Here is a 56500-nt window from a genome sequence, read left to right on the forward strand (position 1 = left end):
CTCCTGCAGGAGGCGCCGGCCTTTTCCATCCCGGGACGGGCTAGTCAGGGAGTGGCGAAAGGCACTACAGTGCCCGGACCCGCGCTTATCTTGTCCGCCATGACCTCCTCCCGCACCTCCCTGTTGCTGCTCCTGGCCGCCGCCACCCTGGCCCTGCTCGGCCTCACCGGCTACCGCCCCTACGACCGGGCCACCTGGCTGCTGGAGGTGCTGCCGGTACTGATCGCCCTGCCCCTGCTGGCCCTGATCTGGTGCCGCTATCCCCTGACCACCCTGCTGTATGTCTGCATCTTCATCCATGGGGTGATCCTCATGGTGGGCGGCATGTACACCTATGCCCGGGTGCCCGTGGGCTTACAGGTGGCCGAATGGCTGCACCTGCAGCGCAATCCCTACGACAAGCTGGGCCACCTCTTCCAGGGCTTCGCCCCGGCCCTGATCGCTCGGGAAATACTGCTGCGGGGAGCCTATGTGCGGGGGCGCAAAATGCTGTTCTTCCTCGTCACCTGCGTCGTGCTGGCCATCAGCGCCACCTATGAACTGCTGGAATGGTGGACCGCCCTGGCCTTCGGCCAGGGGGCGGATGACTTCCTCGGCACCCAGGGTGACCCCTGGGACACCCAGTCGGACATGTTCTGCGCCCTGCTCGGCGCTCTCCTGGCCCAGCTGGGACTGGCCCGCTGGCAGGATCGGCAGATCGCCGCCCTGCCCCGTCAGAAGGCCTGAGGGGCGAAAAAAAAGCGCGGATCGCTCCGCGCTTTTTCATTTGGAGACCGAGCCGCCTCAGTGCACCCGCTTGCGCTTGGTGTACTCCTGCACCAGGGCCAGCAACTCGTCTTCCTGGTAGGGCTTGCCCAGGTAGTGGTTCACCCCGATCTCGAAGGCGTAGTTGCGGTGCTTGTCCGCCGTGCGGGAGGTGATCATGATGATGGGCAGGTGCTTCAAGCGCTCGTCCGCCCGCACGTTGCGGGTGAAGTCGAAGCCGTCCATGCGCGGCATCTCGATGTCCACCAGCAGCACGTCGGGCATGGTGTCGATCAGCTGCTCCAGGCCATCCACGCCATCCTTGGCCGTCAGCACGTGGTAACCCTCGCGGGACAGCAGGCGGCTGGTGATCTTGCGCACGGTGAGGGAATCGTCCACCACCATCACCGTCGGCAGGGTCTGGGCCGGCGTTTCTTCCACCGGCACCGACTCCAGGGGCGCCGCCGGGGTGAGCACCGCCACGCTGGCTTCGCTGCGGGCCGCCAGGGCTACCGGGTTGAGGATCAGCAGCACCTGGCCGTCGCCGAGCACGGTGGCGCCGGCAATGCCGATCACCCGGGCCAGCTGGGGGCCGACGTTCTTGACCACGATTTCCTGGTTGCCGAACAGCTCGTCCACCTGGATCGCCGCCCGCTGGGTGCCGGAGCGCAGCAGCAGCACCCAGGACAGGCGCCGGGCTTCGGGCAGGGCCTGGGGTTCGCCCAGCAGGTGGGGCAGGAAGTGGTAGGGATAGCGGTTGCCCAGCCATTCCACCTGACCCGTCTCGCGGATACCGGCCAGGACCTGTTCCTTCACTTCCTGGACCTGGGCGATCATGGCCGAGGGAATGGCGTAGCGGCGGTTGCCGACGCGCACGATGAGGGCCTGGGTGACGGCCAGGGTCAGGGGCAGGTAGATGCGGAAGGTGAGGCCCTTGCCGGCCACCGACTGCATTTCCAGGCGGCCGCCCAGGTTGGTCACTTCGGTGCGCACCACGTCCATGCCGACGCCGCGGCCGGCGATCTGGGAGACCTCGCCGGCGGTGGAAAAGCCGGGAGCGAAAATCAGGTCGGCCAGGCGGGCGTCGTCCGCCTCCTCGCCGGCAGCCAGCAGCCCCTGGCTCTCGGCCTTGGCGCGGATGCGCTGCAGGTCCAGGCCGGCGCCGTCGTCGGCCATGGTGATGATGATTTCGTTGCCTTCCTGGGCCACCTTCAGTTCGATCTCGCCGATCTCTTCCTTGCCGGCGGCGAGGCGGCCTTCCCGGCTTTCCAGGCCGTGGGCGACGGAGTTGCGCAGCATGTGCTCCAGGGGGGCGACCATCTTGTCCAGCACGCCCCGGTCCAGTTCCACCTGACCGCCGACGATTTCCAGGTTGGCCCGCTTGCCCACTTCCTTCGCCGTCTGCCGCACGATGCGGTGCAGACGCTCGGTCTGGCTGCTGAAGGGCACCATGCGCACGCTCATCAGGGACTGCTGCAGCTCCCGGTTGAGGCGGGCCTGGGCAATGATGGCGGCGTTGGCTTCGTCCAGGTTCTTCAGCAGGTTCTGCTGCACCGTGGCCACGTCGTTCACCGATTCGGCCATCATCCGGGTCAGTTCCTGGAAGCGGGTGAAGCGGTCGAACTCCAGGGGGTCGAAGCCGGCATGGGCCACTTCGGCCTCGGCGGTACGGGCCTGGATCTGGGTCTCGGCCTGGATTTCCACCTCCCGCAGCTGGCGCCGCAGGCGGATCACGTTTTCCGTCAGGTCGAGCAGGGAATCCTTGAGGCTGCGCATTTCCCCTTCGATGCGGGCCCGGGCGATGGACAGCTCACCGGCCTCGTTCACCAGCCGGTCCATCAGGTCGGAGCGCACCCGCAGGGTGGCGCGGGAGGCGGCGGCCGCATCGACCTCCGGCTCGGCCGCTGCAACCTGCACTGTGGCCGGGGCCTCGGCTGCAGGCCGCTCCGGCTGGGCCACCGCGGCAGGCATCTCGGCGGAGGCAGGCGCTGCCTGGGTTTCCGGCATGGCCGGTGCGAGATCGGCTTCCGCCGTCTCCGGCAGGGCCAGCAGTTCCACCGGCAGGGGCGTATCCAGAGTGTCACCGGAAGCCAAGCGCTCGACGATCTGGGCGATGGCGTCGAAGGCGATCTGGATTTCCTCGATCAGGGCCGCTTCCGCCGCCCCGGCCTTGTGGGCCTGCTCGACCCGGGTTTCCAGGGTGTGGGTCAGTTCCCCCAGGTTCATGGCGCCGGCCATGCGAGCCGAACCCTTGAGGGTGTGCAGCAGCCGGGCCAGGGCCCGGGCCACGTCGGCATCGTGGGGATCGTCGTGCCACAGGCGCAGCTGCTCGGTGATGCTCTGGGTCAGCTCCTGGGCTTCTTCGAGGAAGATGGGCAGCAGCTGCTCGTCCAGGTCGTCCTTGAGCTGCACCGGCACCGGCGGGGCGGCGGGGGCTGCAGCCGGAGCGCCGGCGCTGACCACGGCCGGCACTTCGTTGCCATCGCCGTTGTCGTTGAGGGCCGCGGGGAACAGGGTGTCCAGGGCATCCGCCAGGTGGGAGGCGGGCTCCGGCGGCTGCTGGGCGGCAACGCTGGCCACCATTTCCTCCAGGGAGGAGATGGCCAGACGGATGATTTCCAGGGCTTCCAGGCTGGCCGGATGGGCCGACTGGTCGCGCCGCAGTAGGGCGTGTTCCAGGGCCCGGCCAAGGCGGTTGATGGCGTCCAGGCCGATGGTGCCGGCGATGCTGCCCAGGGTGTGGGCGGCCCGGGTGAAGGGCTCGGCCGTGGGCATTTCCGGGTCGGTCTCGAGCAGGCCGAACTGGCGCTGCAGGGCTTCCAGGTGGCCCTGGGCCTCTTCCATGAAAATCTGGTAGAGGGTGGAGGAGACCTTCAGGGTCGGCCGCGGCGGCGGTGGCGCTTCTTCGGCCTCCAGCTCGGGCAGGATGTCCTGGGCGGCGGGCGCCGGGGGCGTCAGCTCGATCTCCTGGGCCATATCCGGCACAGTCTCGGACGGAGCCTCGATTTCGCCGTCGAAGGCGATGTCGAGGGCAGGCTCGCTCTCCAGCGACAGCGGCGATGACTCGGGGGCTACTGCGACGGCGGGCTCGGCCGGCAGTTCCGTCAGGGCGATGGGTTCGTCGGTGGCGGCGACTTCCGGCAGCGGCTCCACCGCGGCAGGCATCTCCAGCTCACCCAGGTCGTCCAGGGGCGGCAGTTCCAGGGTTTCCAGATCGCCGGAGAGCTCGTGTTCTTCGTCCAGCTCCGGGACAGCGGCTTCCAGCCCGGCTTCCGGCCGAGCTTCTGCCATGGCTGGCGCCGCCTCCGGGGCGGCCGGCGCGGGGGCCGCATCCCCCAGGTCGAAATCAAAATCCAGGGCGGCGGGCGTCACTTCCTCCAGGGCCGGCAATTCTTCCAGGGCCAGATCCACGTCGGCCGTCGCGGCGACGGGAGCTTCCTCCAGTTCCGGCAGGGTCAGTTCCTCGATCTCCGGCACCGCCTCGAGCGCTGTCGCCGCGTCGGTTTCCTGCACGGCAGGCACCTCGGCCTCCGCCATGAAGTCGCGCATGTCGCTGGCGATCACCGGCATCACTTCCATGGCCGGGGGCGTCAGGTCCACCGAGGCCCCATCCAGGTCCACCTCCAGGCCCAGGTCGGCGAAGGGAGTGCTCTCCTCCAGGGACAGTTCGGGCAGGGCAGAGGCCGGTGCCGCCTCGGCCACCGGTGCCGGCGGGGTTTCGGCCCCGCGCATGGTGTCGGCTTTGGTCACCAGGGCCGCGGGATCGGGGGCACCGCCTTCCCGGGTTTCCAGGTAGCGGACCCAGGCGGAGAAGAGGACATGGGCCTCTTCGATGAGGGCGAACAGTTCCGGGCTGACGTCGTATTCCTGGCGCAGCCACAGGTTGAGTACCTGCTCGATGGCCCAGGCGGTCTCGCCCAGGTCCTTGAGGCCGACCATGCGGCCGCTGCCCTTGAGGGTGTGGAAGCTGCGGCGGATGGTGGTGAGGAAATCGACGTTGTGGGGCTGCTCCCGCAGCAGGCCGATGTGGCTGCCGATGGTGCCGAGCACTTCCTGGGCCTCTTCCAGGAAGATGGAGAGCAGCTCCGCGTCCAGCTCCTCTTCCGAGGCCTGGGTCAGCTTGATGGTTTCGGCGGACGGCGCCGGGGCGGCAGCCACCTGGGGCTTGATCTCGGCCAGGGCCGCATCCAGGGCAGGGGCGGCGGCATCCAGGTGGGGCGCGGCCTCCAGGGCCGACAGGGCTGCCTTTGCCTGCTGTCCCAGGGCCTTGTCGGCCACCAGGTCTGCATCCTTCTGCAGGGACTCCAGGTTCTGCTTCAGTTCCTGGCGCAGGTTGGCGTCGGCGGGCTGTTCCTTCAGCGCCTCCATCAGGGCCTGGGTTTCCTTCTTCTGCTTTTCCAGTTCCTGTTCCACCGACGGGGCGGCGGCTTCCACCACCTCTTCGACCTCTTCCTCCTCCCGGTTGCCCTGGGGCCCCAGGCCGCGGGAGAAGGCGGAGAAGTCGGCGCTGCCCTTGGCCAGTTCCCGGGGCAGGGCTTCGACGAAGAAGCCGAGGGCGGAAAGCTGGCTGGCTACGGCCTCGAAATCGGCCTCCACCGGCTCGTAGTCGGGGGCGGAGAAGCGGGCGATGCGGGCGCTGCAATCGGCCAGGGTGGCCACGGCCGCGTCCTGGCCGAGGATGGTGAGGGCGCCGGTGACCTGCTTCAGGGGCATGTCCAGGCCGGCCAGATCGCCGCGGCGGGAAACGTCGCGGAAGAAGGCGTCCAGCACCTGTTCGATCTGCACCAGGTTGGTCTGAATTTCCTTGGCCACCTGGCTGTTGAGCAGGCGCTCCTGGGCCCGGCGGGACATTTCGTCCAGCCCCGGCACCTCGGCCCCGGTCTCGGCCGGCTGGCCGCTGACACAGGCGTGCAGGCGGGCCACCATGACGTCCACCTGGTGGGCGAAATCCTGGCCCAGGTGCTCGAAATTCTCCTGGGCATTGGCCGCCAGCAGAATGCCGGTGGCCAGTTCCATGCCCATCACCTCGCTATGGCGGGCGGGCTTTTCCACCAGCCAGTTGGCGGTGCCCAGCAGGGCTTTGCAGAGGCGGTGGAAGTCGTGCTGGCCCAGCTGCTCCGCGCCTTGGGCCAGATGGCCCACCTGTTCGCGGAAGGTCGGCAGGGCGGAGCCGGTGCCGGCGCAGAACTTGCCCCAGGCCTCCTCGGCGGCGGCGATGTGCTCGCGCAGGCGGCGCAGCACCAGTTCCTGGGCCGGCGTGGCGTGGATCACCCCGTCGCCGTCCACGGCGGGCAGCAGGTCGCCCAGGGCGAAGGACTGCTTGAGGCCGCTCACCACGCCATCCTGGCTGTCGGCCACGGCGACGTGATAGAGGGCGTCGCGCATCAGGCGCTCGGCGAAATTGCGGGAGCCTTCGATGAGCCGGCGGATCTGCAGGTCGATGCGGGCGCACAGCTGCTTGATGTCGTTCTCGCCGGTGACGGCGCCTTCGGCCAGGGCGGTGATGAAGCCCTGGGCCACCCACCAGAAGGAGCGGGCGGCGGGCAGATCCTGGGTGGCCTCGATGGCGGTGATGGCATCGCGCATCAGGGCCAGGCCGGCGCGGTCGCCGCGCAGCCAGGCCAGCAGGCCCCGCTGGAACCGGCTGCGCTCGGCCCGCAGGCGCTTGTTCAGCTCGGCCGGCGGCAGGGCGGCAGCCTGGCGCCGGGGCGGACGCACCGCCAGGTCGGGGAAGAAGAGGTCGGTGGGATTGACCCGCTCCAGGCCCCGGGCCTGCTGCACGGACTGGTACAGGTCCCACAGGCGCAGGGGCTGGTTGGGCTCACCGTTGAGCAGGTCGTCCAGGTAGTGGCGGATGGCCTGCAGGGAACGCCGCACCAGATCGACGGAGGCATCGTCGGCCGGGCGCTTGCCCGACTCCAGGTCGGCCAGGAAGGCTTCCAGGGCTTCGGTGAACTGGGTCACCCCGTCCAGGCCGACAATGGCCAGGGCACCATGGACCTGGTGCAGATGGGTGCGGCCGAACTTGATCTGGGACAGGTCGCTCCGGTCCCCGCCCAGGTACTGCTGCAGGGACTGGTCGGCCCGCTCCAGGGCGGCGTCGATCTCGCCCTTCACCCAGGTGAGGGGCCCGACGTCGAATTCGGTGACTGCGCTCATGGGGACCTTGTTTTCTGATTAGCGGAACAACGCTTACGCGACCTTGAAGCCGGCCACCGATCCCTTCAGTTCGGTTGCCAGACCGGCCAGTTCGCCCACGGCCTCGGCCGTCTGCTTGGTACCGGCGGTGGTCTGTTCGGTCACGTTGAGGATGTCCTTCATGGTCTCGGCCACGCCGGCTGCGGACTGGGCCTGCTGCTGGGTGGCGCTGGAGATGTTCTCAATCAGGCTGGCCAGGTTCTGGGACACGGAACCGATCTCGGCCAGTGCCTGACCGGCCGCATCGGACAGCTTGGCCCCTTCCACCACACCCTGGGTCGATTCTTCCATGGCGGAAACCGCATCCTGGGTATCGGTCTGAATGGTCTTCACAATGGCCGCAATCTGCTTCGTGGCTTCGGCGGAACGTTCGGCCAGGCGCTGCACTTCTTCTGCCACCACCGTGAAGCCGCGGCCGGCCTCGCCGGCGGAGGCGGCCTGAATGGCGGCGTTCAGGGCCAGCACGTTGGTCTGTTCGGTAATGTCGGAAATCAGTTCCACGATTTCGCCGATCTCCTGGGAGCTTTCGCCCAGGCGCTTGATCCGCTTTGCCGTTTCCTGGATCTGTTCGCGAATTTCGTTCATGCCCTTGATGGAATCCTGCACGGCCTGGGCGCCCTTCTCGGCGGCGGACAGGGACTGGCGGGCCACCTGGGCCGACTGGGTGGCGTCGGAGGACACCTGGTTCATGGAACTGGCCATGGTCAGGACGGAGCGGCCGGCTTCCTCAATTTCCTTGGACTGGCGCTCGGCAGCGGCCAGCAGTTCCTCGGAGGTCTTGCGGGCCATTTCGGTGGCCAGGGTCACCCGGTTGGCGGCGTCGTTGATGCGGCCCACCAGCACGCGCAGTTCTTCAATGGTGTAGTTGATGGAGTCGGCGATGGCGCCGGTGATGTCCTCGGACACGGTGGCGGTGACGGTCAGGTCGCCGTCGGCCAGGTCGCCCAGTTCGTTCATCAGGCGCAGGATGGCGTCCTGGTTCTGGCGGTTAAGCTGCTCGGATTCCAGGCGCAGGCGCTCGGCTTCCTCGGCACGGCGGCGGGAGTCTTCCAGGTAGATCTTGGCCATCAGCACCAGGGCCCCCAGGGCCACCAGCACCATCACCACCAGGATGACGATGTACAGGGCCCGCTCGGCCAGTTCGGCCTGGTAGGCGTCGGCCAGCTTGTCGGTGGCTGCCAGCAGTTCGTCCGAATCCTTGAAGATGGCGGAACCGGACTGCTTGGCCAGCACCAGGCGCTGCATGTTGCCGAGAATGCCGGACACGGCGTCCTGGTATTCCTTGAAGGCGCCTTCCAGCTCGCCCAGCTTGGTGCGGGTGTCGCCGTCGGCGGCAGCCTTGAGGGTTTCGTTACCCTTGATCAGGCCGTTCAGCAGGTCGCGGAAGGAGTTGGTGTCCTTGCCCAGCAGGAAGGCCACTTCCGGGTCGATGGCATCGCCCACCAGCAGGGCGGAGGCGTTCTTGGCGATACGCTGGGTCAGCATCACCATCTGGTTGGCCGCGGCGATTTCCCGGGCACCGCCGCCGGATTGCAGCTTGAGGGCGGCCACCTGTTCGGACAGTTCCAGCAGCTGGGGATTCTTGCTGGCGATGATGGCCACGTCCTTACCCAGGTTCACCAGGTTCTTTTCCATTTCCAGCAGGCGGGTGGCGTTCTTGTCGGTCTTTTCCCACTCGCTCATCAGGGCCTGCAACTGGGGCTGCACGCCATCGGGGGAGGGGGGTACCGCCACTTCGGTGATTTCACCGCCCTGGGAGAGGCGTTCCAGCAGGCGGGCAAAGGATTCGCGGGAGGTCTTCAGGTGTTCGAAGGCCACCGGCGTACCCTGCAGGGCCTGGGCCGCATCCTTGGCCAGGCGCTGGGAGAGCATGCGCATTTCACCGGCCGCCGCCACATAGACGGTGCCGTAGGTGGATTCCCGGTTGTCGTGATAAACCAGGCCGGCGATGAACAGCATCACCACCAGCAGCACCGAACCGAGAATCTGCAACTGCTTGACGACCGGATACTGGCCGAGGAAGTCGGTCAGGGCCGCAGCCGGCTCCTTCGGCTTCTTTTCCTTGGCCGGTTTGGCCACCGGAACTTCCATTACCCGGGTGGGGGCGGCGAGGGTTTCCTCGCCCACAGGTGCGGCGGACTTTTTCTGACCCTTGCCGAAAGAAAAGGCGGGTAGCTTAAGTTTGAACGCCATGGTGTTCTCCAGTTCTCAGTGCTTTTGCAACCTAGTGTTGCGGAGCGGTTCGTTTATTGTTGGTTGGGAAAATCCGTGATCAGGCGCCGATCTGCATGAAATCGGGGTCGGCCAGGAGTTCCTTCAGGTTCAGCTTGTGCCAGGTCCGTCCGTCGCCATCCGTGTAGCACTCGCGAGCCCAGACAGGGAGGGAGGCATCCGGCTCGGCAGGCGTCAGGGTTTCCAGGTTCTTCAGCCCCAGGGAACGGTTCACCAGCAGGGCGGCGTTGGAGCCGTAGCGGGTGCCCACCAGAAGCAGGCGGACGTTGGCGTTGTAGGGGGTGGGATCGCCGCCGAGGAAGGCGGAAAGGTCGGCCACCGAATAGAGGCTGCCGCGGATGTTGGCGATACCGGCGAACCAGGGCTTGGTCAGGGGCACGGGAGCCAGATGGGGGGAGGGAATGATTTCCCCCGAATCGGACAGGTTGAGCAGCCACAGGCGGCTCCCCGCCTGGACCCCGAGCAGGCCGGCCGCGGCCTGCCCGCGGGCGGCGCTGGACAGGCGTGCCGCCAGGTGTTCCTGGAACTGCCGCAGGCTGATTTTTCTGGCCATGCCGCCCCAGCCTCCTAGAGTGCGGCGATCTTGGCGAGCAGCTCTTCGGCGTTGACCGGTTTCACCAGGTAGTCCTGGGCACCCTGGCGCAGCCCCCAGATCTTGTCCGTTTCCTGGCCCTTGGAGGTGCAGACGATGACCGGAATGTCCTTGGTGTCGTCGTCCCGGGTCAGGGTACGGGTGGCCTGGTAGCCGTTGAGGCCGGGCATCACCACATCCATCAGCACCAGGTCGGGCTTTTCGGCCTTGGCCTTGGCGATGCCGTCCTCACCGTTTTCGGCGGTAACCACCTGGTAACCGTTCTTGGTGAGGATTTCGACCATGAAGTGACGTTCGGTGGGGGAATCGTCCACCACGAGGATTTTCTTGACGGGCATAGGGACTCTCTCGGCTAACGCTTATTGAACCTGCTGGGGCCCGTAGGTGGCCACAGCCTGCAGCAAACTGTCTTTGGTAAAGGGCTTGGTGAGGTACTGGTCGGAACCGACCATACGCCCCCGGGCCCGGTCGAAAAGGCCGTCCTTGGAGGACAGCATGATCACCGGGGTGTTGCGGAAACGGGCGTTTTTCTTGATCAGGGCGCAGGTCTGGTAACCGTCCAGACGGGGCATCATGATGTCGCAGAAGACTATGTCTGGTTGGTGGTCGGCGATCTTGGCCAGGGCATCGAACCCGTCCTCGGCCAGCACCACCTGGCATCCTGCCTGCACCAGGAAGATTTCAGCGCTGCGACGGATGGTATTGCTATCGTCAATCACCATCACTTTCACGCCGCGCTGGGCAGTGGCATCCGGCAAATCAACCTCCCAAGATCTCTCGATTACCCCGGAACCAGCCGGGGCTTCTGGATTTTATGCAGCAATACTAAACCTTCGCCCGGGATTTTCCTAGATTTCCACCATTTCGAAGTCTTCCTTGCGCGCATCGCACTCGGGACAGACCCAGTTCATGGGAATGTCTTGCCAGCGGGTACCGGGGGCGATGCCCTCTTCCGGCAGTCCGGCGGCCTCGTCGTAGATGAAACCGCAAATCTGGCACATCCAGGTCCGGTAAGGACCTCCTGGCGGGGTGGATTCAGGCTGGGTCATATCAAAGCTCGGAAGGGGGTTTTAGGCTAGAATCGGGGCCCTTGATCTTACCCAAAGCGCTGCGCCGCCGAAAGGCAGAAAGCGTGCTGCAATGCCACAAAACCCCTCCCCCCAGCTGTCGCCCCCCATTGTCCTCACCTTTGCCGCCTCCGACCCCACCGGCGGCGCCGGCGTCCAGGCGGACATCCTGACCCTGGCCAGCATGGGCTGCCACCCCCTCTCGGTGATCACCGCCATCACCGTCCAGGACACCGCCGGGGTGGATGCGGTCCTGCCCATGGAGCCGGACTGGGTCGAGGACCAGGCCCGCTCCCTGCTGGAGGACATGCCGGTGGCCGCCTTCAAGATCGGCCTCATCGGCAGCGTGGAAAACGTGGCGGCCATCGCCGAGATCGTCTCCGACTATCCCCACATTCCCCTGATCCTGGACCCGGTGCTGGCCTCCGGCCGGGGCGACGAGCTGGCGACGGAGGACCTCATCGCCGCCATGAAGGAACTGCTGCTGCCCCAGACCACCATCCTCACCCCCAACAGCCTGGAGGCCCGCCGCCTAGCCGAGGAGGACGAGGAGGAGCCGGAACTGGAGGAGTGCGCCCGCCGCCTGGTCAGCTACGGCTGCGAATACGTGCTGCTCACGGGCACCCACGAAAACACCGGCCAGGTCATCAACACCCTCTACAACGAGCACGGCATGGTGCGGGCCGACCGCTGGGAGCGCCTGCCAGGCAGCTACCACGGCTCCGGCTGCACCCTGGCCTCCGCCATCGCCGCCAACCTGGCCAACGGCCTGGAGCTGGGCGACGCGGTGCGGGACGCCCAGGAGTACACCTGGCAGGCCCTGGCCGCCGGCTTCCGCCCCGGCATGGGCCAGTACATCCCGGACCGCTTCTTCTGGGCCCGGGCGCCGGAAGAGGGCAGAGAGGGCGATGCTTAAGCGCCCCCGCCCCGGCCTTTACGCCGTCACCCCCGACGGCCTGGAGACGCCGCGTCTGCTGATGCTGGCCGAGGCAGCCCTGGCTGCCGGTATTCCCCTGCTGCAGTACCGGGACAAGAGCGGCGACTCCGTCCGCCGCCGGGAGCAGGCCACCGCCCTGCGGGCCCTGTGCCGCCGCCACGGCACACGCCTCATCATCAACGACGATGCAGCCCTGGCCCGGGAAGTGGATGCCGACGGCGTCCATCTCGGCGGCGAGGACGGGGACCTGGCCGCCGCCCGCGCCCTGTTGGGCCCCGACAAGCTCATCGGCGCCTCCTGCTACGCCGATTTCGCCCGGGCCCAGGCCGCCGCCGCGGCCGGCGCCAACTACGTCGCCTTCGGCGCCATGTACGCCTCCCCGACCAAGCCCCAGGCACCCCGGGCGCCTTTCAACCTGGTCACCCGGGCCCGCCAGGAGCTGCCTGGCGTACAGGTCGCCGCCATCGGCGGCATCACCCTGGACAACGCCGCCCCGGTCATCGCCGCCGGCGCCCAGTTCATCGCCGTCATCACCGATTTGTTCGAGGCCCCGGACGTGACCGCCCGGGCCGCCGCCTATCAACGTCTTTTTGCAGAAAGTGCTGCCCATGAGCTCTCGTAACCAGCAACTCTTCGATGCCGCCCAACGCCACATTCCCGGCGGCGTGAATTCCCCCGTGCGGGCCTTCCGCTCCGTCGGCGGCGCCCCCCGCTTCTTCACCCGCGGCGAAGGCCCCCGGGTGTGGGATGCGGAAGGCAAGAGCTACCTGGATTACGTCGGTTCCTGGGGCCCCCTGATCCTGGGCCACGCCCACGCCCCCACGGTCAAGGCCGTGCAGGAGGCCGCCGCCCTGGGCCTGTCCTTCGGCGCCCCTACCGAGGCCGAGATCGAGATCGCCGACCTGCTCTGCGACATCCTGCCCTCCCTGGACATGGTGCGCCTGGTTTCCTCCGGCACCGAAGCCACCATGAGCGCCATCCGCCTGGCCCGGGGCCATACCGGCCGGGACCTGCTGGTGAAGTTCGAGGGCTGCTACCACGGCCATTCCGACAGCCTGCTGGTGAAGGCCGGTTCCGGCCTGCTGACCTTCGGCAATCCCTCCTCCGGCGGCGTCCCCGCCGACGTGGCCAAGCACACCCTGGTGCTCGAATACAACAATGCCGAACAACTGGCCGAAGCCTTTGCCAAGCAGGGCAGCGAAATCGCCGCCGTCATCGTCGAGCCGGTGGCCGGCAACATGAACCTGATCGCGCCCAAGCCCGAATTCATGCAGGCCATGCGCGAGCTGTGCAGCAAGCACGGCGCCGTGCTCATCTTCGACGAGGTCATGACCGGCTTCCGCGTCGGCCCCCAGTGCGCCCAGGGCCTCTTCGGCATCACCCCGGACCTCACCACCCTGGGCAAGGTCATCGGCGGCGGCATGCCGGTGGCGGCCTTCGGCGGCAAGCGGGAGATCATGGAAAAGATCGCCCCTCTGGGGCCGGTGTATCAGGCCGGCACCCTCTCCGGCAACCCGGTGGCAGTGGCCGCCGGCCTGGTCACCCTCAAGGCCACCCGGGCCCCCGGCTTCTACGACAGCCTGGCCGCCCGCACCAAGCAGCTCACCGACGGCCTCACCGCCGCCGCCAAGAAGCACGGCGTCACCTTCTGCGCCCAGAGCGTGGGCGGCATGTTCGGCCTGTACTTCAGCGCCACCCCGCCCACCTCCTTCGCCGAGGTGATGCAGTGCGACAAGGAGGCCTTCAACCGCTTCTTCCACGCCATGCTGGAGGCCGGCCACTACCTGGCGCCTTCCGCCTTTGAAGCCGGCTTCGTCTCCGCCGCCCACACGGAAGCCGACATCGCCGCCACCATCGCCGCAGCCGAGGCCATTTTCGCCAAGGGCGTCTGAGCCTCGCGCCGGAGCGACTGCCGGACGTAAAAAAGCCCGCTCAAACGAGCGGGCTTTTTCTTTGGCGGATGCCGGTGCTTACAGAATCGCCGTGCCTTCGTGTTCGCCCCGTTCGTACACCACGTTGGCCCGGCCCACCAGCAGGGGGTCCAGGGGGCCGATGCGCTCCACGTCCTTATTCTTGTAGGGCAGCTTGTGCAGGATGTAGCGCATGGCATTGAGCCGCGCCCGCTTCTTGCAGTCGGACTTGACCACGGTCCACGGGGAGTCGGCCGTGTCGGTGTAGAAGAACATGGCCTCCTTGGCCTTGGTGTAGTCCTCCCATTTATCCAGGGAGGCCAGGTCGATGGGGGAGAGCTTCCACTGCTTCAGGGGATGGGTTTCCCGCTCCTTGAAACGGCGGCGCTGTTCGGCCCGGCTGACGGAGAACCAGAACTTGATCAGGTGGATGCCGCTGCGGGCCAGGTTGCGCTCGAACTCGGGGCACTGGCGCATGAACTCGGCGTACTCATCCTGGTCGCAGAAGCCCATGACCCGCTCCACCCCGGCCCGGTTGTACCAGGAGCGGTCGAACATGACGATCTCGCCGGCGGTGGGCAGGTGCTGGATGTAGCGCTGGAAATACCACTGGCCCCGCTCCACTTCCGAGGGCTTTTCCAGGGCCACCACCCGGGCGCCCCGGGGATTCAGGTGCTCGGTGAAACGCTTGATGGCGCCCCCCTTGCCGGCCGCGTCCCGGCCTTCGAAGAGGATCACCACCCGCTGCCCGGTTTCCTTGACCCAGGCCTGGAGCTTCAGTAGTTCCACCTGCAGGCGGTACTTCTGCTTCTCGTAGTTCTTGCGGGTCATCAGGTTCTTGTAGGGATAGCCGCCGGTGCGCCACTCGTCGGAAAGCTGGTCGTCCGGGCTCACCGGCAGCTTGTCCGCCGGCACCTCATCCTTGAACAGGGTGTCCCGCAGCATCTTCACGTCGTCGGGGGAAGCGCCGGCGACAATGGCTTCCAGGGTCTTGGCCACGGACTTGAGGTCGGTGCCCTGGGTACGGCTGAGGATGTCGCGCATGGCGACGACCTTGGAATTCTGGGCGGCGGCCACGGCCTGGCCGACTTCGAAACTCTCTACGCCGGCAGGGCTGTGGGCCGGGGCCACGTCGCCGCTCTTCACCGGGCGGGCGCGGCTGGGGCGGGGCTTGGCCACCACCTTGGTGGCGGCCTTGGGAGCGGTGTTGCCGAGGGCGGCGGACTTGCGGGTTGCGGGCTTGCTGACCTTTGTCACCATGTATTTATTCTCCGGGTCATGGGCTGGAATCGGGGCGCCGGGCCAACCTCCTTGGCCCGGCGGGCGAAGGAACATTGTGCGCCTATTTCAGCCCGGCCGGTGTGACCCATTAGGCATGGCAACCGTGCCATGCCGCAGTCGGCCGTCAGCGGCCGTCGTGATGGTGAGGGTGTTCGCCCAGGTGATGGGTCAGGCCGGCGGCATGGTGCTCGTGGCCGAAGGGCACCGGAGTCGGCTGGCCCACCACGCGGGGCAGCAGGGAACCGGCCACCATGGCCACGCCGGCGACGAGGAAGCCCAGCACCTGGGGCGGCCAGGTGGCGTCTTCCGGCCCCAGCACTTCCATGAGGATCCAGGTGAAGAAACCGGAGAAGATGGCGAACAGGGCGCCCTGGGTGTTGGCCTTCTTCCAGTAGAGGCCGGCGAAGAGGGGAATGAAGGCGGTGACCAGGGTGATCTTGTAGGCATTCTCCACCATGTGGAAGATGCTCTCGTTGGAATTGAGGGCGAACAGCAGCACGGTGCCGGCGAAGCAGACGATCACCGTGCGCATGGCCAGGAGGAAGGTGCGGTCCGGCATGCGCGGGAAGAAGCCGCGCAGGATGTTCTCGGAGAAGGCCACGGAGGGCGCCAGCAGGGTCGCCGAGGAGCAACTCATGATGGCCGAGAGCAGGGCGCCGAAGAACACCACCTGGGCGAACACCGGCGTGTGCTGCAGGATCAGGGTGGGCAGCACCAGCTGGGAATCCTGTTCCAGCAGGTCGCCGAACATGGCCGGGTCGATCAGGGTGGCGGCGTAGGCCAGGAACATGGGCACGAAGGCGAAGGCGAAGTAGAGGCTGCCGCCCAGCACCGAGCCGCGGATCGCGGTCTTCTCGTTCTTGGCCGAGGTGATGCGCTGGAACACGTCCTGCTGGGGAATGGAGCCCAGCATCATGGTCATCCAGGCGCCGATGAAGGGCACCCACACCTCCAGCCCGCCCTTGGGGAAGAAGTCCAGCTTGCCCGCCGCCGCCGCGTGGCCGACCACGGCGCCGACGCCGCCGGTGAGGCCGGAGATGACGTAGCCGATGTAGAGCATGCCGCCCATGATCACGGTGATCTGCACGAAGTCCAGGATGGCCACGGAGAACATGCCGCCGAAGGTGGTGTAGGTCAGCACGATGAGGGCGCCCAGGATCATGCCCGCCTCCTGGGACACGGCGCCGCCGGTGACAACGAAGAAGACCAGGCCCAGGGCCTTGATCTGGGCCGAGACCCAGCCCAGGTAGGAGACCACGACGCAGAGGGTGGTGAGCACCTCGACGGTACGGTTGTAGCGCAGCCGGTAGTAGTCGCCGATGGTCAGCAGGTTCATCCGGTACAGCTTGCTGGCGAAGAAGAGGCCGGCCAGGATGAGGCAGAGGGAGGCGCCGAAGGGGTCGGCGACGACGCCGCCCAGGCCTTCCTTGACGAAGGTGGCGGAGACCCCGAGCACGGCCTCGGCGCCGAACCAGGTGGCGAAGACCGTGGCGGTGACCACCGGCAGGGGCAGGCTGCGGCCGGCGACGGCGAAATCCTTGGCGCTATGGACCCGGGTGGCAGCGAACAGGCCGATGCCGATGGAGACCAGGAGATAGAGGATGACGAAGGCCAGGAGCGTGGTCATGGTGGCGGAAATCCCGGGACGATGACGAGGCGGAAAAATTGAAAAACGCGCAAGTATAGCCGCATTTCCGCCCCGCGCCGGCAGGATTTAGGGCAAGCAAATCAGTGCCTTGGCGCACCATTTTGGGCCGCCGCCGATCAAGGCCCGGGAAAGGCCGCCCCCAGTGCCCCGCAGCCGGGCCGGGAAGCCCCTCCGGCGGGCCTCTCAGGCCCCGTGCCGGCGGGGGAAGACGGCACCGATGAGACGGGCCAGCAGGGCTGCCGTGCGCCCGCCTGCATCCCGGTCCGGGTTGAACTCCACCACCTCCAGGGCCAGCAGGGCCGGGTCCCCGGCCAGGCCGGCCAGGGCCGGCATCAGTTCGGTCTGGGACAGGCCCGCCGGTTCCGGGCTGCCCACCCCCGGCGCTTCCCGGGGATCGAAGACGTCCAGGTCCAGGCTGACGCCGTAGCCGCCGGGCGCCTGTCGCACCCGGGCCAGGGCTTCGCCGAAGACCGCCGGCAGGCCCCGCTGCCGCACCTCGTCAATGGTGAACACGCGCACCCCGAGGCGGTCGAGGAATTCCCGCTCCTCCGGCTCGTAGCTGCGCACCCCGATGAGGGCCACATGCCCGGGCAGCAGCTTGGGCCCGGGGCCGCCCACGGTCACCAGGCGCCGGTCGCCCTGGCCCAGCAGGCAGGCCAGGGGCATGCCGTGGAGGGCGCCGGAATGGGTGCTTTCGGGGGTGTGGCTGTCCAGATGGGCGTCGAGCCAGAGCAGGCCGACCGGTGCCGGGCTGGCGGCGCGGACGCCGCTCCAGGTACCGATGGCGCAGGAATGGTCGCCGCCCAGCACCACCGGGGTCTCGCCCCGCTCCCGGGCCTGGCGCACCGCCTCGGCCAGGCGCTGGCAGAGGTCGGCCACCTCGGCCACGCGGCCGCCCAGGGCCTGGCGCGGAAAGAGGGTTTCGCCCCAGCTGAGATCGGGGCGGCGCTGCAGGTCGTCGAAGGCGTGGGCCCGGTGCAGGGCGGTGGGGCCGGCGTGGCAGCCCGGGTCCTGGGCGCCGACGCCGCTGGCGGCACCGATGAGGCGGAGGGTGCGGTGCATGGCGGCGCAGGCGGCGGGCCCGGACTCAGCCCAGGCTGCGGAAGATTTCCAGGGCGAAGATGCCGGCGGCCAGCAGCAGGGCCAGGCGCAGCCAGCGCTCGTGGCGGGCCTGGGTGGCCTGGATGGCGGCCAGGGCCGCCTGGGTGGCGACGCCGGTTTCCGGCGCCCGGGCCTGGGCGGCCAGGGCCTGCTGGGCCAGGCGGGGAATCTGGGGCAGGCTGCGGGCCCAGTAGGGCGCCTCGTTCTTCAGGTTGCGCACGAAACCACGCCAGCCCATCTGGCTTTCCATCCACTTCTCGAGGAAGGGCTTGGCGGTCTTCCACAGGTCCAGGTCCGGGTCCAGCTGGCGGCCCAGGCCCTCGATGTTGAGCAGGGTCTTCTGCAGCATCACCAGCTGGGGCTGGATTTCCACATTGAAGCGGCGGCTGGTCTGGAACAGGCGCAAGAGCAGCTTGCCGAAGGAAATGTCCTTCAGGGGGCGGTCGAAGATGGGCTCGCAGACGGCGCGGATGGCCGCTTCCAGCTCGTCCACCCGGGTGTCGGCGGGGGCCCAGCCGGATTCGATGTGGGCCTCGGCCACCCGCTTGTAGTCGCGGCGGAAGAAGGCCAGGAAGTTCTGGGCCAGGTAGTTCTTGTCGTTGTCGTTGAGGGTGGCGACGATGCCGAAGTCCAGGGCGATGTAGCGGCCATCGGCATGGACGAAGATGTTGCCCGGGTGCATGTCGGCGTGGAAGAAGCCGTCGCGGAAGACCTGGGTGAAGAAGATCTCCACCCCGGCCCGGGACAGGGCCTTCAAGTCGGTGCCCTGGGCCTGCAGGCGCTGGGTCTGGCTGATGGGGATGCCGTGCATGCGCTCCATGACCATCACCGACGGGGTGCAGTAGTCCCAATGCACCTCGGGCACCAGCAGCAGGGGGGAATTCTCGAAATTGCGGCGCAGCTGGGAGCAGTTGGCGGCTTCCCGCATCAGGTCCAGCTCGTCGTAGAGGTGCTTGGCGAACTCGGCCACCACCTCCCGGGGCTTCAGGCGCTTGCCGTCGGCCCACAGCTTTTCGGTGAGGCCGGCCAGGGTGTCCATGAGGGCCAGGTCGTGGCCGATGACCGGCTTCATGCCGGGGCGCAGCACCTTCACCGCCACTTCGCGGCCGTCGTGCAGGCGGGCGAAATGGACCTGGGCGACGGAGGCGGAGGCCACCGGGGTCGGGTCGAACTCGGCGAAGATTTCCGCCAGGGGCTTGCCGTAGGCCGCCTCCACCTGGGCGATGGCCTGTGCCGAGGGGAAGGGCGGCACCTGGTCCTGCAGCTTGGCCAATTCCTCCGCCAGGTCCGGCGGCAGCAGGTCGCGGCGGGTGGACAGCACCTGGCCGAACTTGACGAAGATGGGGCCCAGGGCTTCCAGGGCCAGGCGCAGGCGCTCGGCCTCGGAGCGGCGGTCCAGGTCGCGCCAGAAGAAGAGGGCGCGGGAAAGCCGGGAGAGGCCCCGGGCGCGGCCGGTGGGCTCGTGTTCCAGCACCATCTGGTCGAGGCCGTAACGGATGGCGACGGTGGCGATCTTGGCGAGGCGCAGCAGGCGCATGGTCAGTCGGGAAGAGGCGGGGGAGGGAGCCGCCGAGAATACCAGAATCCAGACCGGCCCGCGGCGCCGGGCAGGTATAATCGGCCCTTTCAAGCTTTTGGCACCGCCCGATTTCCCTATGAGTCAAGATATCAAGGCCCACCTGGCCGACCTGCTGCAGACCGCCCTGAAGAGCGTGGCCCCCGATCACGCCGCCACACCCATCGCCCTGGAACGCCCGAAACAGGAGTCCCACGGCGACTTCGCCGCCAACGTGGCAATGCAGCTGGCCCGGGAACTGAAAAAGAACCCGCGGGAAATCGCCCAGCAGCTGGTCAATGAGCTGCCGCCCTCCGCCTGGGTGGAAAAGGTGGACATCGCCGGCGCTGGCTTCATCAACTTCACCCTCAAGGCTGCCGCCAAGACCGCCGTGGTCCAGGCCGTGCTGGCCAAGGCCGGTGAATACGGCCGCAGCAATGCCGGCGGCAAGCAGAAGGTGCAGGTGGAATTCGTCTCCGCCAACCCCACCGGCCCCCTCCACGTCGGCCATGGCCGCGGCGCCGCCTATGGCGCCTCCCTCTCCAGCCTGCTGGCCTTCGTCGGCTGGGATGTGACCCGGGAGTACTACGTCAATGACGCCGGCCGGCAGATGGACATCCTCGGTCTCTCCACCTGGCTGCGCTACCTCGGCCTCTACGACATCAACGTCCCCTTCCCGCCCAACGGCTACCAGGGCGACTACGTGCGCGACATGGCCCGCCAGATCAAGGAAGCCCACGGCAACAAGTACCTGCGCCCGGCGGCGGACATCCTGGCCGGCGCTCCCGACGTGGAAGCGGACAAGGAGGGCCACCTGGACGCCCTCATCGCCAACGCCAAGAATCTGCTCGGCCCGGACTGGAGCTACATCCACCAGCACGCCCTGTCCGAGCAGCTGGCGGATGGCAAGGACGACCTGGAAGAGTTCGGCGTGCACTTCGACGTCTGGTTCTCCGAAAAGTCCCTCTTCGATACCGGTCTGGTGGCCAAGTGCGTGGAGAAGCTGGAAGCTGCCGGCCACCTCTACGTGCAGAACGGCGCCAAGTGGTTCCGTTCCACCGCCTTCGGCGATGAGAAGGACCGGGTGGTGCAGCGTGAAAACGGCCTGTTCACCTACTTCGCCTCCGACATCGCCTACCACCTGAACAAGTTCGACCGGGGCTTCGACAAGGTCATCAACATCTGGGGCGCCGACCACCACGGCTACATCCCCCGGGTGAAGGGCGCCCTGCAGGCCCTGGACCAGGATGAAGCCAAGCTGCACGTGGCCCTGGTGCAGTTCGCCGTGCTCTACCGCAACGGCGAGAAGGCCGCCATGTCCACCCGCTCCGGCGAGTTCGTCACCCTGCGCCAGCTGCGCGGCGAAGTGGGCAACGACGCCTGCCGCTTCTTCTACGTGCTGCGCAAGTCCGACCAGCATCTGGACTTCGACCTGGACCTGGCCAAGAGCCAGACCAACGAGAACCCGGTCTACTACATCCAGTACGCCCACGCCCGGGTCTGCTCCGTGGTCAAGCAGTGGGGCGATGCCGGCGGCAATGAGGCCGAGCTGGCCGGTGCCGACCTCTCCCTGCTGACCCACCCGCGGGAACTGGCCGTGGCCGCCCGCCTGGCCGCCTTCCCCGAAGTCGTCGCCAATGCCGCCGAAGACCTGGCGCCGCACCAGGTGGCCTTCTACCTGAAGGACCTGGCCGCCGACTTCCACAGTTATTACAATGCCGAACGCATGCTGGTGGACGACGCCGCCCTGGCCCGTTCCCGCGTCGCCCTGGCCGCCGCCGTGCGCCAGGTGATCCGTAACGGCATGGCCCTGCTGGGTGTTTCCTGCCCGGCCTCCATGTAAGCCAACCCCGCCCCCATACGTTGAGCAGAGAACCATGAGTCGTGACATGAAACCCCGCAAGGCCCCCGCCAGGAAAAAGTCCGGCGGCGGCACCCTGATCGGCATCTTTATCGGCCTCATCCTGGGGGTGGTGGCGGCCCTGGGCGTCGCCTGGTACATCAACAAGGCGCCGATGCCCTTTGTGAACAAGACCCAGAACGGCGCCCCCATGCCGCCGGAGGCCCTGCCCAAGCCGGGCGAGAAGGCGGCGGACAAGGCAGCACCGGCCCAGGCCCCCGCCCCGGCGGCCCTGCCCGGCAAGCCCGGCGACCCGGTGCCGGAAAAGCCCCGTTTCGACTTCTACAAGATTCTGCCCGGCAACGCCGACGCTGTTCCCGCCCCGGAAGCCAAGCCCGACGCCAAGACGGCCAAGGATGGCAAGGACGGGAAGGAGGCCAAGGACGCCAAGGACGCCAAGGACGGCGCCGCCGCCAAGGAACCCGTGTTCCTCCAGGCCGGCTCCTTCCAGAAGCCGGGCGACGCGGACAATCAGAAGGCCAGTCTGGCCATGTTGGGGGTGGAAGCCACCGTGCAGCAAGTGATGGTGGGCGACAAGGTGTGGTACCGGGTGCGCCTGGGGCCGTACACCAAGATCGATGAAGTGAACAAGGTGCGCGCCGAGCTGGCCAAGGCCGGCGTCGAAGCCAATATCGTCAAGAACAAGGACTGAAGGAAACCCCCATGACCCAGACCTCCGCTTCCCTGTATTCCCGCCTGCGCCGCTGGCTGGCGCCCCTGGCCCTGCTGGCTGCCGCTGCTTTGCAGCCGGCCGTTGCCCAGCAGCAGCCCCAGTTCCAGGCGATCAACCCGCCCATCGCCACCGACAGCGGCACCAAGATCGAAGTGATCGAATTCTTCTCCTACGGCTGCCCCCACTGCGCCGACTTCAACCCCCTGATCCACGCCTGGGCCTCCCGCCTGGGTCCGGACGTGGCCTTCAAGAAGGTGCCCATCACCTTCGGCCGCCCCGCCTGGAACAACGTGGCCAAGCTGTACTACGCCCTGGAAACCACCGGCGACCTGGCCAAGCTGGACGAAGCCGTGTTCAAGGCTATCCACGACCAGCGCGTCAATCTGTTCGACCCCCGCACCGCCGAGGAGTGGGTGGGCAAGCAGGGCGCCGACGGCAAGAAGTTTGCCGAGGCCTTTGCCTCCTTCGGCGTGAACAGCAAGATGAGCCGGGCCGACCAGATCGCCCGGGCCTACAAGGTGGATGGCGTGCCCATGGTGGTGGTGGACGGCCGCTACGTGGTCAAGGGCGAAGCCTTCAAGGACGTGCTGCGCAACGCCGACCTGCTGATCGAGAACATCCGCGCCGAGCGGGCCGGCAAGAAGAAGTAAGCCCCGCCGGCAGACCCACACCATCGCCCGGACGGCCCCGCCCTCCGGGCGATTTCACATCCACCTGCGGAACATTCATGGCATCCCTCAAGGTCTTCATCACTGGCGCCTCCAGCGGCATCGGCGCCGCCCTGGCCCGCCACTACGCCGAACAGGGCGCCACCCTTGGCCTGGCAGCCCGCCGGCAACAAGCACTGACGGACCTCCTGGCCGACCTGCCCGGCCGCCACGCCGCCTATGCCCTGGATGTGAGCGACGCCCCAGCCCTGGCCGCCGCCGCTGCCGACTTCACGGCTCGCCACGGCGCCCCGGACATCGTCATCGCCAACGCCGGCGTCTCCGTCGGCACCCTCAGCGAATGCCCGGAAGACCTGGCGGCCTTCCGCAAGGTGATGGACACCAACGTCTACGGCATGGCCGCCACCTTCGCCCCCTTCATCGGCCCCATGGCCGCCGCCGGCGGCGACAGGCGCCTGGTGGGCATCGCCTCCGTCGCCGGCATCCGGGGCCTGCCGGGGGCCGAAGCCTATTCGGCCTCCAAGGCCGCCGCCATCGCCTATCTGGAATCCCTGCGCCTGGAAATGGCGCCCAAGGGCATCAAGGTGGTGACCATCGCCCCGGGCTATATCGAAACCCCCATGACCGCCTTCAACCCCTATCCCATGCCCTTCCTGCTGCCGGCAGCGGAAGCGGCGCGGCGCTTCGCCCGGGCGGTGGCGAAGGGCACCAGCTACACGGTCATTCCCTGGCAGATGGGGGTGGTGGCGAAGGTCCTGCGGCTCCTGCCCAACTGGCTCTACGACCGCTTGTTCACCCAGGCCCCGCGCAAGCCCCGGGGCCTGCTGGACTGATGGGAAACCAAGGTCTCGTTTACTTCGGTTCGATCTGTCGCAGGTAGAGTCCTACCGAGAGCTGGGCGCCGAGCCAGCCGAGGAGGGCGCCGACGCCGAGCAGCAGCAGGGAGTGGTCGAGGCCCAGGCCGTGCAGGCGGAAGGCGGTGGCGTAGAGGCTGGCCAGCTGGCTGACCGGCCCGGAGAGGACGGCCACGGCGGCGCTGACCAGGAGCATGGCGATGAGACCGCCGAGGATGCCCTGGAGGGCGCCGAAGTAGTAGTAGGGGCGGCGGATGAAACCGTCGGTGGCGCCGATCAGCTTGGCCACTTCGATTTCGTCGGCCTGGGCCAGGATCTGCAGGCGGATGGTGTTGAAGGTGACGGCCACCAGGGCGGCGGCGAAGGCGGCGGCCAGCAGCAGCACGGCCAGCCGGCCGAGGCGCAGGAAGGCGTCGAAACGCTTGATCCAGGCCGAATCCAGCTGTACGTGGGCGACCTTGGGCCAGGCCGAGAGGGTCTTGGCCAGGGCTTCCAGCTGTTCCGGTGCGGCGTTGCGCGGTTCCACGATGAAGGCGTCGGGCAGGGGGTTGCGCGGTAGGCTGGCCACCAGTTCGGCCATGCCGGCGGTGCCCTGGAGTCGCTTCAGGGCGTCTTCCCGGGGCACGAAGACAATGCTGCCGGAGACCTCCTGGCGCAGGCGGGATTCCATCTCCGTGGCCTCCTTGCGGCTGGCCTCGGGGCTGAGGAAGACGCTGATCTGCTGGGTGCTGGCGACGCCGGCGGCGGCCTGGCGCAGGTTGTCCAGGACCACCACGCCGGCGGCGGGCAGGGTCAGGGCGATGCCGATCACCAGCAGGGACAGCACGGTGTTGAGGGGCGAGGCGGCAAGCCGCTGCCAGGCGCCCTGGAGGGCCGACAGGTGTTGGGTGAGCCAGGCATTCATGCTTGTCCTTCCGGGCGTTCGCCGGGGGCCCGCACCTGGCCGTGTTCGACCCACAGGACCCGGGGATTCAGGTGGCGCACCCATTGGGTGTCGTGGGTGGCGAGGATGACGGTGACGCCGACCTGGTGGAAGGCCTTGAACAGCTCCATCACTTCGCCGGCGGAATCCGTGTCCAGGTTGGCCGTGGGCTCGTCGGCGAGGAGGATGGCGGGCCGGTTAACCACCGCTCGGGCGATGGCCAGCCGTTGCTGTTCGCCGCCGGAGAGGGCGATGGGGTTGGCTTTCTCCCGTTCCAGCAGGCCCACCTTGTCCAGGGCCGCCCGGGCCCGTTTGCCGGCTTCCTTGGGGGAGAGGCCGACGATGGCCAGGGGCAGCAGCACGTTGTCGAGCACGGTGCGGTCGAAGAGCAGCTTCTGGTCCTGGAAGACCAGGCCGAAGTTGCGCCGCACGTAGGGAATGGCGCTCTTGCGCAGGGCTGCCAGGTTCTGCCCGTTCACCACCACGCTGCCCGAGGTGGGGCGCTCGATGGCGGCGGCCAGCTTGCACAGGGTGGTCTTGCCGGCGCCGGAGTGGCCGGTGATGAAGACCAGCTCCCCCGCGTCGATGTCGAAACTCACGCCCCGCAGGGCTTCGTAGCCGGTGGGGTAGCGCTTGTGTACCGCGGAGAAGGAGATCATGACGGTCCTGAGCTTACTCGCCGAAGAGGGCGTCCACGAAGTCCCGGGCGACGAAGGGGCGCAGGTCGTCGATGCCTTCGCCGACGCCGATGAAGCGCACCGGCTTGGGACACTGGCGGGCGATGGCGGCGATGACGCCGCCCTTGGCGGTGCCGTCCAGCTTGGTCAGCACCAGGCCGGTGACGTTGATGGACTTGTCGAAGGCCTTCACCTGGGCCAGGGCGTTCTGGCCGATGTTGGCATCCAGCACCAGCATCACCTCGTGGGGGCCGGTGGGGTCGGCCTTCTGGATCACCCGGCGCACCTTGGCGATCTCTTCCATGAGGTGCAGCTGGGTGGGCAGGCGGCCGGCGGTGTCAGCCAGCACCACGTCGATGCCCCGGGCCTTGGCGGCGGCGATGGCATCGAAGACCACGGCCGCCGGGTCGCCGGATTCCTGGGCGATGACCGTGACGTTGTTGCGCTCGCCCCAGGTCATCAGCTGTTCCCGGGCAGCGGCGCGGAAGGTGTCGCCGGCGGCCAGCAGCACGCTCTTGCCCTGGCCCTGGAAGTACTTGGCCAGCTTGCCGATGGAGGTGGTCTTGCCGGCGCCGTTGACCCCGGCAATCATGATGACGAAGGGCTTGTGGCTATCCACCTGCAGGGGCGCTTCCAGGGGCGCCAGCATCTGGGCCAGGGTGTCGGCCAGGGCCTGCTGGATGGCGGCGGCGCCTTCCAGCTTGTCCTGCTTGGCGCGGCGCTTCAGTTCGTCGAGCAGGTGCATGGTGGCGTCCATGCCCACGTCGCTGGTCAGCAACAGGGTCTCCAGTTCTTCCAGCAGTTCGTCGTCCACCTTGCCTCGGGCAAAGACGGACTTGAGCTTGCCGCCAAGCTGGGAGCGGGTGCGGGAGAGGCCGGCGAAAAGGCGCTCGCGCCAGGAGAGCGGCTTGTCCAGGGGCTCCGGCACCGGCGCCACGGCGGCTGCGGTGGCGGGCGTGGCGTCCTGGTCTTTGTCGGATTTTTTCAAGAAACCAAACATGCGGGGTTCCGTTCTAAGTTCGTTCCCGGGCTGTCAGGGCTGACAGGGGGAGGGCGGCTCGGTAAGATGCGCCGCAGGAAAATCCGAATTTTAGCCCAAGCGTCCCCCGAGGACGTTGCCGAATTCGCCCGTTCATGGCCCTGCGGGGCATTTCATTTCGGAAGCGAACCATGATCCCCAGAAAATCGAGACTCCTGGCCCTGCTGCTGGGCCTGCTCCCCATTGGCGCAGTCCTGGCCAATCCCTATGAAACCACCCTGAAGAACGGCCTCAAGGTCATCGTCAAGGAAGACCGGCGTGCGCCCACGGCGGTGCACATGGTCTGGTACAAGGTGGGCAGCATGGACGAGGTGGACGGCACCTCCGGCGTCGCCCATGCCCTGGAGCACATGATGTTCAAGGGCACGCCCAAGGTCGGCCCGGGCGAGTTCAACAAGCGGGTGGCGGCTGCCGGTGGCCGCGACAACGCCTTCACCAACTACGACTACACCGCCTACTTCCAGCAGATTCCCAAGCAGAAGCTGCCCGAGATGATGGCCCTGGAGGCGGACCGCATGGGCCACCTGACCCTGGACCCGAAGGAATTCGCCAAGGAAATCCAGGTGATCATGGAAGAGCGGCGCATGCGCACCGACGACAATCCCCAGTCCCTGCTGTTCGAAGCCCTCAATGCCGTGGCCTACTCGGCCCATCCCTACCGCCGGCCGGTGATCGGCTGGATGGCGGACCTGGAGCAGATGACCGCCGCCGACCTGCGCCACTGGTACCAGCAGTGGTACGTGCCCAACAACGCCACCCTGGTGGTGGTGGGCGATGTGGACCACGAGGCCGTCTTCCGCCTGGCGGAAAAGACCTACGGCCAGCTCAAGCCCCGCGCCCTGCCGGCGCGCAAGCCCATTGCCGAGGCGCCCCAGAAGGGCAGTCGCCGCGTTACCGTGAAGGGCCCGGCGGAACTGCCCCAGGTGCTGCTGGCCTGGAAGGCGCCGACCCTGCGCGACGTGAACAAGGACAGCGACCCCTACGCCCTGGAAATGCTCGGTGCCGTGCTGGACGGCCACGACGGCGCCCGCCTCACCCAGCACCTGGTGAAGGACCAGCGTCTAGCCCAGTCCGTGGGCTCGGGTTACGACAACAGCAGCCGCGGCCCCTCCCTCTTCCTCATGCTGGGCACGCCCGCCGAGGGCCATACCCCGGCCGAGCTGGAGGCCGCCCTCAAGGCCGAAGTGGCGCGCATTGCCGCCGACGGCGTCAGCGAGGAAGAACTGAAGCGGGCCCGCGCCCAGCTGGTGGCGAGCCAGGTGTACAAGCGGGACTCCATGTTCGCCCAGGCCATGGAGATCGGTCAGATGGAAATCGTCGGCCTCTCCTACAAGTCCGTGGAGCGCATGATCGAAAAGCTCCAGGCCGTCACCGCCGCCGACGTGCAGCGGGTGGCCAAGCAGTATTTCAACGACGACAGCCTCACCGTGGGCCTGCTGGAACCCCAGCCCCTGGCCGATGCTCCCCGCCGCCGCGCCCCCGCCGGCGTGCGCCACTGATCGAGGAGACCATGATGCGACTGCCTAATTTCCTGCTCTTTGCCGCCGCCCTGCTGGGCTCTGCCGCCCAGGCCGGGGTCACCATCGAGCACTGGGTCGCCCCCTCCGGCGCCCGGGTCTATTTCGTCGAAAACCATGCCCTGCCCATCGTGGACGTGCAGGTGGACTTTGCCGCCGGCAGCTCCCGGGACCCGGCCGGCAAGTCGGGCCTGGCCGGCTTCACCCACGGCCTGCTCGACGGCGGTGCCGGCGACCTGGACGAGACCGCCATTTCCAACCGCCTGGCCGACCTGGGCGCCAACCTGGGCGGCGGTGCCGACCAGGACCGGGCCAGCCTGAGCCTGCGCACCCTGGCGGCCCGGGAAACCCGGGATGGCGCCCTGGAGATCATGCGCCTGGTGCTGCAGCAGCCCCGCTTCCCCGAGGCGGTGCTGCAGCGGGAGCAGGTGCGCGCCGTGGCCGGTCTGCGGGACGCCCTGACCAAGCCTGAAGTGCTGGCCAGCCGGGCCTTCTGGCAGGCCCTCTACCCGGACCATCCCTATGGCCGGGTATCCACCCCCGAGTCCCTGGAAAGCCTGACCCGGGCCGATGTGGAGTCCTTCTGGCGCGCCAACTACAACGCCGCCAAGGCCAGCGTCACCCTGGTGGGCGACCTCTCCCGCAGCGAGGCCGAGGCCATTGCCGAGAAGCTGACGGCCGGTCTACCCGCCGGTGGTCCGGCTGCCCCCATCCCGGCGGCCAGCCTGCCCCAGGGGCGGGTGGTGTCAGTGCCCCATCCGGCCACCCAGTCCCATCTCCTGCTCGGCCTGCCCGCCATTCCCCGGGGCGATCCGGACTTCTACGCCCTGCAGGTGGGCAACTACGTCCTTGGCGGCGGCGGCTTTGTTTCCCGCCTGCTCAAGGAAGTACGCGATGCCCGGGGCTACGCCTACAGCACCTACAGCTATTTCGCCCCCATGGTGGCCCGGGGTCCCTTCCAGATCGGCCTGCAGACCAAGCGGGCCCAGGCCGGCGATGCCCTCAAAGTGGTCAATGAGGTGCTGCAGGACTTCCTCGCCAAGGGCGTCACCGAGAAGGAGCTGAAGGCGGCCAAGGACAACATGGTCGGCAGCTTCCCCCTGCGCCTGGACAGCAACCGCAAGCTGCTCGACAACGTGGCGGTGATCGGCTTCTACGGCCTGCCCCTGGACTACCTGGATACTTACGCCGCCAAGGTGGAGAAGGTCAGCGCCGCCGACATCAAGGCCGCCTTCCAGCGCCACGTGCTGCCCCAGCACCTGGTGACGGTCAAGGTGGCTGCCGACTGATGGCCCGCCCCGGACCGCAGCCGGCCGGCCGGGCCGGCGCCGCCCGGGCCCGGGCGGGCAACAACGTGGTGCGCATCATCGGCGGCGAGTGGCGCCGCCGGGTGCTCTCCTTCCCCGACGGCGAAGGCCTGCGGCCGACGCCGGACCGGGTGCGGGAAACCCTCTTCAACTGGCTGGGCCAGGACCTGACGGGCTGGAACTGCCTGGATCTCTTTGCCGGCAGCGGCGCCCTGGGTTTCGAGGCGGCCTCCCGCGGAGCCGCCCGCTCCGTCCTGGTGGAGCGCTCGCCCAAGGCCTTTGCCGCCCTGAAAGACAACGCCGCCCTGCTGCAAGGGGAAAATTTGCAGATAATCCGGGAAGATGCGCTAAAATTCGTCGCCTCTACGGAGCTGCGTTTCGATCTGGTGTTCCTCGATCCGCCCTACCATCTCGGTTGGCTGGAAAAACTGGAACCCCTCCTGTCCCGGGTGCTGAAGGAAGACGGCGTGATTTACGCCGAAGCGGAAAAGCCCCTGGAAAGCCTGGGCGACTGGGCCACAGTGAAGCGCGGCAAGGCCGGGCAGGTCTTCTACCACCTTATGGCGCGGAACAATGCCGATGCTGAATAACCGACTGGCGATCTACCCGGGAACCTTCGACCCCCTGACCAAGGGGCACGAGGATCTGGTCCGGCGTGCCTCCAGCCTGTTCGACCGGGTCATCGTGGCCGTGGCCGACAGCCCGAACAAACGCCCGTTCTTCGGCCTGGAAGACCGGGTCGCCATGGCCCAGGAAATCCTGGCGCCCTATGGCAACGTGGAAGTGAAAGGTTTTTCCTGCCTGCTGATGGATTTCCTCCACCAGCAAGGCGCCAAGGTCATCATCCGCGGTTTGCGGGCGGTGTCCGACTTTGAATACGAATTCCAGATGGCGGGGATGAACCGTAATCTGTATCCCGAGGTCGAAACAGTATTCCTGACGCCTGGGGAGCAGTACATGTTCATTTCCGCCACCATGGTGCGCGAGATCGCCCGGTTGGGGGGGGATGTCAGCAAGTTCGTCCAGCCGGTCGTGGAGAAGCGGCTGGCGGCGAAAAAAGTCTCCGAACTATCTTGAATGAAGGAAAGCAGCTATGGCTTTGATGATTACCGACGAATGCATCAACTGTGACGTGTGCGAGCCGGAGTGCCCCAACGAGGCCATCTCCCAGGGCGAAGAGATCTATCAGATCGACCCCAGCAAGTGCACCGAGTGCGTCGGCCACTACGACACCCCCCAGTGCGTTGAAGTGTGCCCGGTGGATTGCATCCCCAAGAACCCGGACGTGGTCGAAAGCGAAGACCAGCTGTGGAGCAAGTACGAGAAGCTGACCGGCAACAAGCGCGCCTGAGCCTTCTCCGGGCCGGCAACGGCCCCAATAAAAAAGCCACGGCATGCCGTGGCTTTTTTATTGTCCGCACGGCGTGCGTCAGGCGGCGGCCTGGAGGCTTTCCCCCTGGGGGTGCAGCAGGGCCTGGAGATCGTTGCCGAGGATCTGCAGGGTGTCGATCTGGGCCAGCAGGGCAGCTTCCATGTGGTTCAGTTCGCCGATGCGGTCTTCCAGGGTGTCGGTGGCCTGGTGGATGCGCTTGATGCTTTCCAGGCGGCGCTTCAGCTGGATCTGGTGTTCCCGCACCTGGGTCTCCATGGGGGCCATGACTGCCTTCAGCCAGATTTCCACGTCCCGGTTGGCGTGCTCGAAGGCGCGGCGCACCTGCACCGCCACTTCCTCGAAGAACTTCTGGGTGACGTTGCCCTTCTCGTGGGTCAGCAGCTGGAACATGGTGTTGAGGTGGGTGTTGCACCACTGCTCCAGACGCTCCAGCTCCTTCTCGTAGCGCAGCAGGTTGAACTGGGTCGGCGAACCCAGCTTGAGCCCGTGCTCGACGCTGAACTTCTTGTAGATGGCCTCCATCATGGAGAGGATTTCGCCGATCTCCTTGCCGGACTTCTGCACGTTCTCCTTGGAGGTGCGGAAGAAGCGGTCCATGGCCTCGGACAGGCCCCGGGAGAAGGTGGCGGCCTGCATGGCGTCCCGGGTCTCGTGGGTGAGGCTGCGCAGGGCGTCCAGGCCCAGATGGGCGAAGAGGTTGTTGGTCAGGGTGGAGAAGACGCTGCGCACGGCGTAGTAGCGCTGCAGGCCCGATTCGAACTCTTCCTTCTCGGTCTTGATCTTGGCCATCATGTATTCCACGACGCCCTTGTTCTTGCCCTTCAGCTCGGTCAGTTCGGTCAGCTGTTCCTTCAGGCCCCGCATGCGGGAATCCAGCAGGGCGCGCATGCGGGCGTGCAGTTCGCCGAACTCGGCCTCGGTGTTGTCGCGCACGATGTCCTGCTTGGCCGGGATCAGCTCCTCGGAGAGGGCCCGTTCCAGTTCCGGCAGGCGGGAGCGCTGCAGCAGGGCGTCGTCACCGTTGATCTTGGCCACCAGGGCCTTCTGGGCGGAGACGGGGAACACCTGCTCCTGGGGCAGGCCCAGGATGGAGGCGCAGCTGTCGGCCTGGCGGGCAATTTCGGCCTGGATCTCCGCCTCACTCTTGAGCTCGTCCCAGAGGCCGTCGATCTTGTTGAGCACCGCCAGGCGGCCCCGCTTGCGGTTGCCGCCGGCGCCGATGTTGTCCTTCCAGATGGCCAGGTCGGACTGGGTGACGCCGGTGTCGGCGGCCAGGATGAAGAGCACGGCGTGGGCGTTGGGCAGCAGGGACAGGGTCAGTTCCGGCTCGGCGCCGATGGCATTGAGGCCCGGGGTGTCCAGGATCACCAGGCCCTGTTGCAGCAGGGGGTGGGGGAAGTTGATGACGGCATGGCGCCAGCGGGGGATTTCCACCAGGCCGTCCTCGCCGATGCGGTAGGTGGCGGCCTCGTCGTCGCCGACGGGAAAGCCCAGCTTCTCCGCCGTGTCCTTGTCCACCCGCACCACTTCGCTGACGTGGCGCAGGGTGTCCTGCATGGCTTCAGGGGAGTCCACGTTGAGGGGCACGGTCTCCCACTCGTTGGGGAAGCGCTTGTATTCGGAAATGCCGGCATTGGTGGCCCGGGTGTGGATGGGCAGCAGCTCGATGCAGGAGGGCTTGTCGGCATCGAACAGCAGTTCCGTCGGGCACATGGTGGTGCGGCCGGCGGAAGAGGGCAGCATGCGGTTGCCGTAGTCGGCGAAGAAGATGGCGTTGATCAGTTCCGACTTGCCCCGGGAGAACTCGGCGACGAAAGCCACGTTGAGGCGGTCTTCCTTGAGGCGCTCGAGCAGCTGGGTCAGGCGCAGGTCGCTCTGGGCATCGCCCAGTTCGTTGTCCGCCAGCCAGACGCGGAAGTGCTCGATGCACTCCGACAGCTGCGTCCGCCATTGGCTGTAGGCGGCGAAGTTCTGGGCAAGGGTATTCGGCATGGCGACACCGGCGACAAAAAGGGAGAGGCTACTCTACCCCACAATGCCAAATGGAATCAACGCGCTGGCGCCGCTTGTGCCAGCACTGGTTGAAATGGGGCGACGGACGGTCGCCGGGGTCGTCAGCGCTGGCAGCGGGGGCAGTAGAAAGTGCTGCGTCCGCCCTGGGTGATGCGGCGGATGGGGCCGCCGCATACCTGGCAGGGCTCTCCTTCCCGGTCGTAGACGGCGACGATGAGCTGGAAGCTGCCGGCGCCGCCGTCGCTATGCACGTAGTCGCGCACGCTGCTGCCGCCGGCGGCGATGGATTCCGCCAGCACCTCCCGCACCGTGGCCGCCAGTCTGTCGCAGCGCTGGCGGCTGAGGCGGCAGGCCGGCGTCAGGGGCGAAATGCGGGACCGGAAGAGGCTTTCCGCCGCATAGATGTTGCCGACGCCGACGATGCTGTGGGCGTCCATCAGCACCTGCTTGATGGGGGCCTGGCGCCGCCGCAGGGCCTGGTGCAGCCAGGCGCCGTCGAAGGCGTCGCTAAGCGGCTCGACGCCCAGGGGCGCCAGCAGGGGGTGGTCGAGGACAACGGGGCCGTCCACCCACAGCAGGGTGCCGAAGCGACGCGGGTCTCGGTAGCGCAGGGTGCGGCCGGGAAAATGCAGGTCCACATGGTCGTGCTTGCCCGGCGGCGTGCCGGGCGGGACCAGGCGCAGGCTGCCGGACATGCCCAGGTGCAGGATGATCCAGCCGCCGCCCCCATCGCTCTCGAAGTCGAAGAGCAGGTACTTGCCGCGCCGCTCTACCCGCTTCAGGCAGCGGCCCACGGGGCGTTCGGCCAGGGCCGGCGACAGTTCGTGACGCAGGCGCGGAGCCCGCAGGCTGACGCCCTGCAGCACCTGGCCGGGCAGGTAGGGCAGGAGGCCGAGGCGGCTGACTTCGACTTCGGGGAGTTCGGGCATGGCGAAAAGTGGATCAATGAGCGGATGTATGGATTGGTAAAGTGTTGCGAGCGGATGTAAGCGGCACGGCCGCCCGCTTGTGGCGCCCTGGAAAACTGCCTAACATGCGGCACTAATCTTAAGCGAAAGCTTCTAACGCGGTCTCCTCCCCGGTGACTGACACTGCCATGAAAATGATCCCCCTCGCTGTCCTGGTCGCCGCCCTGGCCGCCAATGGTGTCCTTGCCGCCGATGCCGCCCCCGCCCCCGTGGCCAAATCCCGGGCGGCCAAGGCCGAGCGGGCGCCCCGGGCTCCGGCGGCCGTGCCCACCTCTGCCGCCGAGCTTCCGGCCGGCCAGGTGGCGTACCAGGTGCTGCTGGCGGAAATCGCCCTGCGCCGGGGCTACGGCGACCTGGCCCTGTCCGTGTACGCGGAACTGGCCCTGCGCAGCCGGGACCCCCAGGTGCTGGCCCGGGCCATCGAGGTGGCGGGCTTTGCCCGGCGCATGGACCTGGCCCATGAACTGGCCCAGCTGTGGGTGGAAACGGAACCCGAGTCGGTGACGGCCCGCCAGACCCTGGTGGGGGTGCTGATCGTCCTCAACCGCCTGGACGACCTGGTGCCCCACCTGGGCAAGCTGCTGGAGCAGGACAAGGACAACCTGGGCGACAACCTCAGCCGCCTCAACCGCATGCTGGTCCGCCAGCCGGACAAGAGCGCCGTGCTGCGTCTGGTGCAGCGCGTCACCCAGCCCTACCAGGGCGTGGCCGAGGCCCACTTTGCCGTGGCTCAGGCTGCCCTGGCCGCGGGCGACCGCCCCCTGGCCCAGGAGTCGGTGCGCCGGGCCCAGGAGCTGCGTCCCGAATGGGAAATGCCGGTGCTGCTGGAGGCCCAGATCGTCTCCGCCGAAGCGCCGGCCAAGGTGGTGCCCCTGCTGGAGCGTTATCTGAGCCGCCATCCCAACGCCAAGGACGTGCGCCTGCACCTGGCCCGGGCCTATGTGGGCGACAAGCGCTTCAGCGATGCCAGCGCCGAGTTCCGCCGCCTGCTGCGGGACTTCCCCAACAGCGTCGAAGTGGTCTATCCGGTGGCCATCCTGGCTCTGCAGCAGAACGACCTGGACACCGCCGAGACCCAGCTCAAACACCTGCTGGAGCTGGAGTTCGGCGACCGCAACCTGGTCAATTACTACCTGGGCCAGGTCATGGAGGCGCGCAAGAACGAGGCGGCCGCCATCGACTACTACGGCCAGGTCGGCCTCAGCGAGCCCTTCCTTAATGCCCGCAACCGCCAGGCCATGCTGCTGGCCCGGGCCGGCAAGCTGGACGAGGCGCGGCAGGTGCTGCAGCAGACCGCCACCATGCATCCCACCGAGCGGGTTGCCCTGGGCCAGTCCGAAGCCCAGCTGCTGCGCGATGCCAAGCGTTACGCCGAGGCCCTGGAGGTGCTGGAACGCCTGCTCAAGAGCAATCCGGGCAATGCGGAGCTGCTCTACGACTCGGCCCTGGTGGCCGACCGTCTCGACAAGGTGGCCCTGGTGGAAGAGCGCCTGCGCCAGGTGATCGCCCTGCAGCCCGAGAATGCCCATGCCTACAACGCCCTGGGCTACACCTTCGCCGAGCGCAACATGCGCCTGGACGAAGCCCGGGAACTGGTGGCACGGGCCCTGGCCCTGCTGCCGGACGACGCCTTCATCATCGACAGCATGGGCTGGGTGCTCTATCGCCAGGGCGACCTGGCCGGCGCCCTGATGCAGCTGCAGAAGGCCTACGGCCTGCGCCAGGACCCGGAAATCGCCGCCCACATGGGCGAGGTGCTGTGGGGTCTGGGGCGCCAGGACGAGGCCCGCCGCGTGCTGCGCGAAGCCGCCAGGAAGGACCCGGACAACGAAGCCCTGGCCGCCGCGGTCAAGAAATTCCAGCCCTGATCCGTGGTCGCCGCATTTCTCCGTTTAGGCGCCGGAGCGCTCCTGGCCCTGCTCGCCGCCTGCAGCACCGTGCCGGAGCGCTATGCCGTGCCCGCCGTGGCGCGGGAAACCTTGCAGTCCTTCCAGATCGAGGGGCGTTTTTCCCTGCGCTACGAACAGGCCAGCTACTCCGGCAAGATCGCCTGGCGCCATGCCCCTGAAGGCGACGACATCTTCCTCATGAATCCCTTCGGCCAGGGCGCGGCGGAGATCAGCCGCCGTGCCGGCGTTGCCCGCCTGGTGACGGCCGACCAGAAGGAATTCCAGGCCGCCGATGCGGACCAGCTGGTGGCCGACGTGCTGGGCTATCCCCTGCCGGTGGCCGGCATGGGCGAATGGCTGCTGGCCCGTGCCGCCCCTGCAGGGGCGGCGGAGCGCGACGGTGCCGGCCGCCTGCTGCGCCTGCAGGAGGCCGGCTGGAGCATCGACTACGACTACGGCGACAACCCCAGTCCTCAGGCCCTGCCGGTGCGGCTGACGGCCCGCCGGGGCGAAGCCCTGGAGCTGAAGTTGCGCATCGACGACTGGAGCGCCCAATGAACCCGGCCTGGACCTGGGACAGCGCCTACCCGGCGCCGGCCAAGCTCAATCTCTTCCTGCATGTGGTGGGCCGCCGCGCCGACGGCTATCACCTGCTGCAGACCCTGTTCCGTTTCGTCGATTACGGCGACACCCTGCACTTCGCGCCCCGGGAGGACGGCCAGGTGCGCCTGCTCAATCCCCTGCCCGGGGTGCCGGAGGAGAGCGACCTGACCGTGCGGGCCGCCCGTCTCCTGCAGCAGGCGGCCAACTGCACCCGGGGGGCGGATATCCGCCTGGAGAAGCGGCTGCCCATGGGCGGCGGCCTAGGCGGCGGCAGTTCCGACGCCGCCACCGTGCTGCTGGCCCTCAACCACCTGTGGCAACTGGGCCTGTCCCGGGAACGGTTGCAGGCCCTGGGTCTGACCCTGGGGGCCGATGTGCCGGTCTTCATCTTCGGCCGCACCGCCTTCGCCGAGGGCGTGGGCGAGGCGCTGCAGGCCGTACCGGCGGCGCCGGCCTGGTATCTGGTGCTGCAGCCGCCGGTGGCGGTGCCCACCGTGGACATCTTCCGGGCTCCCGAGCTGAAGCGGGACACGCCGGCCATGGCGGCGGCCGATTGGCGGCCCGGCCTGGGCGGCAACGACCTGGAGCCGGTGGCCTGCGCCCGCTTTCCCGAGGTGGCGCGGCACCTGGCATGGCTGCAGCATTTCGGCCGGGCCCGCATGAGCGGCTCCGGGGCCTGCGTCTTTGCCGAATTCCCGGACCAGGCCGGGGCCGAGGCGGCCCTGGCCCAGCTGCCGCCCGACATGCGGGGCTGGGTGGCGCCCGGGCTGGACAGCCACCCCCTGTACGGACTGTTGCCCTAGGGTGGCCGGGTGGGTGGCGAAGTTTTTTGGCAAAAGATTTGCCCGCCCGAAATTTTTTGTGTAATATCCGCGCCTCGCTAGTCACGCAGCGCAACGCAGGTTGCGGGACAGGCACAGATTTCCAGTCGCTGGCGGCAGCAGTTCTGATGTCCGGCAGCGCCAAACCGGTTACTGGGGAGTCGCCAAGTTGGTTAAGGCACCGGATTTTGATTCCGGCATGCGAAGGTTCGAATCCTTCCTCCCCAGCCAATAATTCCGAGACAACGGGCAGGTACATACCTGCCCGTATTGCATTTCTGGGGGCGCCCCTATGGCTTTCAATAGCCTGATGGTCTTTACCGGCAACGCTAATCCCAAGTTGGCTGCCGACGTGGTTTCCCGCCTGGGCCGCCGTCCCCTGGGACGTGCCAGCGTAGGCCGCTTCTCCGACGGGGAAGTGAGTGTGGAAATCGAAGAGCACGTGCGTGGTCACGACGTCTTCATCCTGCAGTCCACCTGCGCCCCCTCCAACGATACCCTGATGGAACTGCTGGTGATGGTGGATGCGCTGAAGCGCGCCTCCGCCGGTCGCATCACCGCCGCCATTCCCTATTTCGGCTACGCCCGCCAGGATCGCCGTTCCCGTTCTTCCCGGGTGCCCATCGCCGCCAAGCTGGTGGCCGACCTGCTGACCGCCGCCGGTGTGGACCGGGTCCTCACCATGGACCTGCATGCCGAGCAGATCCAGGGCTTCTTCGATATCCCGGTGGATAACGTTTACGCCCTGCCGATCCTGCTGGAAGACATCCAGAAGCAGAACCACGAAAACCTGCTGGTGGTCTCCCCCGACCACGGCGGCGTGGTCCGCGCCCGTTCCCTGGCCAAGCGCCTGGAGTGCGACCTGGCCATCATCGACAAGCGTCGCCCCAAGGCCAACGTCTCCGAAGTGATGAACATCATTGGCGAAGTGGACGGCCGCACCTGCATCATCATGGACGACATCGTCGATACCGCCGGCACCCTGTGCAAGGCCGCCTCCGCCCTCAAGGCCAACGGCGCCCAGAAGGTGGTGGCCTACTGTACCCACCCGGTGCTGTCCGGCGCCGCCGTGGAGCGGGTCAATTCCTCCGACCTGGACGAACTGGTGGTGACCGACACCATTCCGCTGCGCGACGATGCCATGGCCTGTTCCCGCATCCGCCAGCTGTCCGTGGCCGAACTGCTGGCCGAGACCATCCGGCGCATCAGCAACGAGGACTCCGTGTCCTCCCTGTTCATCGAATAAGTTTTCTCAACCCCCCGGCTGGTCGCGGTCGGGGTCTTTACTTTGGAGTCATCATGATCTTTGAATTCAACGCCGATAAGCGCAACGACCAGGGCACCGGAGCGAGCCGCCGCCTGCGTCGTGCCGGCAAGGTCCCGGGCATCGTCTACGGTGGTACCGCTGCCCCCATCTCCATCGAGGTGGACCACAACGCCATCTACCTGGCTCTGCGCAAGGAAGCCTTCCACTCTTCCCTGATCAACCTGAACATCGACGGCAAGAAGGAATCCGTTCTGCTGCGCGACTACCAGGCTCACCCCTACAAGGCCATCGTGCTGCACGTGGACTTCCAGCGCGTCGATCCCAACCAGAAGCTGCACACCAAGGTGCCCCTGCACTTCGTGAACGCTGACATCGCTCCCGGCGTCAAGCTGGGCGGCGGCATCGTCTCCCACGTGCTGAACGAAGTGGAAGTGACCTGCCTGGCTGCCGACCTGCCCGAGTTCATCGAAGTGGACCTGAAGGACCTGGCTGCCGGCCACTCCATCCACATCGCCGACGTCAAGCTGCCCAAGGGCGTGGCTCTGGTGCAGCACGGCCAGGACAACCCCGTGGTCGCCACCATCATGACCGTGCGCGGCGCTGCCGCAGCCGAAGAAGCGGCTCCTGCTGCTTAATCTTCCGGTCTGACCGTGCAAGAAGCCGCCGCCGGGCTCAGCCCTCGCGGCGGCTTTATTTTTTGAGTCTTTCCAGTGAACGCTCCCCGTCTCATCGTTGGCCTGGGCAACCCCGGCGCGGAATACGAAGATACCCGGCACAATGCGGGCTTCTGGCTGGTGGACCGCCTGGCCCGGGACCTCAAGGTCAGCCTGGCGCCCCAGAGCAAGTTCCTCGGCCTGGCCGCCCGGGCCGGTGACACCTGGCTGCTGCAGCCCACCACCTTCATGAACCGTTCCGGCCATGCGGTGGCGGCCCTGGCCCGCTTCTACAAGATCGAACCGGAAGAGGTGCTGGTGGTGCATGACGAACTGGACCTGATGCCCGGTGCCATCCGCCTCAAGCAGGGCGGCGGCAACGGCGGCCACAACGGCCTCAAGGACATCCAGGCCCAGCTCGGCAGTCCCAATTTCTGGCGCCTGCGCCTGGGGATCGGCCACCCCCGCAGCCTCAACCTGAAGCAGGAAGTCGTCGATTTCGTCCTGCATCGCCCCCGGGCCGAGGAGCAGACGGAAATCGACAAGGCCATCGACCGCTGCCTGCTGGCCTGGCCCCGCATCGCCGCCGGCGATTTCGCCGCCGCCCAACAACAGTTACACGGCAAAACCGTTTAGCAAGGAAAACACCATGAGCTTGAAATGCGGCATCGTTGGTCTGCCCAACGTCGGCAAATCCACCCTCTTCAATGCCCTGACCAAGGCGGGCATCGAAGCGGCCAACTACCCCTTCTGCACCATCGAGCCCAATGTGGGCATCGTTGAAGTGCCCGATCCCCGCATGGCGGCCCTGGCCGAGATCGTCAAACCCCAGCGCATGCAGCCGGCCATCGTCGAGTTCGTGGACATTGCCGGCCTGGTGGCCGGCGCCTCCAAGGGCGAGGGCCTGGGCAACCAGTTCCTGGCCAACATCCGGGAAACCGATGCCATCGTGAACGTGGTGCGCTGTTTCGACGACCCCAATGTGGTGCACGTCTCCGGCAAGGTGGATCCCATCGCCGACATCGAGACCATCATCACCGAGCTGGCCCTGGCCGACCTGGCCGTGGTGGAGCGCACCATCGCCCGGGACGGCAAGAAGGCCAAGTCCGGCGACAAGGAAGCCCAGAAGCTGGTGGCTGTGCTGGAAAAGCTGCTGCCCCACCTCAACGAAGGCAAGCCCGCCCGCACCGCCGGCCTGTCCGACGACGACAAGCTCATCGTCAAGCCCCTCTGCCTGCTCACCGTGAAGCCCGCCATGTACGTGGGCAACGTCATGGAAGACGGCTTCGAGAACAATCCCCACCTGGACCGCCTGCGCGAACATGCCGCCAAGGAAGGCGCTCCCGTGGTGGCCGTGTGCGCCAAGATCGAGGAAGAACTGGCGGATCTGGAAGACGAGGACAAGCAGGCCTTCCTGGCCGACCTGGGTCTGGAGGAGCCGGGCCTCAACCGTCTCATCCGCGCCGGCTACGACCTGCTCGGCCTGCAGACCTACTTCACCGCCGGGGTCAAGGAAGTACGCGCCTGGACCATCCACAAGGGCGACACTGCCCCCCAGGCCGCCGGCGTCATCCACACCGACTTCGAGAAGGGCTTCATCCGGGCCCAGACCATCGCCTACGCCGACTTCATCGCCTTCAAGGGCGAGCAGGGCGCCAAGGAAGCCGGCAAGATGCGCTCCGAAGGCAAGGAATACGTGGTGCAGGACGGCGACGTGATGAACTTCCTGTTCAACGTCTGATTTTCTCCCGCCCCATGCCGGCCGGCCCCCTCGTCAGAGCGGGCCGGCTTTTTCTTGGTGCCGATCCGGTAAACTCCGGCCCATGACCCGCTCCCCTTCGGCCTATCGCGGCCGTTTTGCCCCCTCGCCCTCCGGCCCCCTGCATTTCGGTTCCCTGGTGGCTGCACTCGGCAGTTGCCTGGAGGCCCGTTGCCGCCAGGGCGAGTGGCTGGTGCGCATGGAGGACGTGGATGGGCCGCGCACGGTGCCGGGCGCGGCGGATGCCGTCCTACGCAGCCTGGAAGCCTACGGCTTCGTCTGGGACGGCCCGGTGCTGTGGCAGAGCCAGCGCCACGAGGCCTATGCCGCCGCCCTGGCCCGCCTGCAGGCGGCGGGGCAGGCCTATCCCTGCGCCTGTTCGCGCAAGGAGATCGCCGAGGGCCACGGCGGCCGCTCCATCGATGGCGCTCCCCGCTATGCCGGCACCTGCCGCGGCGGTTTGCTGCCCGGGCAGTCGCCCCGGGCCTGGCGCCTGCGTCTGCCGGACCGGGAGGTGAGCTTCGAGGACGGCCTGCTGGGCCGGGTGGGGCACAACCTGGAGCGGGACGTGGGGGACATCGTCCTGCTGCGGGCCGACGGCCAGTACGCCTACCAGCTGGCGGTGGTGGTGGACGATGCCTTCCAGGGCGTCACCCACGTGGTGCGCGGGGCCGACCTGCTGGATTCGACGCCGCGCCAGATCTGGCTGCAGCAGTGCCTGGGCGTGCCGACGCCGGCCTACGTGCATCTGCCCCTGGTCACCAATGCCCGGGGCGAGAAGCTGTCCAAGCAGACCCGGGCGCCGGCCCTGGACGATGGCCGGCCGGTGCCGGCCCTGGTGGATGCCCTGGAGTTCCTTGGCCAGCGGCCGCCTCCGGCCCTGCGCGCCGCCAGCCGGGACGAGGTCTGGGCCTGGGCGGTGGCCCACTGGAACCTGGCGCTGGTTCCCCGTTGCCGGGCCGTCAGCCTGGAATAGGGCTTGCCTGCTGGCTCCCAGGCCCTCAGTGCCTGGCGCCGTAGCCCGCCAGCCCGATCATCAGCCGCACCAGGGAATAGGCCAGGCGCCGCAGCCAGCGGGAATGCCAGGGAATGCGGCGCCAGCGTCCCGGCAGCAGCTCCCGTCCGCCCTCGGCCATGGCCTGCTGCAGGCTGCTCCGCAGCTGGGCGGTGAAGGTGGCGTCCCGCACCACCACATTAGCCTCCCGGGCCAGCAGCAGGGAGAAGGGATCGATGTTGCTGGAGCCCACGGTGGCCCAGTCCCGGTCCACCACCGCCACCTTGGCGTGGAGGAAGCTGCGGTGGTATTCGACGATGCGGATGCCGGCCTCCAGCAGGCTGCCGTAGAGGGCCTGGCTGGCGTAGTGCAGCAGCCGGTATTCCACCCGCCCCTGCAGCAGGATGGTGACGCGCACGCCCCGGGCGGCGGCTTCCCGCAGGGCTTCCTTGAAACGGCGCCCCGGCAGGAAATAGGCGTTGGCCAGGATCACTTCCTCCCGGGCTGCAGCGATGGCCTGCAGGTAGGCATCCTCGATGTCGCGCCGGTGGCGGATGTTGTCCCGCACCACGAAGGCGGCCGTCTGGTTGCCGACCGGCTGACAACAGGCCGGGGCCGGCGGCGGCAGGCGGAAGCGGTGGCGGAAACTGGCCCAGACGACGATTTCCCAGACATGCCGCACCGAGCGCTGGATCGGCTCCAGCAACGGGCCCTCGACGCAGACGGCGTAATCGAAGCGGGGCGGAATCTGGTGCGGCGTGTTGCGGTCGTCGATGATGTTGATGCCGCCGACGAAGGCCAGGCGGCCATCCACCACGGTGATCTTGCGGTGCAGGCGGCGCAGGCGATGCCGTCGCAGGCCCAGGTCGGGCAGTTCCGGGCGGTAGATGAGGACCTGCACGCCGTCGGCCACCAGGGCCGGCATCAGGGTCCGGGGAAAGTCCCGGGCGCCGAAGCCGTCGGCCAGGACCCGCACCTTGAGGCCGCGCCGGGCGGCCCGGCAGAGGGCGGAGGCGACGGCCTGGCCGGTCTCGTCGGCCTCGAAGATGTAGGTCTCCAGATGCACCTCCCGCTCCGCCCCGTCGATGGCGGCCAGCAGGGCGGGGAAGAACTCGTCGCCGCTGTTGAGCAGGGTGACCCGGTTGCCTGGCAGGTAGGCCGCGTCCATGGTGCCTAGACGGGGGTGAGGTGGGCGGAGAGGGCCGCGTGGTCCGAGATGCGCGACCAGGGACGGCCGAAATGGACCTGGGTGGCGCTGACGGCAAAGCCCCGGGCGTAGATGCGGTCCAGGCGGAACAAAGGCAGGCCGGCCGGATAGCTGCGCACCGGGCGGCCCCGGGCGCCGTGGAAGACCTCGGTCAGGCCCAGGCGCTCGGCCAGCAGGCCGTCGGCCCGGTTGCGCCAGTCGTTGAAGTCGCCGGCGATGATGAGGGGCGCATCCTCGGGCACCAGACCCTCCAGGCGCTGGGCCAGGGCGTCCATCTGCCGCCGCCGGCTGCGGCCGATCAGGGACAGGTGCACGCAGACGCAATGCAGGTGGCGCTCCCAGCCCGGCACCTGGACTTCGCAATGGAGCAGGCCGCGGCGTTCGAAGCGAAGATGGGTGACGTCCTGGTTGTGGCTGGAGAGGATGGGAAAGCGTGAGAGGATGGCGTTGCCGTGGTGGCCGTGGTCATAGACCATGTTGCGGCCGTAGGCGGCGTCGGGCCACACGTCCTCGGCGAGGAATTCGTGCTGGGGTTCCTCCGGCCAGTGCTCGTGCTGTTCCGCATGGCCCAGGTGCAGCCCCTGCACCTCCTGCAGGAATACCAGGTCCGGGCCCAGGGCCCGCAGGCGTTCCCGCAGTTCGTGCACCATCATGCGGCGGTTGAACTGGGAAAAGCCCTTGTGGATGTTGTAGGTGGTGATATGCAACGTGGGCGCGGGCATGGCGATGGGGAGGTGATCCCGTCCATTTTCGATAGTCGGAGGTTACCACGCCCTTATGCACGGACTAGGTAACGCCCTAGTTCTGGCGGCCTGGGCCGGTCGGTAAGATGCGCGCTCAATCAAAGAAACCCGATGCCCAACATGGATATCTCCCATTTTCGAGTTCGCACCCAGATTGCCATCATGCTGGGAGTGCTGGTGGTCGGCATGCTGGTTTTCGGCGCCTGGTCCTTCCGTACCTTAGGGCAGGTGGAAGTCAATGGCCCGATCTACCGCGATATCGTCCGCGGCAAGGACCTTGTGGCCGATGTTCTGCCGCCCCCCAGCTACATTATCGAGTCCTATCTGGTGGTGCTGCAGCTGGCCGATTCGGAACAGGCTGCCGAGCGCGAGTCCCTGATCGCCCGCCTCCACAACCTTGAAAAGGAGTACGCCAGCCGCCGCACTTTCTGGCAGGGGGAACCGCTGGCCTCCGATATCCGGGAACAGTTGCTGACTCAAGCGCATCGGCCAGCGGAGCAGTTCTTTCAGCTGGTGAGCGAGCGCTTCCTGCCCCACTTGAAGGCGGGAGACAATGCTGCGCTACGGGGCGACCTGAAAGCTTTGCGGACGAGTTACGAGGCCCATCGGCAGGCCGTGGACCGGGTGGTGGAGATGGCCAACCGTAGCAATGCCACCCAGGAGCAACAGGCCGATCGGGCCATTTCCCGCGCCGGCTTCGGGCTGGTCCTGGTGCTTGGCCTGGCCTTGCTGGGAGGAGGGGCGCTGGCCTTGGTCATCAGCAGGGGGTTGATCAAGCGCATCCGCCAGGCTGCCGAGGTGGCCACCCGGGTGGCCCAGGGCGACTTGCGTACCCCGGTCACGGTGGATGAGGGAGGTGAGGTCGGCGACTTGATGTCGGCCCTACAGACCATGCAGTTGCGGCTGCGGGAACTGATTGCCCATCTGGGCGAGAGTGCCGACCATATTTTCAGCGCATCCCAGCAACTGTCCGTGTCGGCGGAGCAGGTTTCCGCCCGCACCCAGGATCAGTCCCAGTCGGCCCAGAACATTGCCGGTGCCGTTTCTGCCCTGACCGAGCAGATCGCAGCCATGGCCGAGAGCGCCAATCGTTCGGAAACCATGGTGCATGAGGCAGGCAATACGTCGGCGCAGGGCAGCGCCGCGGTGACGCGCACCGCGGAAGAGGTGGCGGAAGTGGCGCGCCGGGTCGGAGAAACATCGGACACCATCCAGTCCTTGGGCGACCAGTCCCGGCGCATCTCTGACATCGTTAATGTAATCAAGGAAATTGCCGACCAGACCAACCTGCTGGCGCTCAACGCGGCGATTGAAGCGGCCCGGGCGGGGGAAACGGGGCGGGGCTTTGCCGTGGTGGCCGATGAGGTGCGAAAGCTGGCGGAGCGCACCAGCCAATCCACCCACGAAATCACGGCCATGATTACCGCAGTGCAGACCGGCACGAGCCGGGCGGTGGAATCCATGCTGCTTGGCTCCGAGAAAGCCAAGGACGGCGTGGGTCTGGTGCAACAGGCAGCGGCCACCATGCTGGAAATCAAGGCTGGCACCGAGGCCATTACCGAAGAGATCGTGACCATCTCATCAGCCCTCAGGTCCCAGGCCGAAAACAGTCGCCACGTGACTCATCAGGTGGACGAAATTGCCCGGGTCTCCAGCGATAACAACCTGGCCATCCAGGAAGTCGCCCAGACGGCAGTGAGTCTGACCCGGTTGGCGGAGGCCCAGCATGATGCCGTGGCGCGTTTCCGTCTCTGATTCAGCGGGGCAAAAAAAAAGGGCGTCCGAGGACGCCCTTTTTTCTTTCTGCCATGGCTCAGGAAATGGCCAGCATCCGGTCCAGGGCCAGCTTGGCCATGGGGGCTTCGTGGGCGGGCACGCTGATGCGGTTCACCACGTTGCCCTCGGCCAGGTTTTCCAGGGTCCAGGCCAGGTGCTGGGGGTCGATGCGCTGCATGGTGGAACACATGCACACCGTGGGGGCCATGAACTGGACGATCTTGCCTTCCGCCTTCACTTCCTCTGCCAGGCGGTTCACCAGATTCAGCTCGGTGCCCACCAGCCAGCGGGTGTTGGGGGCGGCTTCCTTGATGGTCTTGACGATGTGTTCGGTGGATCCCACGTAGTCGGAGGCCTTGCAGACGTCGAAGCAGCATTCCGGGTGGGAGATCACCAGGCCGTCCGGATGCTCCTGGCGGAAGCGCTGGATGTGGGCCGGCTGGAACATCTGGTGCACCGAACAGTGGCCCTTCCACAGCAGGATCTTGGCCTCCTTGATCTGCTGGGGGGTGAGGCCGCCGTATTCCTGGTCCGGGTCCCACACCACCATCTGCTCCATGGGAATGCCCATGTTGTGGCCGGTCCAGCGGCCCAGGTGCTGGTCGGGGAAGAACAGCACCTTTTCGCGCTGGGCGAAGGCCCACTTGGCGATGGTGCCGGCGTTGGAGGAGGTGCACACGATGCCGCCCCGTTCGCCGCAGAAGGCTTTCAGGTCGGCGGCGGAGTTGATGTAGGTGACCGGGGTCACCAGGCTTTCCGCATCGCCCAGCACTTCGTTCAGTTCGCGCCAGCAGCGCTCCACCTTGGCCAGGTTGGCCATGTCGGCCATGGAACAGCCGGCCGCCAGGTCCGGCAGGATGGCGATCTGCTCCGGCTTGGACATGATGTCCGCCACCTCGGCCATGAAATGCACGCCGCAGAAGACGATGTATTCGGCGTCGGTCTGGGAGGCCAGGCGGGACAGCTTGAGGGAGTCGCCGGTGAGGTCGGCGTGCTGGTACACGTCGGCCCGCTGGTAGTGGTGGCAGAGCAGGACGGCCTTCTTGCCCAGCTTGGCCCGGGCGGCGCGGATGCGCTCCTGGCAGTCGGCGTCGGCCATCTGGTTGAAACGGTCGAATTGAATGGTGGCTTGCATTTGCTAGTATGTTCCCGTACGGAATGGGAGCCCGGGGGCGAGAGCAATGTTGGGAAAGCGGAAATTCTATCATCGCTGGGGCCGGCCCCTTTCGCTGCTTTGCCTGCTGCTGGCGGGGGGCGCTGCACCGGTGTTCGGCGAGGAAGCGTTGCCGGAGCCGGAGGAGTTGCTGCTGGCGCCGCCGCCCCGCACCATCCAGGACGTAACCCGCCTGCTGGCCCAGTACAAGCCAGACCCCAAGGCGGCAGCCGAAGCCGTCGCCGCGGCCGAAAAGCCGGTACCCGATACCTCGGACCGCAATGTGCTGTTCGAGTTTTATCTGGAACGGGCCCGGGCTGCCGGCCGCATCGGCCGGGTCCGGCAGCAGATCGCCGACCTGGGCCAGGCCCGGCTCCTGGGCGAAGCCGGTTCGGCCCGCTATTCCCGCGCCCTGCGGGAACTGGCCTCCGCCGAGACCTCCGGCGGCAACCTGCTGGCGGCAGTGCGTTACGCCGAGGAGGCCATCCGCGCCACTCCGGCCAATTCCCAGGGCCAGCTGACGGGGACCAACCAGCTGGCCGCCTACCAGTACACCCTGATCGGCGATTTCGACAGCGCCCGGGCCCGGCTGCGGGACCTGGAGGCCATCCTGACCCGCATGAAGCAGAGTCGCAACTGGGACAACTTCGGCCATTCCTGGGCGGCTAACTACGAGCGGGCCCGGGGTGAGCTGTTCCGTGTCGAGGGCCGCTTCATTGAAGCCGAAGCGGCCTACCGCCGTGCCCTGCGGGAGAACGACGCCTACCTGGCGCTGCTGCCCCGGCTGCAGGAGCGGAACATCGACGGCGGCAGCGTGGATGGCAGCCGCCGTTTCACCGAGGTGCTGGAACGGAGCCTGGCGGCCACCCTGCTGGCCCAGGGCAAGACGGCGGAGGCCGAGATCTATGCCCGCCAGGCCATCCGCCACTCCCTGGAGCGGGGCGGCCGGGATTCGACCGATGTGGGCCAGGGCCTGCGCATCCTGGCCTCCATCCTGGCCGAGGAGGGGCGCCTGGAGGAGTCCACCCTGCTGGCCCGGGCGGCCCTGGACACTTTCCTCGAGGCCGGCGCCGTGCCCGAATCCCGCCTGCTTTCGGATGCCCGCCGCGCCCTGGCGGCGGCGCTGGTGGCCCAGCGCCGTTATGGCGAGGCCCTCCAGGTATTCGAGGAACTGCGGGCCGGCATCGCCGCTTCCCCCGAGCTGCTGGCCAAGACCGGTGCCGCCGACCTGGATTGGGTGCTGGCCCTGCTGCGTACCGGCAATGTGACGCGGGCCGAGCAGATGGCCCGGGCCATGTACGACTGGGCCCGCCAGCGCTACGGCGAGGGCAGTGCCCGCAGTGCCGAAGTGCGGGGCTTCCTGGCCATGACCCTGGGCGCCGCCGGCCGCCCCGAGGAGGCCTTCCAGGCCTTTGCCCAGGCGGTGCCGATCCTGCTGGACCAGGCCCGCAATGATGCCGAGGCGGAAACTGGTAGCCGCAAACGCCAGCAGCGCCTGCTGCTGATCCTGGAAAGCTACCTGCAGCTGCTGGGGCGCCTGGATGCCTCCAGCCCGGTCCTGCCCAAGGGCTTCGATGTGGTGGCCGAGTCCTTCCGTCTGGCCGACATCGCCCGTTCCAGTGGCGTGCAGCGGGCCCTTACTGCCAGTGCCGCCCGGGCCCGCATCGACGATCCGGCCCTGGCCGAGCTGGCGCGCAAGGAACAGGACGCCCAGCGCCGCATCAATTCCCTCAACACCCTGCTGACCCAGCTGCTGTCGGCTGCCGCGGACCAGCAGCTGCCCCAGGTGCAGCAGAAGATTCGCAGCGATGTGGATGCCCTGCGCCAGCAACGGGAAAGCTATCGTAAGGACATCGCCCGCCGTTTCCCCGATTACGCCCAGCTGGTGGATCCCCGGCCGCTGACCCTGGAGGAGGCGCGGCGTCGGCTGCACCCGGGGGAGGTGCTGGTGGCCTGGTACTTCGGCGAGGAGGGCGGTCAGGTTTGGGCGGTGCCGGCCCAGGGCCAGGCCCGCTCGGCGCCCGTCGCCCTGTCCCGGGCCCGGCTGGCGGCGGCCGTGGCCGGCCTGCGCCGCGCCCTGGACCCGGGGGTGACCAGCATCGAGGAAATCCCCCCCTTCGACGTGGCCGCCGCCCACGATCTCTACGTGCAGCTGCTGCAGTCCGTGCTGCCGGCCTGGCAGGGCGCCCGGATCCTGCTGGCGGTGCCCCACGTCGAGCTGGGCCAGCTGCCCCTGTCCGTCCTGGTGACGGAAGCGGTACCGGCGCCGGGGCGCAGCCCGCTGCCTTTCGCCGCCTACGAGGAGGTGCCCTGGCTGGCCCGTAGCGTCGCCATCGCCCAGCTGCCCTCGGTGACGGCCCTGGGCAGCCTGCGGGCCCTCAAGCCGGGGGACGCCGGGCGTCGTCCCTTCATCGGTTTCGGCGATCCCCTGTTCAGCGAGGAGCAGGCCCGGCTGGCGGCGCTGCCGCCCAAGGGCATGGCCACCCGGGGGGCGCCCCTGCACCTGCGCAGCGTGCCCCGCACCGGCGGCGTCGATTCGGCCGAGCTGGCCCTGCTGCCGCGCCTGCCCGACACGGGCAGCGAAATCCGGGAAATCGCCCGGGTCCTGGGGGCCGAACGGGATGACGACATCTACCTGCAGACCCGGGCCAGCGAACGCTCCGTCCTGGAGGCGGACCTGAGCAACCGGCGGGTGGTGATGTTCGCCACCCACGGCCTGGTGCCCGGGGACCTGGACGGCCTGACCCAGCCTGCCCTGGCCCTCACGGCGCCCCAGCTCAGCGGCGGCAAGGGCGACGGCCTGCTGACCCTGGACGAGATTCTCGGCCTGAAGCTGAATGCGGATTGGGTGGTACTCTCCGCCTGCAATACGGCAGCGGGGGAGGGCAGTGGCGCCGAAGCCGTATCCGGCCTGGGGCGGGCCTTTTTCTACGCCGGCGCCCGGGCCCTGCTGGTCTCCAACTGGCCGGTGGAAACCGTGGCGGCCCGTCTCATCATGACGGACCTGTTCCGCCGCCAGGTGCAGATGCCGGGGCTGGCCAAGGCCGAGGCCCTGCGCCAGTCCATGCTGGCCCTGCTGTCCGGGCCGGGCAGCGTGGATGCGAAAACGGGCAAGGCTGCGTTCAGCTATGCCCATCCCCTGTTTTGGGCCCCCTTTGTGGTGGTGGGCGATTGAGAGGAGAGCGACGATGCAGCGAGTGACGAGTTTTTTTGCGACGATGGCCTTGCTCGGCCTGCTCAGCGGCCCGGCCGCGGCAGTGACCCTGATCAAGGACGAGGAAGCCCGTCTGCCGGCAGCGGCGGCGGGGCTGGTCACCCGCGGCATCACCCGGGGCCCGGGGGTGAAGATGCTGTCCCCCGATCCGGCGGCTGGCCCGGTCAAATCCCCCTTCAACCTGAAGGTCAGTTTCGAACCCCGAGGCGGTGCCCGGATCGATCCGGCCAGCGTCTCCGTCACCTATCTGAAGGCGACCCCGGTGGACCTGCTGCCCCGGGTCAAGGCCGGCTTGAGCGCGGGCGGTATCGAGCTGGCGGGCGCTGAAGTGCCGCCGGGGGAGCACCAGATCCGCGTCACCGTGCAGGACAGCGAGGGGCGTCAGTCCTCCACCGTGCTGCAGCTCAATGTGGTGAAGTGATCCCATGAAGTGCCCCTACTGCACCTCCGACATTTCCCGGGAAGCCCTGGTGTGTCCCGTCTGCCGCCGCGACCTCTACCTGTTCAAGCCGCTCCTGGCCCGCATTGCGGACCTGGAGGCCCAGTTGCAGGAGAGCCGCGAGGCGGCACCGGAACTGTCGGCCCTGCAGGAGCGGATTCGCCTGCTGGAAGCCGGCAGCCCGCCCGGGGCCATGGCCGGCGTGGCGACCGGCGGTTCCGGCTGCGGGCGGGGCAGCTGGCTGCTGTACTGGGGGCTGCCCCTGCTGTTGTTGCTGCTGGCCCACGGCCTCATCGTGCTGGCCTTCGATCTCGACACGCTATATCTGCGCATCGTTTCCCTGCTCATTCCCCTGCCCTTCGGTTTTCTGCTGCTGCAACGGGGGCCGCGGTCCCTCTGGCATGCCGGCGCTGCCGCCTTTGCCATGGCGGCCCTGGCGGTGCTCGGCATGAGTGGTCTGGTGGCCTACGTGGATGGGGTGCCCTGGCTGCCCCAGGGGCGGGTGGAGTGGCGTGAATTCGCCGAGTACGCCGCCAGCATCGGTTTCAGCTACCTCACCGGCATGCTGCTGGGGCGCCTGCTGGCCCGCCGTGTCTCCGCGCTGCCGGTGGACATGGCGGCGGAGTCGGCGGCAGGGCAGGGCGGCTGGAAGATGGCCCTGGCGCGGCGCCTGGTGAGCGGCCCGCCCAGCATGGAAAAGCTGCAGAAGGCGGTATCCCGCATCAACGAGGTTTCCAGCTCCCTGGTGGCCATCGGCACCACGGTGCTGTCCATCTACACCGGGCTGAAAGACCTGCTCGGCTGATCCTCAGCCCTGCTGCCAGGGCAGGCCGGCATGGCGCCAGCCGCCCACCTTGTTGCGCTGGCCGTTGGCATCCTTGTCGCCCTCGAAGCCTTCGAGGACGTTGTACACCTCGGTGTAACCGGCCTGCACCGCCGTTTCGGCGGCCTTGTGGGAGCGGGCGCCGCTGCGGCAGATGAACATCACCAGGGCCTCTTTATCCACCTGATGCACCAGTTGGGCGGCGAAGTGGGGATTGGGCTGGTTGCCGGGATACTGCATCCATTCGATTTCCACGGCACCGGGAATGCGGCCGACCCAGTCCCACTCGGCGTGGGTGCGCACATCCACCAGCTTGGCTCCCGGCGCGGACTGCAGCAGTTCGTAGGCCTCCCGGGGCGTCAGGGCGCCGCCATAGGGCAGGCCCAGTTGCCGGGCCCGTTCCTGGGCCAGGGTCAGAATGTCGGAAATCTTGCCCATGGCGCTTGTCCTTCTGCTGGTTGATGGGAAAAGTATAAGTCAGATGCCGCTGCCGGCGGAGCCGTCCAGGTTTCCTGGCGCCGGAGTTGTCGCGAGGGGGGACGAGCAGCTTTGGGGCGCCGATATACACGAACGCACCAGAATGGTGCGTTAGACTGTAAAATGCACCGTTTGCGTGCGTCAAAAAAGTCCCGGTCGGGAAGTTTGCTTATGGCACAATGGCCTACTCGGCGCGAAGTGCTGGCATGGAACCTGCTATGAAAGTCGCGCACCGAATTATTTGATTTTGCCGGTCCGGCCGGTACCTGTTCAGTTAGGAGACTTAGCGTATGGCTACCCCCCAAGACATCATGAAGATGGTCAAGGAAAACGACGTCAAGTTCGTCGATTTCCGTTTCACCGACACCCGCGGTAAAGAGCAACACGTGGGCGTGCCCGTCAGCGCCTTCGACGAAGACAAGTTCGAATCCGGCCACGCTTTCGACGGTTCCTCCATCGCTGGCTGGAAGGGTATCCAGGCCTCCGATATGCTGCTGATGCCGGACCCCAACACCGCCTACATCGACCCCTTCTTCGACGAAACCACCCTGATCCTGACCTGTGACGTGGTGGAACCGGCCGACGGCAAGGGCTACGACCGCGACCCCCGCTCCATCGCCAAGCGCGCTGAAGCCTACCTGAAGTCCTCCGGCATCGGCGACACCGCCTTCTTCGGTCCGGAACCCGAATTCTTCATCTTCGACTCCGTGGAGTGGAAGACCGACATGTCCGGCACCTACGTGAAGATCTTCTCCGAAGAGGCTGCCTGGTCCACCGCCGAGAAGTTCGATGGCGGCAACGCCGGCCACCGTCCCATGGTCAAGGGTGGCTACTTCCCCGTGCCCCCCGTTGATTCCTTCAACGACATGCGCGCCCAGATGTGCCTGCTGCTGGAAGCCTGCGGCGTGCCCGTCGAAGTGCACCACCACGAAGTCGCCACCGCCGGCCAGAACGAAATCGGTACCGTCTTCAACACCCTGGTGCGTCGCGCCGACCAGACCCAGATCCTGAAGTACATCGTGCACAACGTGGCACACCAGTACGGCAAGACCGCCACCTTCATGCCCAAGCCCATCGTTGGCGACAACGGTTCCGGCATGCACGTGCACCAGTCCATCTGGAAGGATGGCCAGAACCTGTTCGCCGGCAACGGCTACGCCGGCCTGTCCGAAACCGCCCTGTACTACATCGGCGGTATCATCAAGCACGCCAAGGCCCTGAACGCCATCACCAACCCCGGTACCAACTCCTACAAGCGTCTGGTGCCCCACTACGAAGCTCCGGTGAAGCTGGCCTACTCCGCCAAGAACCGTTCCGCTTCCATCCGCGTGCCCTTCGTGCAATCCACCAAGGCCCGCCGTATCGAAACCCGCTTCCCCGATCCCATCGCCAACCCCTACCTGTGCTTCGCTGCACTGCTGATGGCTGGCCTGGACGGCATCCAGAACAAGATTCACCCCGGCGACGCTGCCGACAAGAATCTGTACGACCTGCCGCCCGAAGAAGATGCCAAGATCCCGACCGTTTGCGCCAGCCTGGACGAAGCCCTGGCCAACCTGGACAAGGACCGCGAGTTCCTGACCCGCGGCGGCGTCTTCTCCAACGACTGGATCGATTCCTTCATCGACCTGAAGATGGAAGAAGTGAACAAGCTGCGCATGACCACCCACCCGGTGGAATTCGACCTGTACTACAGCTGCTAAGCGGCTGCAGTACCGAGAAAGGGGACGGCCGCGGCCGTCCCTTTTTTTTGCTCCCGAGGCCGCCGAGCGTGGCCTCCGACGCCGTGTCCGGGCTTGCCCGGAGCAATGGCAAAGGCATTTGTAAAAGCCCTATCGATCCAATACACTTGCCCGGAACTCAAGGAGCGGCAATGAATACCAAGCTTTCCCGTGCCTCCCTGCTGGCCAGCCTGCTGGCCCTGGGGTTTGTCGGCCCGGTCCGGGCCGACATCTTCAAATGTACCGACGACGCCGGTCACATCACCTATGCCAATGCCCCCGGCAAGGGCTGCAAGCGCATCATCACCGATCCCGCCAACTCGGCTCCCAGCGGCGGCAGCCGGGCCCCGGCCAAGGTCAGCACGCCTTCGCCTTCGGATTTCCCCAAGGTGGGCAGCGAAACCCAGCGCAGCCGCGACAACGACCGCCGCACCATCCTGGAACAGGAACTGGCGGCCGAGCAGAAGAACCTGGAGGCCGCCAAGAAGGAGCTGGCCAATCAGGAGGCCAACATCCAGCCGACCGACCGCAACGTCGGCGGCGGCATCAACGGCGCCAAGGTGGCCGAGCGGGTGCAGCCCTACAAGGACAAGGTGCAACTGCATGAGCGCAACATCGAAGCCATCCGCAAGGAAATCGGCAATCTGCGTTGAGCGCCGCGGCTGGTACGCTTCCTGCTATCCAACCAGCCATGCCTAATCTGAATCCCGGCCCCTTCAGCGGCCTCGACCTGCTTTCGTCTGCCGTCATCCTTCTGGGTGACGGCCTTGTCATCCGCCACATGAACCCGGCGGCGGAGAACCTGCTGGCCACCAGCGGCCGGGTGGTGGTGGGACGCTCCCTGCTGGACATCATCCAGGCCTCGGCCGGCCTGCAGAAGGCCCTGGACAGCGCTCTGGACAACGACTGGAGCTATACCGGCCACAACATCGAGATTCGCCGCGAAGACGACGAGGTGCTGCAGATCAACTGCACCGTGACGCCGGTGGATGCCCCGGAGGCCCGCCTGCTGCTGGAGCTGCGCCCCATCGACCAGCAGATCCGCGCCTCCCGGGAAGAGCGCCTGCTGCAACAGCAACAGGCCAGCCGGGAACTGATCCGCAACCTGGCCCACGAGATCAAGAATCCCCTCGGCGGCATCCGGGGCGCCGCCCAGCTGCTGGAATTCGAACTGAACAACCCCAGCCTGCGGGAATACACCCAGGTCATCATCAAGGAAGCGGACCGCCTGCAGGACCTGATGCAGCGTCTGCTTTCGCCTCACCGGCCGATGCAGCCCGGGCCGGTGAACATCCACGAAATCCTGGAACGGGTGCGCAGCCTGCTGCTGGCCGAATTCCCCGGCCAGCTGAAGATCCGCCGCGACTACGACACCAGCCTGCCGGACCTCATCGGCGACCGGGAACAGCTGATCCAGGCCATCCTCAACATCGCCCGCAACGCCGCCCAGGCCATGGAAGGCAAGGGCGAGATCGTCCTGCGCACCCGGGCCGTGCGCCAGGTGACCCTGGCCAAGAAGCGCTTCCGCCTGGCCCTGGAACTGCAGGTGATCGACAACGGCCCCGGTATTCCCGAAGACATCCGGGAGCGCATGTTCTACCCCCTGGTCTCGGGCCGGGACGGTGGTTCCGGCCTGGGCCTGACCCTGGCCCAGAGCTTCGTGCAGCAGCACCAGGGTACGGTCGAATGCGAGAGCCGCCCGGGCCGTACCTGCTTCATCGTGCGCCTGCCCCTGGAACACGCCTGAGGTCGTCAGCCAAGCTGGCAAAGTAATTGCTCAGTGCTGTGGACCATTTCGCCACAGCGCAAAACGAATAAGGGATCACAATGAAACCCGTCTGGATTGTCGACGATGACCGCTCCATCCGCTGGGTCCTGGAAAAGGCCCTGGCCCGGGAACAGATCGCCCACAAGAGCTTCGCCTCCGCCGTGGATGCCCTGGCCGCCCTGGACGCCGGAGAGGTGCCCCAGGTCCTGCTTTCGGACATCCGCATGCCCGGCCAGTCAGGTCTGGAGCTGCTGCAGCACGTGAAGTCCCACATCCCCTCCCTGCCGGTCATCATCATGACCGCCTACTCGGACCTGGAGAGCGCCGTCGCCGCCTTCCAGGGCGGGGCCTTCGAATACCTGCCCAAACCCTTCGACGTGGACCAGGCCCTGGAACTGATCCGCCGGGCCCTGGATGAGTCGATGCACCAGGATGGTGCGGTCGAGGAAACCAGCATCAGTCCGGAGATCCTCGGTCAGGCTCCGGCCATGCAGGAAGTCTTCCGCGCCATCGGCCGTCTGGCCATGAGCCACGCCACCGTGCTCATCACCGGCGAATCCGGTTCCGGCAAGGAGCTGGTGGCCCGGGCCCTGCATCGCCACAGCCCCCGGGCGGACAAGCCCTTCATCGCCATCAACACCGCGGCCATTCCCAAGGACCTGCTCGAATCCGAACTGTTCGGCCATGAGCGGGGCGCCTTCACCGGCGCCGCCACCCAGCGCCGGGGCCGCTTCGAGCAGGCCGAGGGCGGCACCCTGTTCCTCGACGAAATCGGCGACATGCCCTCGGAACTGCAGACCCGCCTGCTGCGGGTGCTCTCCGACGGCCACTACTACCGGGTCGGCGGCCATCAGCCGCTGAAGGCCAATGTGCGGGTCATCGCCGCCACCCACCAGAACCTGGAAACCCGGGTCAAGGACGGCCTCTTCCGGGAGGATCTGTTCCACCGCCTCAACGTCATCCGTATCCGCCTGCCGGCCCTGCGCGAGCGGCGCGAGGACATTCCCCTGCTGGCCCGCCACTTCCTCGCCAAGAGCGCCCAGGAGCTGGGGGTGGAGCCCAAGCGCCTGTCCGACGGGGCGGTGAAGTTCCTCGTCTCCCTCGACTTCCAGGGCAACGTGCGGCAGCTGGAAAACCTTTGCCATTGGCTCACCGTCATGGCTCCCGGCCAGCTGGTGGAAGTGGGGGACCTGCCGCCGGAACTGCGGGAAACCTCTCCCGCCAGCGGCGCCGGCGTCATCGGCGGCTGGGAGGAAGCCCTGGCGGCCGAGGCCGATCGGCTCCTGGCCCGGGGCGTGCCGGACATCCACGGCAAGCTCTCCGACACCTTCGAGCGGATTCTCATCTCCCGTGCTCTGGCCCACACCGGCGGCCGCCGCATCGAGGCGGCCCAGGCCCTGGGCATCGGCCGCAACACCATCACCCGCAAGATCCAGGAGCTGGGCCTGGAGGGCGGCAAGGCCGCCGCTGCGGCCGAGGAACCGGCGGCGGAATAAGCGGCTTCGGCCCCGCCGGGGGATTCGATTCCCGGTGGCGGCTGCCTCTGAGGCCAGAGCATGGGGCCAGAGAAGTTTTTCCTTCCCGGCCTTATCCCCGATAATGGCGCCTTCATTCCTTCTGGCGCTGTCATGGCTGCATCCCTGATCGACCCGGCCCTCCTCGTTTCCCGCCTCGGCGCCATCGTCGGCCGGGTGGATGTGGACAGCCTGGAAAGCTGCGATTCCACCAGTTCCGAACTGTCGCGCCGGGCCGCCCGGGGGGCGCCGGCCGGCAGCGTGGTGGTGGCCGACCGGCAGAGCGCCGGCCGCGGGCGGCGGGGCCGGGACTGGGTTTCCAGCCCCGAGGACAGTCTCACCTTTTCCCTGCTGTGGCGCTTTGCCGGCGGCTTCGACAAGGTGGCCGGCCTGTCCCTGGCCGTTGGCGTGGCCGTCGCCCGGGCCTGCGAATCCCTCGGCGCCGCCGGTGTGGTCCTGAAATGGCCCAACGACGTGCTGGCC

General features: G+C 67.4%; 49 protein-coding genes and 1 tRNA gene (1 of these 50 running past the window's edge). 31 read left to right on the forward strand and 19 right to left on the reverse strand.

What is annotated here, in order from left to right; translation table 11 throughout:
• The first annotated feature begins 99 nt into the window (after positions 1-99).
• Positions 100-726, forward strand: coding sequence for a DUF2238 domain-containing protein (locus AC1RTA_RS00980; protein WP_492783789.1), 627 nt, complete (start codon positions 100-102; stop codon positions 724-726).
• Between the two features lie 57 nt (positions 727-783).
• On the opposite strand, the gene AC1RTA_RS00985 is transcribed toward AC1RTA_RS00980, so the two are convergent.
• The 6 genes from AC1RTA_RS00985 to AC1RTA_RS01010 all read right to left on the reverse strand — a co-directional run bounded on the left by AC1RTA_RS00985 (position 784) and on the right by AC1RTA_RS01010 (position 10767).
• The gene (locus AC1RTA_RS00985; protein WP_492783742.1) at positions 784-6903 is read right to left on the reverse strand and encodes a hybrid sensor histidine kinase/response regulator; all 6120 of its coding nucleotides are present in this window, start codon (positions 6901-6903) and stop codon (positions 784-786) included.
• Between the two features lie 33 nt (positions 6904-6936).
• Positions 6937-9135, reverse strand: coding sequence for a methyl-accepting chemotaxis protein (locus AC1RTA_RS00990; RefSeq protein WP_492783743.1), 2199 nt, complete (start codon positions 9133-9135; stop codon positions 6937-6939).
• Between the two features lie 79 nt (positions 9136-9214).
• Positions 9215-9727 (reverse strand): chemotaxis protein CheW, encoded by a 513-nt coding sequence (locus AC1RTA_RS00995; protein WP_492783744.1) that lies wholly within the window; start codon positions 9725-9727, stop codon positions 9215-9217.
• A 14-nt stretch (positions 9728-9741) separates the two neighbouring features.
• Complete coding sequence (locus AC1RTA_RS01000; protein ID WP_014235770.1) at positions 9742-10104, reverse strand: response regulator transcription factor; 363 nt, start codon at positions 10102-10104, stop codon at positions 9742-9744.
• Between the two features lie 21 nt (positions 10105-10125).
• Positions 10126-10488 carry a response regulator gene (locus AC1RTA_RS01005; protein WP_172974747.1) on the reverse strand — a complete coding sequence of 121 codons (363 nt, stop codon included), beginning with the start codon at positions 10486-10488 and terminating at the stop codon, positions 10126-10128.
• A 126-nt stretch (positions 10489-10614) separates the two neighbouring features.
• On the reverse strand, positions 10615-10767 hold the full coding sequence (locus tag AC1RTA_RS01010) for a rubredoxin (RefSeq protein ID WP_043797679.1): 153 nt from the start codon (positions 10765-10767) through the stop codon (positions 10615-10617).
• A gap of 139 nt (positions 10768-10906) precedes the next feature.
• Here AC1RTA_RS01010 and thiD point away from each other — a divergent pair, with 139 nt between their 5' ends.
• The 3 genes from thiD to hemL are packed head-to-tail and all read left to right on the forward strand — an operon-like array spanning position 10907 to position 13662.
• Positions 10907-11749: a bifunctional hydroxymethylpyrimidine kinase/phosphomethylpyrimidine kinase gene (gene thiD / locus AC1RTA_RS01015; RefSeq protein ID WP_014235773.1), complete on the forward strand. Its 843-nt coding sequence runs from the start codon at positions 10907-10909 to the stop codon at positions 11747-11749.
• A complete protein-coding gene (thiE, locus tag AC1RTA_RS01020; RefSeq protein WP_492783745.1) occupies positions 11742-12392 on the forward strand; it encodes a thiamine phosphate synthase in 651 nt (216 codons plus the stop codon). Before thiD ends, thiE begins: the two co-directional genes overlap by 8 nt.
• Positions 12379-13662 (forward strand): glutamate-1-semialdehyde 2,1-aminomutase, encoded by a 1284-nt coding sequence (gene hemL, locus AC1RTA_RS01025; RefSeq protein ID WP_014235775.1) that lies wholly within the window; start codon positions 12379-12381, stop codon positions 13660-13662. Before thiE ends, hemL begins: the two co-directional genes overlap by 14 nt.
• Before the next feature lie 78 nt (positions 13663-13740).
• Here hemL and ppk2 read toward each other — a convergent pair whose 3' ends face one another.
• From ppk2 to ubiB, 4 genes are all read right to left on the reverse strand, one after another.
• Positions 13741-14940, reverse strand: a complete 1200-nt coding sequence (gene ppk2, locus AC1RTA_RS01030) for a polyphosphate kinase 2 (protein ID WP_014235776.1) — start codon at positions 14938-14940, stop codon at positions 13741-13743.
• A gap of 145 nt (positions 14941-15085) precedes the next feature.
• Positions 15086-16588, reverse strand: coding sequence for a high affinity choline transporter 1 (locus tag AC1RTA_RS01035; protein ID WP_152090094.1), 1503 nt, complete (start codon positions 16586-16588; stop codon positions 15086-15088).
• Between the two features lie 204 nt (positions 16589-16792).
• Positions 16793-17671, reverse strand: a complete 879-nt coding sequence (locus tag AC1RTA_RS01040; protein WP_492783746.1) for an arginase — start codon at positions 17669-17671, stop codon at positions 16793-16795.
• Between the two features lie 25 nt (positions 17672-17696).
• Positions 17697-19247 carry a ubiquinone biosynthesis regulatory protein kinase UbiB gene (gene ubiB / locus AC1RTA_RS01045; RefSeq protein WP_492783747.1) on the reverse strand — a complete coding sequence of 517 codons (1551 nt, stop codon included), beginning with the start codon at positions 19245-19247 and terminating at the stop codon, positions 17697-17699.
• A gap of 118 nt (positions 19248-19365) precedes the next feature.
• Between ubiB and argS the strand changes: the two genes are divergently transcribed.
• The 4 genes from argS to AC1RTA_RS01065 all read left to right on the forward strand — a co-directional run bounded on the left by argS (position 19366) and on the right by AC1RTA_RS01065 (position 23339).
• Positions 19366-21108 carry an arginine--tRNA ligase gene (gene argS / locus AC1RTA_RS01050; protein WP_492783748.1) on the forward strand — a complete coding sequence of 581 codons (1743 nt, stop codon included), beginning with the start codon at positions 19366-19368 and terminating at the stop codon, positions 21106-21108.
• A 46-nt stretch (positions 21109-21154) separates the two neighbouring features.
• Positions 21155-21817, forward strand: coding sequence for an SPOR domain-containing protein (locus AC1RTA_RS01055; RefSeq protein ID WP_492783749.1), 663 nt, complete (start codon positions 21155-21157; stop codon positions 21815-21817).
• Between the two features lie 11 nt (positions 21818-21828).
• The gene (locus tag AC1RTA_RS01060; RefSeq protein WP_492783750.1) at positions 21829-22488 is read left to right on the forward strand and encodes a thiol:disulfide interchange protein DsbA/DsbL; all 660 of its coding nucleotides are present in this window, start codon (positions 21829-21831) and stop codon (positions 22486-22488) included.
• A gap of 77 nt (positions 22489-22565) precedes the next feature.
• Positions 22566-23339: an SDR family oxidoreductase gene (locus AC1RTA_RS01065; RefSeq protein WP_492783751.1), complete on the forward strand. Its 774-nt coding sequence runs from the start codon at positions 22566-22568 to the stop codon at positions 23337-23339.
• A gap of 19 nt (positions 23340-23358) precedes the next feature.
• Here AC1RTA_RS01065 and ftsX read toward each other — a convergent pair whose 3' ends face one another.
• From ftsX to ftsY, 3 genes are read right to left on the reverse strand one after another with little or no spacing between them, the layout of a single operon-like run.
• The gene (gene ftsX, locus AC1RTA_RS01070) at positions 23359-24264 is read right to left on the reverse strand and encodes a permease-like cell division protein FtsX (protein ID WP_014236126.1); all 906 of its coding nucleotides are present in this window, start codon (positions 24262-24264) and stop codon (positions 23359-23361) included.
• Entirely contained in the window at positions 24261-24941 is a 681-nt protein-coding gene (locus AC1RTA_RS01075) for a cell division ATP-binding protein FtsE (protein ID WP_130459497.1), read from the reverse strand. Before AC1RTA_RS01075 ends, ftsX begins: the two co-directional genes overlap by 4 nt.
• Positions 24942-24954: 13 nt before the next feature.
• Positions 24955-25959, reverse strand: coding sequence for a signal recognition particle-docking protein FtsY (gene ftsY, locus AC1RTA_RS01080; protein WP_130459496.1), 1005 nt, complete (start codon positions 25957-25959; stop codon positions 24955-24957).
• A 170-nt stretch (positions 25960-26129) separates the two neighbouring features.
• Between ftsY and AC1RTA_RS01085 the strand changes: the two genes are divergently transcribed.
• The 5 genes from AC1RTA_RS01085 to AC1RTA_RS01105 are packed head-to-tail and all read left to right on the forward strand — an operon-like array spanning position 26130 to position 30173.
• A complete protein-coding gene (locus AC1RTA_RS01085; protein WP_492783752.1) occupies positions 26130-27497 on the forward strand; it encodes a M16 family metallopeptidase in 1368 nt (455 codons plus the stop codon).
• 11 nt (positions 27498-27508) lie between these two features.
• Positions 27509-28804 (forward strand): M16 family metallopeptidase, encoded by a 1296-nt coding sequence (locus AC1RTA_RS01090; protein ID WP_492783753.1) that lies wholly within the window; start codon positions 27509-27511, stop codon positions 28802-28804.
• Positions 28804-29412 carry a 16S rRNA (guanine(966)-N(2))-methyltransferase RsmD gene (rsmD, locus tag AC1RTA_RS01095; RefSeq protein ID WP_014236131.1) on the forward strand — a complete coding sequence of 203 codons (609 nt, stop codon included), beginning with the start codon at positions 28804-28806 and terminating at the stop codon, positions 29410-29412. The genes AC1RTA_RS01090 and rsmD overlap by 1 nt, the downstream gene beginning before the upstream one ends.
• Complete coding sequence (coaD, locus tag AC1RTA_RS01100) at positions 29402-29899, forward strand: pantetheine-phosphate adenylyltransferase (protein ID WP_014236132.1); 498 nt, start codon at positions 29402-29404, stop codon at positions 29897-29899. Before rsmD ends, coaD begins: the two co-directional genes overlap by 11 nt.
• 16 nt (positions 29900-29915) lie before the next feature.
• Positions 29916-30173, forward strand: a complete 258-nt coding sequence (locus AC1RTA_RS01105) for a YfhL family 4Fe-4S dicluster ferredoxin (RefSeq protein ID WP_014236133.1) — start codon at positions 29916-29918, stop codon at positions 30171-30173.
• Positions 30174-30251: 78 nt separating this feature from the next.
• Here AC1RTA_RS01105 and AC1RTA_RS01110 read toward each other — a convergent pair whose 3' ends face one another.
• Both AC1RTA_RS01110 and mutM read right to left on the reverse strand, forming a co-directional pair.
• On the reverse strand, positions 30252-32207 hold the full coding sequence (locus tag AC1RTA_RS01110) for a dynamin family protein (protein WP_492783754.1): 1956 nt from the start codon (positions 32205-32207) through the stop codon (positions 30252-30254).
• Positions 32208-32329: 122 nt separating this feature from the next.
• Complete coding sequence (mutM, locus tag AC1RTA_RS01115) at positions 32330-33157, reverse strand: bifunctional DNA-formamidopyrimidine glycosylase/DNA-(apurinic or apyrimidinic site) lyase (protein ID WP_492783755.1); 828 nt, start codon at positions 33155-33157, stop codon at positions 32330-32332.
• 167 nt (positions 33158-33324) lie between these two features.
• Between mutM and AC1RTA_RS01120 the strand changes: the two genes are divergently transcribed.
• From AC1RTA_RS01120 to gluQRS, 9 genes are all read left to right on the forward strand, one after another.
• Positions 33325-35064, forward strand: coding sequence for a tetratricopeptide repeat protein (locus tag AC1RTA_RS01120; RefSeq protein WP_492783756.1), 1740 nt, complete (start codon positions 33325-33327; stop codon positions 35062-35064).
• Positions 35065-35067: 3 nt separating this feature from the next.
• The gene (lolB, locus tag AC1RTA_RS01125) at positions 35068-35643 is read left to right on the forward strand and encodes a lipoprotein insertase outer membrane protein LolB (RefSeq protein ID WP_492783757.1); all 576 of its coding nucleotides are present in this window, start codon (positions 35068-35070) and stop codon (positions 35641-35643) included.
• Positions 35640-36491, forward strand: a complete 852-nt coding sequence (ispE, locus tag AC1RTA_RS01130; RefSeq protein WP_492783758.1) for a 4-(cytidine 5'-diphospho)-2-C-methyl-D-erythritol kinase — start codon at positions 35640-35642, stop codon at positions 36489-36491. The genes lolB and ispE overlap by 4 nt, the downstream gene beginning before the upstream one ends.
• A 172-nt stretch (positions 36492-36663) precedes the next feature.
• Positions 36664-36740, forward strand: a tRNA-Gln gene (locus AC1RTA_RS01135).
• Between the two features lie 61 nt (positions 36741-36801).
• On the forward strand, positions 36802-37755 hold the full coding sequence (locus AC1RTA_RS01140; protein ID WP_014236139.1) for a ribose-phosphate pyrophosphokinase: 954 nt from the start codon (positions 36802-36804) through the stop codon (positions 37753-37755).
• Between the two features lie 53 nt (positions 37756-37808).
• Complete coding sequence (locus AC1RTA_RS01145) at positions 37809-38411, forward strand: 50S ribosomal protein L25/general stress protein Ctc (protein ID WP_014236140.1); 603 nt, start codon at positions 37809-37811, stop codon at positions 38409-38411.
• 75 nt (positions 38412-38486) lie between these two features.
• Complete coding sequence (gene pth / locus AC1RTA_RS01150) at positions 38487-39065, forward strand: aminoacyl-tRNA hydrolase (protein WP_014236141.1); 579 nt, start codon at positions 38487-38489, stop codon at positions 39063-39065.
• 13 nt (positions 39066-39078) lie between these two features.
• Positions 39079-40170: a redox-regulated ATPase YchF gene (gene ychF, locus AC1RTA_RS01155; RefSeq protein WP_014236142.1), complete on the forward strand. Its 1092-nt coding sequence runs from the start codon at positions 39079-39081 to the stop codon at positions 40168-40170.
• A gap of 82 nt (positions 40171-40252) precedes the next feature.
• Positions 40253-41164 (forward strand): tRNA glutamyl-Q(34) synthetase GluQRS, encoded by a 912-nt coding sequence (gene gluQRS, locus AC1RTA_RS01160; RefSeq protein WP_492783759.1) that lies wholly within the window; start codon positions 40253-40255, stop codon positions 41162-41164.
• 25 nt (positions 41165-41189) lie between these two features.
• On the opposite strand, the gene clsB is transcribed toward gluQRS, so the two are convergent.
• Positions 41190-42350 carry a cardiolipin synthase ClsB gene (gene clsB / locus AC1RTA_RS01165; RefSeq protein ID WP_492783760.1) on the reverse strand — a complete coding sequence of 387 codons (1161 nt, stop codon included), beginning with the start codon at positions 42348-42350 and terminating at the stop codon, positions 41190-41192.
• A gap of 5 nt (positions 42351-42355) precedes the next feature.
• A complete protein-coding gene (locus AC1RTA_RS01170; protein WP_130459477.1) occupies positions 42356-43111 on the reverse strand; it encodes an endonuclease/exonuclease/phosphatase family protein in 756 nt (251 codons plus the stop codon).
• A gap of 141 nt (positions 43112-43252) precedes the next feature.
• Between AC1RTA_RS01170 and AC1RTA_RS01175 the strand changes: the two genes are divergently transcribed.
• On the forward strand, positions 43253-44887 hold the full coding sequence (locus tag AC1RTA_RS01175) for a methyl-accepting chemotaxis protein (protein ID WP_492783761.1): 1635 nt from the start codon (positions 43253-43255) through the stop codon (positions 44885-44887).
• A gap of 58 nt (positions 44888-44945) precedes the next feature.
• Here the strand turns inward: AC1RTA_RS01175 and nadA are convergent, their stop codons facing one another.
• On the reverse strand, positions 44946-46043 hold the full coding sequence (gene nadA / locus AC1RTA_RS01180) for a quinolinate synthase NadA (protein WP_492783762.1): 1098 nt from the start codon (positions 46041-46043) through the stop codon (positions 44946-44948).
• A gap of 49 nt (positions 46044-46092) precedes the next feature.
• Here nadA and AC1RTA_RS01185 point away from each other — a divergent pair, with 49 nt between their 5' ends.
• The 3 genes from AC1RTA_RS01185 to AC1RTA_RS01195 are packed head-to-tail and all read left to right on the forward strand — an operon-like array spanning position 46093 to position 50519.
• Positions 46093-49236: a CHAT domain-containing protein gene (locus AC1RTA_RS01185; RefSeq protein WP_492783763.1), complete on the forward strand. Its 3144-nt coding sequence runs from the start codon at positions 46093-46095 to the stop codon at positions 49234-49236.
• 43 nt (positions 49237-49279) lie between these two features.
• The gene (locus AC1RTA_RS01190) at positions 49280-49696 is read left to right on the forward strand and encodes a hypothetical protein (protein ID WP_207222253.1); all 417 of its coding nucleotides are present in this window, start codon (positions 49280-49282) and stop codon (positions 49694-49696) included.
• Between the two features lie 4 nt (positions 49697-49700).
• Positions 49701-50519: a hypothetical protein gene (locus tag AC1RTA_RS01195; RefSeq protein ID WP_492783764.1), complete on the forward strand. Its 819-nt coding sequence runs from the start codon at positions 49701-49703 to the stop codon at positions 50517-50519.
• A 3-nt stretch (positions 50520-50522) separates the two neighbouring features.
• Here AC1RTA_RS01195 and AC1RTA_RS01200 read toward each other — a convergent pair whose 3' ends face one another.
• Entirely contained in the window at positions 50523-50975 is a 453-nt protein-coding gene (locus tag AC1RTA_RS01200) for a rhodanese-like domain-containing protein (protein ID WP_014236150.1), read from the reverse strand.
• Positions 50976-51304: 329 nt separating this feature from the next.
• On the opposite strand from AC1RTA_RS01200, the gene glnA reads away from it, so the two are divergent.
• The 5 genes from glnA to AC1RTA_RS01225 form a co-directional block, all read left to right on the forward strand.
• A complete protein-coding gene (glnA, locus tag AC1RTA_RS01205) occupies positions 51305-52717 on the forward strand; it encodes a glutamate--ammonia ligase (RefSeq protein WP_014236151.1) in 1413 nt (470 codons plus the stop codon).
• 170 nt (positions 52718-52887) lie between these two features.
• Positions 52888-53388 (forward strand): DUF4124 domain-containing protein, encoded by a 501-nt coding sequence (locus AC1RTA_RS01210; RefSeq protein ID WP_152090033.1) that lies wholly within the window; start codon positions 52888-52890, stop codon positions 53386-53388.
• A gap of 38 nt (positions 53389-53426) precedes the next feature.
• On the forward strand, positions 53427-54482 hold the full coding sequence (gene glnL / locus AC1RTA_RS01215; protein ID WP_130459471.1) for a nitrogen regulation protein NR(II): 1056 nt from the start codon (positions 53427-53429) through the stop codon (positions 54480-54482).
• Positions 54483-54562: 80 nt separating this feature from the next.
• On the forward strand, positions 54563-55999 hold the full coding sequence (gene ntrC / locus AC1RTA_RS01220) for a nitrogen regulation protein NR(I) (protein WP_014236154.1): 1437 nt from the start codon (positions 54563-54565) through the stop codon (positions 55997-55999).
• Between the two features lie 132 nt (positions 56000-56131).
• A protein-coding gene (locus AC1RTA_RS01225; RefSeq protein ID WP_287874421.1) for a biotin--[acetyl-CoA-carboxylase] ligase crosses the window boundary here: on the forward strand, positions 56132-56500 show its 5' portion. 435 nt of this gene lie beyond the right edge of the window; the window shows 369 of its 804 coding nt (coding positions 1-369); its start codon is at positions 56132-56134; the stop codon falls past the right edge of the window.

The sequence above is a fragment of the Azospira sp. MPR-E4 genome (assembly GCF_058809645.1).

Coding starts and splice junctions, on each gene's coding strand:
- AC1RTA_RS01005 (WP_172974747.1), bottom strand. CDS start 10,488: ATGGTGATTGACGATAGCAATACCATCCGTCGCAGCGCTGAAATCTTC.
- nadA (WP_492783762.1), bottom strand. CDS start 46,043: ATGCAAGCCACCATTCAATTCGACCGTTTCAACCAGATGGCCGACGCC.
- AC1RTA_RS01110 (WP_492783754.1), bottom strand. CDS start 32,207: ATGCCGAATACCCTTGCCCAGAACTTCGCCGCCTACAGCCAATGGCGG.
- AC1RTA_RS01210 (WP_152090033.1), top strand. CDS start 52,888: ATGAATACCAAGCTTTCCCGTGCCTCCCTGCTGGCCAGCCTGCTGGCC.
- AC1RTA_RS00995 (WP_492783744.1), bottom strand. CDS start 9,727: ATGGCCAGAAAAATCAGCCTGCGGCAGTTCCAGGAACACCTGGCGGCA.
- AC1RTA_RS01075 (WP_130459497.1), bottom strand. CDS start 24,941: ATGATCTCCTTCTCCGCGGTACACAAGCGCTACCCCACCGGCTACGAA.
- AC1RTA_RS01065 (WP_492783751.1), top strand. CDS start 22,566: ATGGCATCCCTCAAGGTCTTCATCACTGGCGCCTCCAGCGGCATCGGC.
- AC1RTA_RS00985 (WP_492783742.1), bottom strand. CDS start 6,903: ATGAGCGCAGTCACCGAATTCGACGTCGGGCCCCTCACCTGGGTGAAG.
- AC1RTA_RS01010 (WP_043797679.1), bottom strand. CDS start 10,767: ATGTGCCAGATTTGCGGTTTCATCTACGACGAGGCCGCCGGACTGCCG.
- AC1RTA_RS01170 (WP_130459477.1), bottom strand. CDS start 43,111: ATGCCCGCGCCCACGTTGCATATCACCACCTACAACATCCACAAGGGC.
- AC1RTA_RS01040 (WP_492783746.1), bottom strand. CDS start 17,671: ATGCACCGCACCCTCCGCCTCATCGGTGCCGCCAGCGGCGTCGGCGCC.
- mutM (WP_492783755.1), bottom strand. CDS start 33,157: ATGCCCGAACTCCCCGAAGTCGAAGTCAGCCGCCTCGGCCTCCTGCCC.
- AC1RTA_RS01000 (WP_014235770.1), bottom strand. CDS start 10,104: ATGCCCGTCAAGAAAATCCTCGTGGTGGACGATTCCCCCACCGAACGT.
- AC1RTA_RS01140 (WP_014236139.1), top strand. CDS start 36,802: ATGGCTTTCAATAGCCTGATGGTCTTTACCGGCAACGCTAATCCCAAG.
- AC1RTA_RS00990 (WP_492783743.1), bottom strand. CDS start 9,135: ATGGCGTTCAAACTTAAGCTACCCGCCTTTTCTTTCGGCAAGGGTCAG.
- AC1RTA_RS01175 (WP_492783761.1), top strand. CDS start 43,253: ATGGATATCTCCCATTTTCGAGTTCGCACCCAGATTGCCATCATGCTG.
- clsB (WP_492783760.1), bottom strand. CDS start 42,350: ATGGACGCGGCCTACCTGCCAGGCAACCGGGTCACCCTGCTCAACAGC.
- ispE (WP_492783758.1), top strand. CDS start 35,640: ATGAACCCGGCCTGGACCTGGGACAGCGCCTACCCGGCGCCGGCCAAG.
- ubiB (WP_492783747.1), bottom strand. CDS start 19,247: ATGCGCCTGCTGCGCCTCGCCAAGATCGCCACCGTCGCCATCCGTTAC.
- AC1RTA_RS01195 (WP_492783764.1), top strand. CDS start 49,701: ATGAAGTGCCCCTACTGCACCTCCGACATTTCCCGGGAAGCCCTGGTG.
- ychF (WP_014236142.1), top strand. CDS start 39,079: ATGAGCTTGAAATGCGGCATCGTTGGTCTGCCCAACGTCGGCAAATCC.
- coaD (WP_014236132.1), top strand. CDS start 29,402: ATGCTGAATAACCGACTGGCGATCTACCCGGGAACCTTCGACCCCCTG.
- ppk2 (WP_014235776.1), bottom strand. CDS start 14,940: ATGGTGACAAAGGTCAGCAAGCCCGCAACCCGCAAGTCCGCCGCCCTC.
- AC1RTA_RS00980 (WP_492783789.1), top strand. CDS start 100: ATGACCTCCTCCCGCACCTCCCTGTTGCTGCTCCTGGCCGCCGCCACC.
- AC1RTA_RS01035 (WP_152090094.1), bottom strand. CDS start 16,588: ATGACCACGCTCCTGGCCTTCGTCATCCTCTATCTCCTGGTCTCCATC.
- ntrC (WP_014236154.1), top strand. CDS start 54,563: ATGAAACCCGTCTGGATTGTCGACGATGACCGCTCCATCCGCTGGGTC.
- AC1RTA_RS01120 (WP_492783756.1), top strand. CDS start 33,325: ATGAAAATGATCCCCCTCGCTGTCCTGGTCGCCGCCCTGGCCGCCAAT.
- AC1RTA_RS01055 (WP_492783749.1), top strand. CDS start 21,155: ATGAAACCCCGCAAGGCCCCCGCCAGGAAAAAGTCCGGCGGCGGCACC.
- AC1RTA_RS01145 (WP_014236140.1), top strand. CDS start 37,809: ATGATCTTTGAATTCAACGCCGATAAGCGCAACGACCAGGGCACCGGA.
- AC1RTA_RS01105 (WP_014236133.1), top strand. CDS start 29,916: ATGGCTTTGATGATTACCGACGAATGCATCAACTGTGACGTGTGCGAG.
- hemL (WP_014235775.1), top strand. CDS start 12,379: ATGAGCTCTCGTAACCAGCAACTCTTCGATGCCGCCCAACGCCACATT.
- ftsY (WP_130459496.1), bottom strand. CDS start 25,959: ATGTTTGGTTTCTTGAAAAAATCCGACAAAGACCAGGACGCCACGCCC.
- thiD (WP_014235773.1), top strand. CDS start 10,907: ATGCCACAAAACCCCTCCCCCCAGCTGTCGCCCCCCATTGTCCTCACC.
- glnL (WP_130459471.1), top strand. CDS start 53,427: ATGCCTAATCTGAATCCCGGCCCCTTCAGCGGCCTCGACCTGCTTTCG.
- thiE (WP_492783745.1), top strand. CDS start 11,742: ATGCTTAAGCGCCCCCGCCCCGGCCTTTACGCCGTCACCCCCGACGGC.
- ftsX (WP_014236126.1), bottom strand. CDS start 24,264: ATGAATGCCTGGCTCACCCAACACCTGTCGGCCCTCCAGGGCGCCTGG.
- AC1RTA_RS01190 (WP_207222253.1), top strand. CDS start 49,280: ATGGCCTTGCTCGGCCTGCTCAGCGGCCCGGCCGCGGCAGTGACCCTG.
- AC1RTA_RS01060 (WP_492783750.1), top strand. CDS start 21,829: ATGACCCAGACCTCCGCTTCCCTGTATTCCCGCCTGCGCCGCTGGCTG.
- AC1RTA_RS01200 (WP_014236150.1), bottom strand. CDS start 50,975: ATGGGCAAGATTTCCGACATTCTGACCCTGGCCCAGGAACGGGCCCGG.
- rsmD (WP_014236131.1), top strand. CDS start 28,804: ATGGCCCGCCCCGGACCGCAGCCGGCCGGCCGGGCCGGCGCCGCCCGG.
- argS (WP_492783748.1), top strand. CDS start 19,366: ATGAGTCAAGATATCAAGGCCCACCTGGCCGACCTGCTGCAGACCGCC.
- glnA (WP_014236151.1), top strand. CDS start 51,305: ATGGCTACCCCCCAAGACATCATGAAGATGGTCAAGGAAAACGACGTC.
- AC1RTA_RS01085 (WP_492783752.1), top strand. CDS start 26,130: ATGATCCCCAGAAAATCGAGACTCCTGGCCCTGCTGCTGGGCCTGCTC.
- gluQRS (WP_492783759.1), top strand. CDS start 40,253: ATGACCCGCTCCCCTTCGGCCTATCGCGGCCGTTTTGCCCCCTCGCCC.
- AC1RTA_RS01090 (WP_492783753.1), top strand. CDS start 27,509: ATGATGCGACTGCCTAATTTCCTGCTCTTTGCCGCCGCCCTGCTGGGC.